General features: G+C 69.1%; 53 protein-coding genes and 3 pseudogenes (1 of these 56 only partly in view). 11 read left to right on the forward strand and 45 right to left on the reverse strand.

Translation table 11 applies throughout. The annotated features are described in order from the left end of the window. Window positions 1-870: 870 nt before the first annotated feature. The 3 genes from IE258_RS32970 to IE258_RS32980 are packed head-to-tail and all read right to left on the reverse strand — an operon-like array spanning window position 871 to window position 2,537. On the reverse strand, window positions 871-1,269 hold the full coding sequence (locus IE258_RS32970; RefSeq protein ID WP_189749423.1) for a hypothetical protein: 399 nt from the start codon (window positions 1,267-1,269) through the stop codon (window positions 871-873). Next, on the reverse strand, window positions 1,266-2,114 hold the full coding sequence (locus IE258_RS32975) for an IS5 family transposase (RefSeq protein WP_189749424.1): 849 nt from the start codon (window positions 2,112-2,114) through the stop codon (window positions 1,266-1,268). The genes IE258_RS32970 and IE258_RS32975 overlap by 4 nt, the downstream gene beginning before the upstream one ends. Window positions 2,115-2,174: 60 nt before the next feature. Next, window positions 2,175-2,537 carry a hypothetical protein gene (locus tag IE258_RS32980; RefSeq protein WP_189749425.1) on the reverse strand — a complete coding sequence of 121 codons (363 nt, stop codon included), beginning with the start codon at window positions 2,535-2,537 and terminating at the stop codon, window positions 2,175-2,177. A 98-nt stretch (window positions 2,538-2,635) separates the two neighbouring features. Between IE258_RS32980 and IE258_RS32985 the strand changes: the two genes are divergently transcribed. Continuing rightward, window positions 2,636-2,935 carry a hypothetical protein gene (locus IE258_RS32985; protein WP_189749427.1) on the forward strand — a complete coding sequence of 100 codons (300 nt, stop codon included), beginning with the start codon at window positions 2,636-2,638 and terminating at the stop codon, window positions 2,933-2,935. A gap of 326 nt (window positions 2,936-3,261) precedes the next feature. Here the strand turns inward: IE258_RS32985 and IE258_RS41415 are convergent, their stop codons facing one another. The 18 genes and pseudogenes from IE258_RS41415 to IE258_RS33070 all read right to left on the reverse strand — a co-directional run bounded on the left by IE258_RS41415 (window position 3,262) and on the right by IE258_RS33070 (window position 27,262). After that, entirely contained in the window at window positions 3,262-4,227 is a 966-nt protein-coding gene (locus tag IE258_RS41415; RefSeq protein WP_229892560.1) for a HEAT repeat domain-containing protein, read from the reverse strand. 592 nt (window positions 4,228-4,819) lie between these two features. Further along, the gene (locus IE258_RS32995; protein WP_229892562.1) at window positions 4,820-5,719 is read right to left on the reverse strand and encodes an IS5 family transposase; all 900 of its coding nucleotides are present in this window, start codon (window positions 5,717-5,719) and stop codon (window positions 4,820-4,822) included. 261 nt (window positions 5,720-5,980) lie between these two features. Continuing rightward, window positions 5,981-6,304, reverse strand: coding sequence for a hypothetical protein (locus IE258_RS33000; RefSeq protein ID WP_189749428.1), 324 nt, complete (start codon window positions 6,302-6,304; stop codon window positions 5,981-5,983). Between the two features lie 136 nt (window positions 6,305-6,440). Further along, window positions 6,441-6,530 (reverse strand): annotated as a pseudogene (locus IE258_RS41420) (IS5 family transposase); the annotation flags it as partial. Window positions 6,531-6,765: 235 nt separating this feature from the next. Next, on the reverse strand, window positions 6,766-7,134 hold the full coding sequence (locus tag IE258_RS33005) for a hypothetical protein (protein ID WP_189749429.1): 369 nt from the start codon (window positions 7,132-7,134) through the stop codon (window positions 6,766-6,768). 28 nt (window positions 7,135-7,162) lie between these two features. Next, complete coding sequence (locus tag IE258_RS33010) at window positions 7,163-7,510, reverse strand: restriction endonuclease fold toxin (RefSeq protein WP_189749430.1); 348 nt, start codon at window positions 7,508-7,510, stop codon at window positions 7,163-7,165. Then, window positions 7,459-12,978, reverse strand: a complete 5,520-nt coding sequence (locus IE258_RS41800) for an RHS repeat-associated core domain-containing protein (RefSeq protein ID WP_189749432.1) — start codon at window positions 12,976-12,978, stop codon at window positions 7,459-7,461. The genes IE258_RS33010 and IE258_RS41800 overlap by 52 nt, the downstream gene beginning before the upstream one ends. A gap of 319 nt (window positions 12,979-13,297) precedes the next feature. Then, window positions 13,298-14,041, reverse strand: a pseudogene (locus IE258_RS41435) (class II aldolase/adducin family protein); the annotation flags it as partial. After that, a complete protein-coding gene (locus IE258_RS33025; protein ID WP_189749435.1) occupies window positions 14,038-14,400 on the reverse strand; it encodes a DUF4387 domain-containing protein in 363 nt (120 codons plus the stop codon). The pseudogene IE258_RS41435 and the gene IE258_RS33025, both read right to left, overlap by 4 nt. Further along, a complete protein-coding gene (locus IE258_RS33030) occupies window positions 14,393-15,784 on the reverse strand; it encodes an acyclic terpene utilization AtuA family protein (RefSeq protein ID WP_189749436.1) in 1,392 nt (463 codons plus the stop codon). Before IE258_RS33030 ends, IE258_RS33025 begins: the two co-directional genes overlap by 8 nt. Beyond that, entirely contained in the window at window positions 15,768-16,907 is a 1,140-nt protein-coding gene (locus tag IE258_RS33035) for an ABC transporter ATP-binding protein (protein ID WP_189749437.1), read from the reverse strand. The genes IE258_RS33030 and IE258_RS33035 overlap by 17 nt, the downstream gene beginning before the upstream one ends. Next, window positions 16,900-18,570, reverse strand: coding sequence for an ABC transporter permease (locus IE258_RS33040; RefSeq protein WP_189749439.1), 1,671 nt, complete (start codon window positions 18,568-18,570; stop codon window positions 16,900-16,902). Before IE258_RS33040 ends, IE258_RS33035 begins: the two co-directional genes overlap by 8 nt. A 71-nt stretch (window positions 18,571-18,641) precedes the next feature. Continuing rightward, the gene (locus IE258_RS33045) at window positions 18,642-19,763 is read right to left on the reverse strand and encodes an ABC transporter substrate-binding protein (RefSeq protein ID WP_189749440.1); all 1,122 of its coding nucleotides are present in this window, start codon (window positions 19,761-19,763) and stop codon (window positions 18,642-18,644) included. 272 nt (window positions 19,764-20,035) lie between these two features. Next, a complete protein-coding gene (locus tag IE258_RS33050; protein WP_189749441.1) occupies window positions 20,036-21,907 on the reverse strand; it encodes an AMP-dependent synthetase/ligase in 1,872 nt (623 codons plus the stop codon). A gap of 79 nt (window positions 21,908-21,986) precedes the next feature. Continuing rightward, window positions 21,987-22,670, reverse strand: coding sequence for a LuxR C-terminal-related transcriptional regulator (locus IE258_RS33055; RefSeq protein ID WP_189749443.1), 684 nt, complete (start codon window positions 22,668-22,670; stop codon window positions 21,987-21,989). A gap of 71 nt (window positions 22,671-22,741) precedes the next feature. Then, window positions 22,742-24,178, reverse strand: a complete 1,437-nt coding sequence (locus IE258_RS33060) for a sensor histidine kinase (protein WP_189749444.1) — start codon at window positions 24,176-24,178, stop codon at window positions 22,742-22,744. Continuing rightward, entirely contained in the window at window positions 24,175-24,897 is a 723-nt protein-coding gene (locus IE258_RS33065) for a response regulator transcription factor (RefSeq protein ID WP_189749446.1), read from the reverse strand. Before IE258_RS33065 ends, IE258_RS33060 begins: the two co-directional genes overlap by 4 nt. A gap of 106 nt (window positions 24,898-25,003) precedes the next feature. Further along, window positions 25,004-27,262: an MMPL family transporter gene (locus IE258_RS33070; RefSeq protein ID WP_229892563.1), complete on the reverse strand. Its 2,259-nt coding sequence runs from the start codon at window positions 27,260-27,262 to the stop codon at window positions 25,004-25,006. Between the two features lie 184 nt (window positions 27,263-27,446). Here IE258_RS33070 and IE258_RS33075 point away from each other — a divergent pair, with 184 nt between their 5' ends. Then, window positions 27,447-28,166, forward strand: a complete 720-nt coding sequence (locus IE258_RS33075; protein ID WP_189749447.1) for a GntR family transcriptional regulator — start codon at window positions 27,447-27,449, stop codon at window positions 28,164-28,166. A gap of 200 nt (window positions 28,167-28,366) precedes the next feature. Here the strand turns inward: IE258_RS33075 and IE258_RS33080 are convergent, their stop codons facing one another. Continuing rightward, window positions 28,367-28,687, reverse strand: coding sequence for a hypothetical protein (locus tag IE258_RS33080; protein WP_189749448.1), 321 nt, complete (start codon window positions 28,685-28,687; stop codon window positions 28,367-28,369). Beyond that, complete coding sequence (locus tag IE258_RS33085) at window positions 28,684-28,893, reverse strand: hypothetical protein (protein ID WP_189749449.1); 210 nt, start codon at window positions 28,891-28,893, stop codon at window positions 28,684-28,686. The genes IE258_RS33080 and IE258_RS33085 overlap by 4 nt, the downstream gene beginning before the upstream one ends. Window positions 28,894-29,115: 222 nt before the next feature. Between IE258_RS33085 and IE258_RS33090 the strand changes: the two genes are divergently transcribed. Continuing rightward, the gene (locus IE258_RS33090; RefSeq protein ID WP_229892564.1) at window positions 29,116-30,381 is read left to right on the forward strand and encodes a helix-turn-helix domain-containing protein; all 1,266 of its coding nucleotides are present in this window, start codon (window positions 29,116-29,118) and stop codon (window positions 30,379-30,381) included. A gap of 14 nt (window positions 30,382-30,395) precedes the next feature. Then, window positions 30,396-30,869 carry a hypothetical protein gene (locus tag IE258_RS33095; RefSeq protein ID WP_189749451.1) on the forward strand — a complete coding sequence of 158 codons (474 nt, stop codon included), beginning with the start codon at window positions 30,396-30,398 and terminating at the stop codon, window positions 30,867-30,869. Between the two features lie 76 nt (window positions 30,870-30,945). On the opposite strand, the gene IE258_RS33100 is transcribed toward IE258_RS33095, so the two are convergent. The 5 genes from IE258_RS33100 to IE258_RS33120 all read right to left on the reverse strand — a co-directional run bounded on the left by IE258_RS33100 (window position 30,946) and on the right by IE258_RS33120 (window position 38,735). After that, window positions 30,946-32,010, reverse strand: a complete 1,065-nt coding sequence (locus IE258_RS33100) for a hypothetical protein (RefSeq protein WP_189749452.1) — start codon at window positions 32,008-32,010, stop codon at window positions 30,946-30,948. A gap of 723 nt (window positions 32,011-32,733) precedes the next feature. Next, entirely contained in the window at window positions 32,734-33,573 is an 840-nt protein-coding gene (locus tag IE258_RS33105; RefSeq protein WP_229892565.1) for a hypothetical protein, read from the reverse strand. Beyond that, entirely contained in the window at window positions 33,570-34,829 is a 1,260-nt protein-coding gene (locus tag IE258_RS33110; protein WP_189749454.1) for an RNA-guided endonuclease InsQ/TnpB family protein, read from the reverse strand. The genes IE258_RS33105 and IE258_RS33110 overlap by 4 nt, the downstream gene beginning before the upstream one ends. Before the next feature lie 191 nt (window positions 34,830-35,020). Further along, window positions 35,021-38,281 carry a hypothetical protein gene (locus IE258_RS33115; RefSeq protein ID WP_229892566.1) on the reverse strand — a complete coding sequence of 1,087 codons (3,261 nt, stop codon included), beginning with the start codon at window positions 38,279-38,281 and terminating at the stop codon, window positions 35,021-35,023. 100 nt (window positions 38,282-38,381) lie between these two features. Then, window positions 38,382-38,735 carry a DUF3846 domain-containing protein gene (locus tag IE258_RS33120; protein WP_189749456.1) on the reverse strand — a complete coding sequence of 118 codons (354 nt, stop codon included), beginning with the start codon at window positions 38,733-38,735 and terminating at the stop codon, window positions 38,382-38,384. Window positions 38,736-39,564: 829 nt separating this feature from the next. Here IE258_RS33120 and IE258_RS33125 point away from each other — a divergent pair. Then, the gene (locus tag IE258_RS33125) at window positions 39,565-40,002 is read left to right on the forward strand and encodes a hypothetical protein (RefSeq protein ID WP_189749457.1); all 438 of its coding nucleotides are present in this window, start codon (window positions 39,565-39,567) and stop codon (window positions 40,000-40,002) included. Window positions 40,003-40,179: 177 nt separating this feature from the next. On the opposite strand, the gene IE258_RS33130 is transcribed toward IE258_RS33125, so the two are convergent. Beyond that, window positions 40,180-40,740 carry a hypothetical protein gene (locus IE258_RS33130; protein ID WP_229892567.1) on the reverse strand — a complete coding sequence of 187 codons (561 nt, stop codon included), beginning with the start codon at window positions 40,738-40,740 and terminating at the stop codon, window positions 40,180-40,182. A gap of 271 nt (window positions 40,741-41,011) precedes the next feature. Here IE258_RS33130 and IE258_RS33135 point away from each other — a divergent pair, with 271 nt between their 5' ends. Continuing rightward, a complete protein-coding gene (locus IE258_RS33135) occupies window positions 41,012-41,680 on the forward strand; it encodes an HNH endonuclease family protein (protein WP_189749458.1) in 669 nt (222 codons plus the stop codon). A gap of 54 nt (window positions 41,681-41,734) precedes the next feature. Here IE258_RS33135 and IE258_RS33140 read toward each other — a convergent pair whose 3' ends face one another. Both IE258_RS33140 and IE258_RS33145 read right to left on the reverse strand, forming a co-directional pair. Beyond that, window positions 41,735-42,115 carry a hypothetical protein gene (locus tag IE258_RS33140; RefSeq protein WP_189749459.1) on the reverse strand — a complete coding sequence of 127 codons (381 nt, stop codon included), beginning with the start codon at window positions 42,113-42,115 and terminating at the stop codon, window positions 41,735-41,737. A 21-nt stretch (window positions 42,116-42,136) separates the two neighbouring features. Next, entirely contained in the window at window positions 42,137-43,105 is a 969-nt protein-coding gene (locus tag IE258_RS33145; RefSeq protein ID WP_189749602.1) for a DNA polymerase Y family protein, read from the reverse strand. A 196-nt stretch (window positions 43,106-43,301) separates the two neighbouring features. On the opposite strand from IE258_RS33145, the pseudogene IE258_RS41440 reads away from it, so the two are divergent. Next, window positions 43,302-43,547, forward strand: a pseudogene (locus IE258_RS41440) (DUF6233 domain-containing protein); the annotation flags it as partial. A gap of 261 nt (window positions 43,548-43,808) precedes the next feature. On the opposite strand, the gene IE258_RS33150 reads toward IE258_RS41440, so the two are convergent. Next, window positions 43,809-43,961: a hypothetical protein gene (locus IE258_RS33150; RefSeq protein WP_189749460.1), complete on the reverse strand. Its 153-nt coding sequence runs from the start codon at window positions 43,959-43,961 to the stop codon at window positions 43,809-43,811. Window positions 43,962-44,208: 247 nt separating this feature from the next. Between IE258_RS33150 and IE258_RS33155 the strand changes: the two genes are divergently transcribed. Continuing rightward, window positions 44,209-44,619 (forward strand): DUF8825 domain-containing protein, encoded by a 411-nt coding sequence (locus IE258_RS33155; protein ID WP_123628923.1) that lies wholly within the window; start codon window positions 44,209-44,211, stop codon window positions 44,617-44,619. Further along, window positions 44,616-44,879 carry a hypothetical protein gene (locus IE258_RS33160; protein ID WP_189749462.1) on the forward strand — a complete coding sequence of 88 codons (264 nt, stop codon included), beginning with the start codon at window positions 44,616-44,618 and terminating at the stop codon, window positions 44,877-44,879. The genes IE258_RS33155 and IE258_RS33160 overlap by 4 nt, the downstream gene beginning before the upstream one ends. 27 nt (window positions 44,880-44,906) lie before the next feature. On the opposite strand, the gene IE258_RS33165 is transcribed toward IE258_RS33160, so the two are convergent. After that, on the reverse strand, window positions 44,907-46,235 hold the full coding sequence (locus IE258_RS33165; RefSeq protein WP_189749463.1) for a 3'-5' exonuclease: 1,329 nt from the start codon (window positions 46,233-46,235) through the stop codon (window positions 44,907-44,909). A gap of 261 nt (window positions 46,236-46,496) precedes the next feature. Here IE258_RS33165 and IE258_RS33170 point away from each other — a divergent pair, with 261 nt between their 5' ends. Then, window positions 46,497-46,811, forward strand: coding sequence for a hypothetical protein (locus IE258_RS33170; RefSeq protein ID WP_189749465.1), 315 nt, complete (start codon window positions 46,497-46,499; stop codon window positions 46,809-46,811). 93 nt (window positions 46,812-46,904) lie between these two features. Here the strand turns inward: IE258_RS33170 and IE258_RS33175 are convergent, their stop codons facing one another. The 12 genes from IE258_RS33175 to IE258_RS41450 all read right to left on the reverse strand — a co-directional run bounded on the left by IE258_RS33175 (window position 46,905) and on the right by IE258_RS41450 (window position 55,816). Next, window positions 46,905-47,561 (reverse strand): PIG-L deacetylase family protein, encoded by a 657-nt coding sequence (locus IE258_RS33175; protein ID WP_123628919.1) that lies wholly within the window; start codon window positions 47,559-47,561, stop codon window positions 46,905-46,907. A 55-nt stretch (window positions 47,562-47,616) separates the two neighbouring features. Next, window positions 47,617-48,507, reverse strand: a complete 891-nt coding sequence (locus IE258_RS33180) for an aminoglycoside phosphotransferase family protein (RefSeq protein ID WP_189749466.1) — start codon at window positions 48,505-48,507, stop codon at window positions 47,617-47,619. A gap of 97 nt (window positions 48,508-48,604) precedes the next feature. Next, window positions 48,605-49,807: a GNAT family N-acetyltransferase gene (locus IE258_RS33185; RefSeq protein ID WP_189749467.1), complete on the reverse strand. Its 1,203-nt coding sequence runs from the start codon at window positions 49,805-49,807 to the stop codon at window positions 48,605-48,607. Window positions 49,808-49,823: 16 nt separating this feature from the next. Beyond that, window positions 49,824-50,348, reverse strand: coding sequence for a MaoC family dehydratase (locus tag IE258_RS33190; protein WP_189749468.1), 525 nt, complete (start codon window positions 50,346-50,348; stop codon window positions 49,824-49,826). Continuing rightward, on the reverse strand, window positions 50,345-51,208 hold the full coding sequence (locus IE258_RS33195) for an HpcH/HpaI aldolase/citrate lyase family protein (protein WP_189749469.1): 864 nt from the start codon (window positions 51,206-51,208) through the stop codon (window positions 50,345-50,347). The genes IE258_RS33190 and IE258_RS33195 overlap by 4 nt, the downstream gene beginning before the upstream one ends. Then, window positions 51,205-52,221: a 4-hydroxy-2-oxovalerate aldolase gene (gene dmpG, locus IE258_RS33200; protein ID WP_189749470.1), complete on the reverse strand. Its 1,017-nt coding sequence runs from the start codon at window positions 52,219-52,221 to the stop codon at window positions 51,205-51,207. The genes IE258_RS33195 and dmpG overlap by 4 nt, the downstream gene beginning before the upstream one ends. Then, window positions 52,218-53,099 carry an acetylating acetaldehyde dehydrogenase gene (locus IE258_RS33205; RefSeq protein WP_189749472.1) on the reverse strand — a complete coding sequence of 294 codons (882 nt, stop codon included), beginning with the start codon at window positions 53,097-53,099 and terminating at the stop codon, window positions 52,218-52,220. The genes dmpG and IE258_RS33205 overlap by 4 nt, the downstream gene beginning before the upstream one ends. Before the next feature lie 25 nt (window positions 53,100-53,124). Next, a complete protein-coding gene (locus tag IE258_RS33210; RefSeq protein WP_189749474.1) occupies window positions 53,125-53,949 on the reverse strand; it encodes a 2-keto-4-pentenoate hydratase in 825 nt (274 codons plus the stop codon). Then, a complete protein-coding gene (locus IE258_RS33215) occupies window positions 53,946-54,398 on the reverse strand; it encodes a DUF6082 family protein (protein ID WP_189749476.1) in 453 nt (150 codons plus the stop codon). The genes IE258_RS33210 and IE258_RS33215 overlap by 4 nt, the downstream gene beginning before the upstream one ends. Window positions 54,399-54,426: 28 nt before the next feature. Then, a complete protein-coding gene (locus IE258_RS33220; RefSeq protein ID WP_229892569.1) occupies window positions 54,427-54,873 on the reverse strand; it encodes a hypothetical protein in 447 nt (148 codons plus the stop codon). 89 nt (window positions 54,874-54,962) lie between these two features. Further along, window positions 54,963-55,406 carry an ATP-binding protein gene (locus IE258_RS41445; RefSeq protein WP_229892570.1) on the reverse strand — a complete coding sequence of 148 codons (444 nt, stop codon included), beginning with the start codon at window positions 55,404-55,406 and terminating at the stop codon, window positions 54,963-54,965. A gap of 17 nt (window positions 55,407-55,423) precedes the next feature. After that, window positions 55,424-55,816, reverse strand: a complete 393-nt coding sequence (locus IE258_RS41450; protein WP_229892571.1) for an ATP-binding protein — start codon at window positions 55,814-55,816, stop codon at window positions 55,424-55,426. Window positions 55,817-56,153: 337 nt separating this feature from the next. Here IE258_RS41450 and IE258_RS33230 point away from each other — a divergent pair, with 337 nt between their 5' ends. Beyond that, window positions 56,154-56,364, forward strand: the 5' portion of a protein-coding gene (locus IE258_RS33230) for a helix-turn-helix domain-containing protein (protein WP_189749477.1). Its footprint extends 656 nt past the window's final position; the window shows 211 of its 867 coding nt (coding positions 1-211); it begins with the start codon at window positions 56,154-56,156; its stop codon lies off the right edge, out of view.

Below are 56,364 nucleotides of genomic sequence, written 5' to 3' on the forward strand. Positions count from 1 at the left end.
CTTCGCTCTGCCTCCGGCAGCCGAATACGAGCTCCGCTCGTTTCGCGCGTCCCCGCGCGAATTGCCCCGCCTCCGGCGGGGCAATTCTGGAATGACCTCCGGCTAATTCCAGAATTTGCGTGCCTCCGGCACGAAAAGCGGGGAATATGGGTGTGCCTCCGGCACACCAGGTGAGGTTAGTTTGATTGGATGTCATGGGTGGTGTGTGGTAGGGGGTTTGGGGAATCTCCGATTCCCTTGGAAAAGGGTGGAATTGACAGGTATTCCGTGGGGGTCGGTAAACCACGGAATACCGGGGAAAGGAGGGGCGGGCAAGGACGTCGGCCGGCGAGAGGTCAGAAGGGGCCAGCCACCAACACTCACCCGTCCGGGGCTTACACAGCCGCCTCCACCACACCGCGCGACGGCCGCCAACCGACGCACAACCACACACCCAGGCCGACCCCCATGCCCGAACCGCCACCACCCACTCACACCTGGAAGCCTGGGGATTGGCTTAGGTTCCGCTCGAGGATGGCCAACTGCGCTTGTGTGCAGCCTTGTTGGGAGACACGGAGAGCTGAGATCGGCCGGTTGGAGCTGAGACCTGTCTTTATTTAAGAGACGCTCGGGGAAAACCGCGTCTGACCTGCGGTTTTGTGAAACCTAATGTCGGCGGCCACCGACATTAGGGGCGTTTGGATGTCGGCTCGTGCCTACATTCAGCACGCAAACATGCGTCTATCCACAACTCTCCATTGAAACATGCGACTAGGCGCAAGTTTTGCTCTGCCTCACTCCGCCCGACCGCACTCATTAGTGGGCGGTTCGTAAGGTGATGTCCGTTTCTGGCCGAGGTTGGGGCAAGGTCGCTGGTGGAGGGTCGGTCGGCTATTGCTTCCTGGCGAAGTTGCCGGTGTCGGCCTCGGTGAGGATGCCGAGTTTGACCAGGCGCTTCAGCTTGGCGCGGGTGCCTTCCACGTTCTTCGGCAGCAGTTCGTGACCGAGGGTTTCGCAGACGTCCTTGGCTCGTAGCGGTCCGGTCGCGTGGTTGAAGGCGGCGAGGATGCGGGGGTAGTCCGGGTGCTCGGGCAGGTCCGGCGCGACGGCAGGGAGCCGGTCGGCGAGGCCGGTGACGGTCTTGCGGGTGATCGCGAGGTGCTCCAGGTGCGTCTCGGCCTCCCGTAACCGGGTCTGCAGGTCGTCGATCTGTGCGCGGAGGTCGTCGGCCAGGGCCCGGGCGGCGTCTTCCTGGAGGTCCAGGGCGTCGAGCAGGGGCTGGATGTTCACGCTGCCGCCGCCTGTGGCTCGCGCCAGGTGGGGGCGTTCGTGCCGGTGAGGCGCCGGGTCATGACGTGGGTCATCGCCCAGTAGACGCGGGAAGCCGAGGAGGAGGGGCGGTACTCGTAGTCGCGGACCAGGCGCCGGTGCAGTATCAGGATCCCGTAGGTCTGCTCGACCCTCCACCGCTTCGGCTGCGGCACGAACCCCTTGACCTGCGGGTTGCGTTCGACGATCTCGACGTCGATGCCCAGGCCGGCACCGTGCGCGACGACCTGGTTCTTGAAGCCCTGGTCGACCAGCGCTTTGCGGACGGTGCCGCCGGCCTGCTCGGCGACCTGGTCCAGCAGGACGATGCCCGCGGCGTTGTCGTGGGTGTTCGCGGCGAGGACGGTGACCGCGATGACCAGGCCGAGAACGTCCACGGCCAGTCCGCGCTTGCGGCCGGGCACCCGCTTAGCCGGATCGTGCCCGGTCGTGGAGGCGGGGACCCCGGCGGCCACGTGGACACTCTGGGTGTCCAGGACCACCAGGGTCGGGTCCTCTAATCGGCGGGCCCGCTCACGGACCTGGCAGCGCAGGAGTTCATGGATGACCTGGTCGGTCCCGTCGTCCCGCCAGGCGGCGAAGTAGTAGTAGGTCGCGCTCTTGGGCGGCAGGTCGTGCGGGAGATAGGCCCACTGACAGCCGGTCCGCCCCTGGTAGAGAATCGAGTTGACGATCTCCCGCATGTCGTAGGCGCCCTGGTGGCCGCTGACCGAGCGGTGTCGGTTCTTCCACGCGGTGATCACCGGCTCGATCAACGACCACTGCTCGTCCGATAAGTCACTCGGGTACGGCTTGCGTTCACTCACCCGGTCACATCACCAGATCACCAACCGCGGACCGGCAGATTCCGCCCCGCCGCCACACCATCAGGCGACAGCAGACCCACTCAAAGACTCACGAACCGCCCACTCAGAGGAATTCAGACCCTGATGCCCGGCGATCTGCCGCCAGTCCATACCCCGGCGCCGGGCCTCGATGACCACCTGCGCCTCCAGCCGGTCCAGCGCCACACGCATCTCCTCGAACAGACTCAGCCCAGCAGCCACCTCATCGACGCCCACGTCAGGACACTGCCCACCCTCCTGCCGATGACCGGCAGCGGCCCCCAGCAGACGCCCCAGCAGCGCAGCATCCTGCTCCAGACGGTCCGCCGGAGCCCAGTCCGCGGCGGGATCCTCCGCGATCGCGGACAGTTGCGCGCGGGCTGGGCCATGAGCTTCAGCTGCCATGCCGGCATGCTACCCCCACCACACAAGGAAACAACGAAACGTTGTTCCCTTGCACGCACCTCTACCCGGATGCCGGTCCCCCCTGGCAGCCGCGCGCCTTGTACCTGGCCACCCATCCCCACTCGGCCGTACCCGCCCTGAGAGACGTCATCGGTGCGCACAAGGCGGTGTACAGCGTTCCGGACGAACAGGTCACTGCAACAGTCGACGTCGGCCCTTGGATGGAACAGAAGACCGCCGCGGTACTGGCGCACCGCTCCGAAGTGACACGGGGAGCCCTGCCGGGGCTGATCGCCGGCCTTCCACCGGATGCACGGCAGCGGCTGTTCGCCACGGAGTGGTACATCCGCCACGCCACGATCACCGCAGTGTCGGCCCAGACGGAACTGACCGCCTGACCACACGGTCTCCTCCGCGAGGAAGACACAGCAGCGCCGTTGTGAAACGCGCCGAGCGTCGTGGAAGGCGACAAGGGTGACGTGGACCCTGCCGGAGCCGATGCTCACCGCCCCCGTGGCCAGCCCCGACCTGCCGCCCGGCCACGCGGCCGAACTAAAGTGGGACGGATTCCTTCACTGAACTTTTCAAGTGGTTCGCCTTGGTGCCGAGGCATGGCATCAGCACGACATGCCGTGGCTGGGCCGAGGGACGGTGATGAACCGTCGCCGGGCGTGGGCGGAGGTCCTGCTGTTTCCCGGTTTTGCGAATCATGACTTGGGTTCTGTCAGGACCACGGGTCGTCTCGTCGGTCTTCAGCGTCAGGAGTGTCGGGGTGCAGCATGGTCCGCAGGCAGCGTTGCAGGCCGTTGCCGGCGGCGTGCTCGGCCGCACGCATCCACGGCAGCGGTGCCATGAGCTGGGCTGTCTCGTGGGTGGCGAGGTGGTCCAGCAAGGCGGCCAGTTCGTCGGGGACCGGCAGGTCGGTGAGACACATCCAGCCCAGTGCGGCGCTCACGCGCACCTCTCGTGGCTGTACGTGATCGGACCAGCAGGCCCGCATCCAGACCACTGTGTTGGAGTCCTGGTGTGCCCGGGCCAGTTGTGCAATTGCCAGGACCAGACCCGCGCGTACGGCCGGGTCGTCTTCGCAGAGCAGGCGGGTCTGGAAGACGGACACGATGGTCTGCGCGCGGGCGGAGGCGGCCGCCAGCGCGTAGGCGGCGGCGATGCGCACCGTGGGGTCGGGGTCGTCGACCAAGGGCAGGAGGAGGTCGGTGTCCGCGGCGATTGCGTCGCGGGCGGCTTGCACCGACCAGTTCTGCAAGTAGCCCGTGACTTCGAAGAACCATTCGTCTTCACCACGGAACCGCAGCATGTCGGCACGGGTGCACACGCCCTGATGCTGCATACGCGCCGCTTCTGCTGTCACTGCCAGGGCTTGGGCGCGCTGGCTTGCTTCCGGGTCCGTACCGACCCGAATCAAGAAGGGCACCGCCAGCGCCACTGCGGCCCTCATGTCATTCGCGCACAGGCCCATGAGCCCGCTCAGGCCACCGCGGACAGCATCGCCCGAACGCAGCCTCTCCATCTCCTGCCGCACGCTGGCACCCTCCGGGAAGCGGTCCCACGGCACCTTCTCAAGCAGAAACCCGTCCTTGGCCTGGGTGCTGATGTCCGCCACCACAGCACGGACGTCAAGCGGCCCACCCACGCAATCGCGGGGATCGCCGTCCACGAAGGCCTGCACCACCGCCTGGTACGTCCGATCGCTCTCCCATGAATTCACCGACCAACCCCCATACCCGCGGACCCCCCAGGGCGAGGCGCCGCGACGCTAGAGGAATCTCGAACTTGCGGCTGATCATGCCAGCCGGCACAGACAGCGCGCTGAGACCGGACGGCACGGCGCCGTCATCCTCACTGCGATGGTGACGATCATCGGCATGCTCGGGAGGTGGCTCCTGCTGCCCACCCCCTCACGGCGTCTGCTGGACGCCCTGGCAACCGCGGCCAGCGATCCGCGCGCCACTGACGACCGCCGGCCGCCAGCTGAGCCACCGGCAGCCGTCTTCATACTGGTCGCGTCGGAGGACCTCACTGATCCTCTCCTGCTGTCTCCCCGTCGGCGACACTCATGTTTTGGCGGCTCAGGAAGCCGCGTCGGCGACTCGTTGTCGATGCGGGAGGACTTCGCTTCGTTCCACTGGCAGCGTGCGGCCAGTTCCCGCTTGGTGGTGCCGGCGTCCAGCCGGACTTCACGCAGTCGTTCTGCGAGCTGGCGTCGAGCGGCCTGGTCGCTGGCCGATGGGGAGGTCGGTCGTATGGGCGGTTGTCGTGCTCACCTACCTGATCTTGTAGGTGTCGTGGGGGACAGCGCGTGCCCAGACGCGCTCGAACGCGACGGCAAGAACGCGCAGCAGCTCAGGCTCCTCGCCGGTGAGGCGGCGGGCCATGAGGTCGGTCATGGCAATGTGGATTACGGCTCCGGAACGGGTGGGCAAGGCTTCGTAGTCGCGGGCCAGTCTGCGGTGGAGCATGAGCCAGCCGTAGGTCCGCTCGACCGCCCAGCGTTTCGGGATGGGGGTGAAGCCCCTGGTCCCGGGCTGGCGTTGAGTGATTTCCATGTCGATGCCGAGGGCGGCCGCGTGCTCGACGAGGTGCTGTCGGTAGCCGCCATCGACCCACACTTTGCGGATGCTGGGATGTTCGGCGGCGACCTGGTCCAGGAGCTGGGTGCCGGCGATGGAGCCCTGCACGCTTGCCGCGGTGACCAGCACAGCGAGTAGAAGACCGATGGTGTCGGTGACGATGCTCCGTTTCCGTCCGACGATCTTCTTGCCGGCATCGATGCCCTGACTGGTGGCGAGCACGCTGGTGGAGGTTTTCACGCTCTGCGCGTCGATCACGCAGGCCGACGGTTCGGCCTCCCGGCCTTCCTTCTGCCGTAAGAACTGGCGGAGCAGGCCGTTGAGCTGGGCGAACACGCCTTCCTGCTGCCACCTGGCGAAGTAGCCGTAGACCGTCTCCCATGGTGCGAAGTCGTGCGGCAGATACCGCCAGGGGATACCAATGCGGTCGACGTAGAGGATGGCGTCCATGATGCGACGCAGGTCGTGCTCGGGCGGGCGGCCGATGGTGAGGCCCTTGCTCCTGCGCTCAGCCCGCCACGCGGTGAGTGTGGGTCCGATCAGCTCCCAGCGTGCCTCGGAAAGGTCACTGGGATACGGGCGGTGTCGCGTCATGTTTCGGTAGTACCGTCGAGCAGGCCGCCTCCCCAGGGCGCAAACGAGGCCAACCGGGGGCGCGTTGGGATCAGACAGGAGCAAATGAAAGAAATCGGGGCGTCGAATGACGACTCGAATCCCTCGCCCCGCATCAGGCACATCTGCCCCAAGGACCCCGTGCCGAATCAGCCCGCGAATCAACGCCAAACAACCCTGCCAGGACAAAACGCTCTTTCAGAAGCCCCGCCGGATCAATTCCGGCGGGACTTGCTGAATTTGCTACCGCGAGGCTCGCAGAATCCACGCCTCCAGCCCCGCCACAATCGCTTCTAGCTGATCCTCAAAATCCGCACTAGCGAGCTCTCCGGTGTCGAAAGATCGCCACCCTTCGGACAGGGAATCAACCAGATCACCCTGCTCCATGAGGAGGTCCGAGAGCTCTTCTCCGCTCAGTGAATGCTTTCCCCTGGAAATCGCCCAGACGACACCAGCCGCGTCCGCCGAGATTCCTCGGCCCGCAAGCTGAACAGCACGCCACGAAAGCCTTGAGTCAGCAGCAACCTTGAGGAATACATCGAGCCCCTCGGAGTTTCTTGCAACCATCCACTTTCCTTGCGATCGGGAAACGGCGCTTGAACACGCCAGTCAAGACATCATCAGCGAGAACCCTACTGGCCGCCGGACAGGAACTTCCTCGCCCACGAAATAGCCGCCTTTCCTTCCGGAACGTCAGCCCCTCCCGCTCGGAGCGCCAGGCCGAGAGTGCCAGGTCGATCAACTCCCAGCGTGCATCGGACAGATCACTCGGGTACGGGCGTCGCGCCGGCATGCCTTTGGCGTACTGCCGCGGACCGAGTGCGCCCAGGCGCACAGCGACAGCAATGGAAGTGCACGCCTGCGAAGGCTGGGCATCCTGGGATGAGACAGGCATCAGTAACTTCCCACCTCACCCGCCACCCCACCTGACCAGCAAGAATCAACCCGCATCTCCAGCAGCACCAGCACCACAGGCCAGCGGTCTGAAATTCGCTAGATATACGGGCAGTGCAGGCGACAACGACCCCTTAGAGCGGACCCAAGTAATCGTGTCGTTTATCGCCGCGAACAATATGGACGCTCCCATCACGAATCTGCCACTCAACCAACCCATCAATCTCATGCGTTAGAATGAAGAGCCCCTGCACATCCGAGTCATCCTCATCTGCGGGTGGGAGAGTGGCCATCTCTACCAATTGGTCACGCAACCAGCGAACATCCGCTTCCTGAATGTCACCTCCGTAAAAGAGGTACGATGTCCAGTTAAACGGTCGACTAGGGAATCCCCACCCGCCAGAATAGTGATTATCGGCATGACTGGCGATGATTTCTTTTGCCGCAGAGAGCTGAAAGCTATCGCACTCTAGCCACCCTCGCACTGAAACGTAGACTGCCATGCCCGCCACTCCTCGTCCCACTCTCGCCTTACGGTACGATCAGCGGCTGAGTGTCGATCACCGCCGGCATTCGGTAACGCTGACTATACCTCCTGATGGCATCAACTACGCCCGGACCCGGTGCGCCATCAAATTGGAAATAAGGGACTCGACCTGTGGTCGAAGCCATCTGGAACGTGGCGGCAGCCTGTTTCCGGAACTTTTTCCCTAGGATGAAGTTAGCAGGTTTTGCCTGCGCCACATAAGTGGGGCTCACAGCATCAAATTCCCGACCCTCAGGGTCGTTCTTGAATTTAACCCTTGATTCCCCCCCGAGGCGTTCGGCTAGTGCGTCCGCCGAGGCGTCGGGTTTGTTGACCTTAACCAGGTCTCCCATACCTCCGTTCGTCGACGAGCCAGACGCGGCTGGCGGGCCTCCGCAAGTGCCTTTCCGAGCCCGTCGTTGATACGTCCGATGCCGTCCACCGTGCCGACGGCTCCGACGCCGACCAGGCCCACGCCGCTTGCGATCGCTGGAGCACCAGCGAGGCAGCCGACTCCCGTTATACAGAGCGCTCCCCCACCCACTATGGCGTCTCCGCCGAGGCCGATGAGGAACATACTTCCAGCAGTTTCAGCGGCCCCCCACCAGATCTCGGGTTGGGAGAATATTGCGGAGCCGTAGTGGAGGACGGGCTCCATCTTCTCTTTGCCCCAGTCGATTACGTCGTCCCACCAATGCCCCCCGCCTCCGTTACCAGCAGTGCCGGTGCCGGTGCCTGCACCACTGCCGGTATCGGCGCCGCTGCCCAATCCACCGGTGTCGGTGTCCTCGACGAGCGGTCCGTTGTCGGTGTCGCCGCCGTTTCCGCCGGGCCCACATTCCTGCCATCCGCCTTCGCAGCCGCCCAGTCTGGTTCCGGTGGGGTCGCTGTAGGTGGTGGGGTTGTGGGCGCTGTAGGCGTAGCCGCCGATGGTTTGTGGTTTGTCGAGTTCGAGGAGGGGGTCGACGCTGATGAAGCGGCCGGTGTTGGGATCGTAGTCGCGGGCGCCTATGTGGGTGAGGCCGGTGGTGGGGTCGATATCGCCGTTGACGAAGCCTTTCTGGCCCGGCCAGAAGGTGGGGGCGGTTCCGCGCGGACCCCCGTAGGGGAGGGTTTTGCGGCGGTTGAATGCCAGTGTGGTGGCGGAGATGGACAGGGTGTTGGTGGCGTGGGGGTCGGCGACGAGGATGCGGACTCTGCCGTCGCTGCTGGTGCGTATGGCGGAGCCGCCGGGCACGGTGTAGTAGCGGGTGCCGGCCAGGGCGCCGGTGGATTTGGTGAGGACGAGTTCTTGTCCGCCGGGCAGGTAGAGGGTGGTTGCGGCGGGTTCCCGCTTGAGGATGCGGGTGCCGTCGGCGTCGTAGAGGAAGCTGGTGATGGCGCTGGAGAGGGTGGAGGTGGCGAGTTTGCCTTCCTCGTTCCAGGTGAGGGCCTGGGAGGCGCCGGTGGCGGGGGTCTTCTTGGTCAGGTTGCCCGTGGTGTCGTATTGGTAGGTGGCGGTGCCAGTGTCGCCGCCGGTGGCGGCGACGGTGCGTACGGCGTGGGGCTGGGCGGCGCCGGTGGTGGTGGGGTAGCTGTAGGTGCGGGTGGTGTCGGCAGTGATGGGGCCTGCCGCGTGCTGGGTTTCGGTGGCGCGGTCTCCGCTGTTGGTGAAGGTCCAGCTGGTCCAGTAGGGGTCGGTGGTCCCGAGAGTGGGGCTGCCCGTGGCGGGTTGGGTGGTGCAGTCGTCTCCTGTGGTCCAGGCTTCGCTCAGGCGGCGGGCCCAGTCGTAGGCGAAGCACTGGTCGTCGATGACGGTGCCGTCGTTTTGGTCGTCGCGGATGCGGGTGAGATTTCCGGCGGTGTCGTAGCTGTACTTGGTGTTGGAGAGGGTTTTCGGGCCGGCGGCTTGGCGGTCGGTGATGGAGGTGGCCAGGCGTCGGGTGATGGTGTCGTAGCCCAAGGTCTGGGTGACCAGGGTGCCGAGGTTGCCGAGTTGGGCCTGGGCGAGTTCACCGAAGGGTGTGTAGGTGGCGCCGCGCAGGTATGCCTGGGACAGGGTGCCGTCGACGATGGAGAGCTGGTCCTGCACGTAGTGGTTGGTGACCGTTTCGGCTGGTAGCGCGGTGGTGGCGTTGGTGTTGGTGGTGCTGTAGGCGGTGGTGGCGGGCAGGTTGTTGACGGGGGTGGCCGTGGTGGCGACTGTGTAGGTACCGGCGAGTTCTTCTTCTCCGCTGACCGAGGGGACGGTCATCTTCGTGCCGGTGGGGTTGCCTGCGGTGTCGTAGCCGGTCACGGATGTGGTGTAGGCGGCGGCAGGCGTGACGGAGGTGTCGTAGCGGATGGAGTCGGCCGGCAGCCCCTTACCGCCGGGGGCGGTGTCGTAGGTCCACTCGGCCAGCTTCGTACCCGTGCTGGAGCCGATCCGCAGGCTCGTCTTGCGGCCGAGTTCGTCGTAGGTCGTGGCGAGCGTGGTGTTGCGGGCGTCGGTGGTCGTGGCGATGCGGCCGTCCTTGCCGTAAACAGTGGTGACGGCTCCCTTGTCCGGGTCACTGGAGGCTGTCTGGCGTCCGCGCAGGTCGTAGGTGTAGGTCCAGGTGTTGCGGCCGGATGCGTCCGTGACTTTGGAGAGGTTCCCGGCCGCGTCGTAGGCGTAGTGGGTCGCCTCGTAGCGGTCGGCGGACGCGCCAATGATCGGGTTGCGGTCCTTGTACTCGCGCCGCTCGATCGTGCGGCCGCGGATGTCACTGACGGCGAGTTCTGCCGTTCCGCCGGCCGGGGGCAGTGTGGCGGTCCACGTGTCCCCGTAGGTGGTGGTCGTGCGCCACTTCTCCACATTCAGCGACAGCGTCAGAACGGCGGTGGGCCGTCCGCGGCCGTCGTACTGGGTGACGCTCGATGCCGGAATCTGGTTCGGCGTGGTGGTGAGCAGCGTGGTGGAGACGGGTTGGTCGTTGTAGAAGGGCGCGTTGGTCTGGAAGGCGCGTCCGTGGGTGTCGTAGAAGGTGTCGGTGACGGTGCGGCCGCTGACGCCTACCGCGTCGCTCTGGGTCTGGCGCGCGCGCAGCAGCGAGTCGTAGAGGGTGACGGAGGTGCCCCAGGTGCCGTCTTCCCGGCGTGTCTTGGTGGTGACGGCGGACGGTGCTGTGGCGGAGATGCTGTAGGTGAAGGTGGCGTTGGGGTCCTCGGTCGTGGCCCGGCCCGCGCTCCATGCTCTGGTGAGGCGGCCCAGGCTGTCGTACTCACTACTCGTCGCGCGCCCACTGGCGTCGGTGGCCTTGCGGATCAGGCCGCGCAGTCCGTCGAGGGTGGTGCTCGCTGCCTGGTCTTGCGAATTGGTGACGGTGATGGTGGTGGGTTGGGCGCCGGTGGCCGGTGCGTAGGTGGTGGTGGTCGTCTGGTCGTCCTGGCCGGTGCTGCTGGTGGTGCGCCCGTACTGGTCGTGCGCTGCCTGGTTGGTGGTCTCCCAGACCAGGGCATTGTTGCCGTCGAGTTTCGAGGCTGCTTCGGTCTTGGTGACATTGACCTGGCCCGGCTTGGGTGCGGTGCCCGGTGCTTGACCGTCGTAGGAGGTTCGGCTGGCGCTGGTGATGGCGGTGTTGAGGATCCCGCCTTGGCAGAGCGGTGAGACGGCGTTGACCACTTGGCTGGGGTAGGCGATCAGCCAGTTGCTCTTGTCCGGAGTGACGTAGGTAGTGCGGGTGCACACGGGTTTGACGCCGTGTTCGGGGTCGCCGTCATCGCCCTGGGAGGTGAGCAGGCCGTAGACCGGGTCGTAGGTGCGGGCGGTGGTCAGGGTGCGCCAGGTTCCGTCGTCGAGGAGGGTGGAGGCTTTCTCTGTGACGGTTCCGGCGAGGTGGGCGGCGCTGTCGGGGAGTGTGGGTCCGGCGCTTCCCGGCTTGTCAGGGTCGGTGATCCCGGTGATGTGTTGCGTTGCGGTGGCGTCGGATGCCCAGGGGAGGAAGGTGGTCTTGGCGACGATCTTGCCGGCGGTACCGTCTTTGTCGTAGGTGCGGGTCTCTGCGGTGCGGCCGGAGAAGTCGTTGCGGTCGGTGACGCCGTTGACCTTAGGGGCGTTGCGGGTGCTGCCGTCGGCCAAGGTGTCGCCCGCCATGCCGAGGAAGAAGGTGCTCTCGGTCTTGGTGCGGTTGGTCGTGCCGGTCAGGGTGCGGACGGTGCCGTATCCACGGAAGTCGCTCCACGTCCGGTGTTTGTCGAGCGTGAACTCGCCGGTATCGCGCCGCCAGTGGGGGCCGTCGGCGTATTCGTAGGTGGTGGTCTTCGACTCTGAGCCGGTGCCGGCGGTGGTGTCGTCTTCGATGACCTGGGTCACGACGTACTTGTGGAACCAGTCCTTGACCGGGTCGACTGCCCCGTCCGGTGTCCACCACGACGGGTAGCAGCGCTTGCTGTTCTCGTCAGGGTCGGGCTGGTTGGTAGTGGTGCACTCGGTGGGGCTGTAGGTGACCAGGGTATCGGCGCCGGTTTCGCCCGTGACCCGTGTGAGGCGGTACCTGTTCAGCGGGGCCCGGCCCTCGGCGGCGTCGACCCGGTTGGGCATCAGCTTGCCACCAGTGGTGATCTTGGGCAGGGTCAGATCGGCCAGGGCGCCCGCTTTGGCGGTGTGCTGGACCGCTGCAAGCCACAGTGAAGGCGTGGAGACGTCGCCGGTACCGGGGTAGTTCGAGGTGAGCGCCCAGGTGTCGACGGGCTGCATCGTGCTGCCCTGCAGCGCGAAGGTGTTGACCGAGGTCAGACGCTTGGTCGACCAGAACGTCGGAGTGGCCTGAAGGCACTGCTCGTCGGCCGTGCAATGCAGGTCCACCGGCACGTCCGGCCAGTAGGTGGCGTGGTCCTCGTCCAGGACGCAGTTGGACGCACACCGGTCCGACACACCGAACTTCACCTGGCCTGCCGGGTTGGCGGTGGTGAGGGCCTGGCCGGCCCGCAGGCCGTAGTCGATCCGGGTCAGGTAGCCGCCGCGGATGTAGGAGGCAGGATCGTCGATCTTGCTGTTCTTCGCGTAGTAGCCGGTTTCCTTGGTGTAGTACAGGGCCATGGCGTCGTTGTGCGGGTCGACGACGTAGTCGAGGTTCCAGCGCCAGCCCTGGGTCTGCGCCGAGGAGGCGAAGTCCGTGCCGTGACCGGGTTCGCCGCTGTGGTTTCCGTAGACGGGGACGGTGAAGACGGAGTTCGTCTCGGCCTTGCCGCTGCTCCAGCCGGGAAGACGGTTCTTCCCGAACCAGTACTGGGTGCCGTCGACGGTCGTGACCTTCCAGTACTCGTAGTCGGCGTCGCCGTTCACGTCGTTCGGGGCGCTGCCCTTGATCAGTTCGACGCGGGAGCCGTCATCGGCAGCGGGCTTCCACACGCTCTTGCCGGCATCCCACACCAAGGGGGTGGACCTGCCGTTCAGCGACAGGGTGGCGTTCTGGGACTTCCAGCACAGGTCGCCGACCTCCTCCGTGTTGTTGCCGTCCTCCTTGTCGTTCTCGCACGCCGCGTACGTCCGCTCGATGTAGCCGGGCGAGTACTCCCAGCCCTCACCGACCCACGAGGTCTGATTGTTGGTGGACGACGTCCGCCCGTCCACGGCGGAGGAGTTGTACGACAGCGCGACCTTGGGCTCCAGGCTGCCCGGCACCGGAGGCACTCCGAACGGGATGCTCCAGCCGAAGCCGCCGGAGTTTCCGCCCGCCGACCAGGACCCGGAGAGGGACAACGATGTCGCCTTGAACGAGCCCTCTTCACCGGACGCGCCAGCCTCGGCAGCCAGCACCACCGTGCTCTGGGCAGAAGCCTTGCCGGCTGCGGAGGACGACGAGCTGGATGCGCGGGTCACGGTGGGAAGAGTGACGGTGGCCGTCAGGGTGCGGGCGTTGGTGTCGTTGTCGGTCGCCAGCGGGACGCCCTGGCGGCATTTCGCCGCCTTCGGCGTGGTCAGCGCACAGGCAGGGAGCCGCACAAGGTGCAGACGAGAGGCCCAGTCGGCGCCATAGGCCGACGCGATCTCGGTGTAGTCGACCTGGACCTCGGCCGTCCCGGCCGTGGCGGAGGCGTCGGCGGGCTCGAGTGACAGCAGCAGACCGTCGATCCCGGCTCGCCGTGTGGTCTGGCGGTCGGCAACGGTCACATGCAGGCGCTTCCCAGCGGTGGAACCGGGCCTTGGCGGCGAGCTGCGCCTGGGCCGATCGCTCCATCGTGATGAACCACCATGCCGCGGCGTCGACCGAGCCCGCGGCCGTGAGCAGCCCGTGGTTGCGCAGGATGACCGCCTTGTGGCCGCCCAGGGCCTCGGCGATGCGGCGGCCTTCCTCCGGGTCGTTGGCCACGCCGGAGTAGTTCTCGTAACATCCGTGGTCCTCGTAGAAGGCGCACGCGTCCTGGGTGAGGGGTTCGAGCCGCTGTGTGGTGGCGGACAGGGCCTTGCCGTACACCGAGTGGCTGTGGGCGGCACCAATCACGTCCGGCCTGGCCGCGTGTACGGCGGAGTGGATGGCGAAGGCGGCCCGGTTGACCCGATGGCGTCCCTGGACGACTTCACCGTCGTGGTTGACGAGCAGGAGGTCGCTGACCTTGACGTGCTTGAAGGACATGCCGAACGGATTGACCCAGAAGTGGTCGGGATACTCGGGGTCGCGGGCGGTGATGTGGCCAGCAACCCCTTCCTCGAATCCGAACCGTCCGAAGAGGCGCAGCGCGCCGGCGAGCCGTTCCTTGCGGTGGCGCCGCTCGACGGCGGGGTCGGTGAACGTCTTGGGGAGCCGCAGGATGAGCTGCTCCTCCGGGATCGGTGTGAGGTCCTGTCGGCTCAACGGCTCAGAGCGGACGTCGTCGTGGCTGACCGTTTCTTGGGTCACGGGGTGCTCCTTCGGCTGGATGGTTCCGGGGGCGGTTGCCGTCATGCCTGGCCGCCGTGGCGCGGGAGGTGCCGTTCGGGCACCGGAAGGGTGGCGAGGGGAACGTGGTGCTGGCCGGCGTGGATGTCCCGGTCCCGAAGGCCGCCCTGGGTGACGGGACGGGGGAAGGAGATCTTCACGACGTTCAGGGCGGGGATGCGGAAGAACTGGACCTGCCCGGCGTCGACTCCGTAGAGGTCGGCGATCACCTGCTCGTTGAGGAAGGTCTCGTTGGCGGCGATGGCATATCCGGCGCTGTCCTTCATGAAGGTCTCCATGGTGACCCAGAAGGGCCCGGCGTTCTTGGACCGCACCTCGATCGCGAAGTCTCCGAGCACGGGCGGGGCGGAGGTGTGGTCAGACATGGCTGTCCTCGTGGGAGTGGTGGGTGCGGAACATGCTGGTGGGCGAGTCCACGTCGACGGCGTGATTGAGGACGAACTCGTAGGCCGCGCCGCGCTCGGTCTCCGCCGGCGAGGTGGGGAAGGCGAAGCTGGGCAGGTACTCCATCTCCGGCAGCGGCAGGTGCAGCATCAGGGGGTTGGCGACCTTGGCGATGGCGGTTGCGGTGGCCTGCGAGGGTGCGTTGACCAGGAGCATGACGCCGACTTCGCGGGGCGGGGTGGTGTCGGGGTCGATGTCCTCGAGGATGGCGTTGTGGCCGTAGAGGCGGATGTCCATGCCGTAGTCGCCGTGGTTCAGGCCGAGGGTCTGGCGGACGCGCTCGGTGACGATGGTGCGCAGGAGCCGGGCCCAGCGGTCGATGTGGGCGGTGATGTAGGGGTCGCGGATGCCGGTGAAGGAGACGGTTTCGTAGCCGGTGACACGAGCGCCCTCGAGTTTGACGGTGTGCTGGGCGGCGGGCTCGAAGCGGGAACCCTCCACGCGGACACGGCGGTCGTCCAGGGCGGTGTAGACGGCCTCGGAGACGTCGAGGGTGCCGGCCGGTTCCCGCATCCGCAGGGGGTTGGCGGTCTCGTACAGCATGTGGGCCGCCACGGACGTGGGGGTGCAGGCGTTGTCCGGGTCGAGGGGTTCGATGATGAATCCGTCGGCGTCGATGGTGGCCAGGACACCGCCAGCGCGCGGATCGGTGGTGCACTGTCCGCCGCATTCGACGACCTTGGCGGCGTGCCAGGTCGGGCCGGCCGGCATGCCGCGCATCAGGGGGACCGCGGCCGCCAGGGCGGTGTCGGTGGCCCGGCCGGCCAGAACGACCTGGGCGCCGGCCCGGAGGGCGTGGATGAAGGGTTCGTGGCCCATCATGCCGACGATGTGGGTGCAGCTCTCCAGCGTGCCGGGCTCCAGGGGGCCGTGTGGGGCCAGGGGGTGCACGCGGCCAGCTGAGAGTTGTTCTTTGAGGAAGGCGGGGTCCTGCTCGCTGTAGACGCGGGCGATCTTCAGATCGAGGCCTTCCTCGGCGAGGACGTCTTCGGCGATCTGGGCGACCCAGTCGACGCCGGAGTCGGTGCCGCTGGTGCCGCAGGAGCCCACCAGGAGCGGGATGCCGGCGTCGGCGGCGGCCTTGAGGAGGATGGTCAGGTCCCGGCGGACCGCGGCCGCGGTGGTCTTGGCGACGCCGGCTCCCAGGTAGTGCGGTCCGGAGTCGGTGGAGCCACCGTCGACCGCGATGACGTCCGGGTTCAGGGTGAGGCCGTACTCGATGGTCTGTGGGGTGAAGCCAGCGCCGAGCATTCCGGTGGGTGTCAGGACCCGGACCCGGTCGGGGGTTTCAGCGGACGGAGGCATGTGGGTTCTCCTCGTTCGAAGGGGTTTCCCCGAGGACCGCCGAAGGGGTTTCCTCGGGGAAGACGCGGATGTCTCCCGGAGGGAGACTGATGGTGAGTTCGCCGTCGGAGACCGGGCGGGTGGTGGTGACCGTCACCGGTGTGGCGCCGATGCGGACGGTGTACCGGTAGTGGTCTCCGAGGTAGGCCCGGTTCTCGACGTTGACGGTCAACGTGTCCGGCGGTGCGGCGCCGGTACTCGTGCGGCGGTGGATGTCGATGCTCTCGGGCCTGATGCAGACGCGCACCCTGCCCAGCCGCCTGTCGGTGTGCGGGACGCGCAGGGGCTGGTCCAGGCCGTCGACGCGAAGGAGCGCGTGGGTGCCGTCGGCCTGGGTGACCGTGGCGCTGAGGATGTTGGCGGTGCCCACGAAGTCCGCGACGAACAGGTCGGCGGGGTGTTCGTAGATCTCGTCCGGGGTGCCGACCTGGTGCACTCGGCCCTGGTTCATGACCGCGACCCGGTCGCTGACGGACAGGGCTTCGTCCTGGTCGTGAGTGACGAAGACGGTGGTGACGCCGACCTGGGACTGCAGGTTCTTCAGCCACTGCCGCGAGCGGTCGCGGAGTTTCGCGTCGAGGTTGGAGAAGGGCTCGTCGAGCAGCAGCATGTCGGGCGGGTGCGCCAGGGCCCGGGCCAGCGCGACCCGTTGTTGCTGCCCGCCGGAGAGCTGATGCGGATACGCCGTGGCGTGGTCCCCCAGCTCGACCAGGTCGAGCACCTCCCTCACCCGCTGCTCGCGCTGGGCCCTGGCGGTCTTGCGCAGCTTGAGGGGGTAGCCGACGTTCGCCGCTACCGACATGTGCGGCCAGATCGCGTACGACTGGAACACCACCCCGCAGTTGCGGTGTTCGGGTTCGATGTCGACCCGTCCGTGGTCGAAAACGACGTGATCGCCGAAGGCGATGCTGCCCGAGTCCGGGTGGTGGAGGCCGGCAATGGACCACAGGGTGGTCGACTTTCCGCAGCCGCTGGGCCCCAGCAGGGTGAAGATCTCACCCTCCTGGACCGTCAGCGAGAGTTCGTGCAGCGCCGTGTGTTGGGAGAAGCGCTTGGTGAGGTTGTTCAGGTGGAGGCTAGGCACGCGGACGCACCCCCAGCAGGGCGCGGCCCGCACCCAGTACGACCAGCGTGATGACCATCTGGATCACTCCCAACGCGGCGACGCTTCCGCCGATGCTTGTCGCTGCGAGTTGCAGCATGGTGAGACCGAGGACGGGTGTCCTGTCGGTGACGAGGAAGACGGCGGGTTCGGCGTCGTTGAGCATGGCGACGAACAGCAGCACGAAGGACGCGCCCGCGGCGGGTGCCACCAGCCGGAAGACGACCGTGCGCATGGCCGTCCACCAGGAGGCGCCGGAGGTACGGGCCGCGTGGTCGAGGTCGGCCCCGATCCCGGCCAGCGCGGGGTAGAAGGCGCTGTAGCCGAGGGCGAGACTGCGTACGGCGAAGGCGATGCCGATGCCCCACAGGCTGGCCCGGATCGCGCCGGATCTGTCCAGCAGGGCGAAGCTCCAGAAGAAGGCCATGCCGGTGACGAGAGCGGGCATCATGCGCGGCCAGAGCATGCCCTGCTGCAGCGAGCCGCGGAAACGGAACCGCGAGCGGTGGGCGATCACCGACAGCACCGCGATGACCAGCGTGGTCAGGGCTCCGCCGACGCCGGCGATCAGGAGGCTGTTGACAATGGAGTTGGTGTACAGGGGGTTGTCGAAGACGGCGGAGAAGTTGTCCAGAGTCAGGACGCTCCACGGCGAGATGAACGGCGAGAGGATCGAGGTGAACGCCGCCAGTACCACCCCGGCCAACGGGACGAGGACGAACAGGGCCAGGAACAGGGCGAGGACGCTCGCCAGCAGCCACCGCACCCGTCCCATCCTCAGTACTCGTACCCCGGTGGGCTTGCCGGTCGTGGTGGTGAAGCGTGCGGTGTCACCCACCAGCCGGTTGCGCAGTACCAGCAGGCCGGACACTGCCACCAGCAGGAACACCGCTCCTGCGGAGACGAGGCCCTGCTGGGCGTCGTTGGTCCAGTGGTCGTAGAGGTAGGTGGAGATCAGACCGATGTCGCTGGAGTACCCCAGGATCAGAGGGAGGCCGAGGACCTCCATGGACAGGGCGAAGACCAGCAGCGCCGCGTTCGTGACGGCGGGCCTCAGCAAGGGCAGGCTGACGGACAGCAGGCTGCGCAGCGGGCCGGCGCCCAGGGTACGGGCGGCGTCCTCCAGCGCCGGATCGATGGACAGGAGGGTGCCGCGGCACAGCAAGAACACCGTGGGAGAGGCGACCGTCATCCCGACCAGGGCCATGCCCGGGACGCTGTACAGGTTGACCGGCATGCTCAGGAAGGTGTGCGTCTCCAGCCACGAGGTGGCGAATCCGGCCGGTGTCCACATGGCGGCCCAGCCGATGATGAGCACCAGGCCCGGCAGGGCGAGGGGAATGAGCAGCAACGTGGTGAGAACGCGTCGCCCCGGGACGTCCGTGCGGGTGAGGAGGACCGCGCACGCGACACCGACCACGATCGATCCTGCCGTGTTCAGCGCGGCGAACAGGACCGAGTTGCCCACCGCGGACCACCAACTGCCGTCGGTGAGCAGTGCGTGGAAGTTGTCCCAGGTGAGGTGACCGCCCGAGTCGTACAGCGGTGTCGACCACAGGGAGGCTGCCACTACCGGCACGATGGGGCCGACGATGACCAACAGGGCGAGTGCCCACAGGAGGTAGTGGCCGGCGTTGGTGGACATCAGCCTTCGCCGGCGCTTCACGGGTGGGGGGGTCGTGTGGAGCGGCGGTGGTGGCCGCAGTCGGGTGGCGCTCACCGGTCGTAGGCCTTCTTCCAGCGTTCGACGATCGTCGTCTTGTTCCTGACGATGTCCTTCGGATAGCCACCGAGAATCAGGTGATCGGCGCCCACGACCGCCTCGACGGCCGGAAGGCCGTACGCGCAGTCGACTCCGTCGCGGTAGGGAGTGAACCCGCCGTCGCAGGCGGCTTCCTGCCCCTCGACCGACAGGAGGAAGTTCACCAACAGTTTCGCGGCGTCGGGCGATTTTGCCTTCTTGGTCACCGCGACGGCCCTGGGCAGCAGCGGCGTGCCGTCCGTCAGGTATGTGTAGTCGAGGATCTTGGCGGCTTCCTTGCCCTCAATCAGCGCACGGACGTTGCCGGCGACGAAATAGGTCGCCTGGTACTCGCCCTGCGCGAGCTTCTGCATCAGGTTGCCGTTGCCCGACTCGACCTTGGTGTTGGGTCCCAGCGCTTCGAGGTGCTTCCATCCGGCGTCGCCGTTTTCGGTGACGTAGCTGCTGACGGCGCCGAAGGACTGCGGATTGCTGATGTCGGTGGTCCCGACCTTCCCCTTGGCGGAGGCCGCCAGCTTCGCCAGGGACGCCAGGTTCTTGGGCTGCTTGTCCTTGGGTATCAGCGCGGTGTTGTACACGGCGACCATCGGGTCCTCGGAGACGGCGACGACACCGGGGGCGAGCCGTGCGTACGCGGGGAGGTTCTCCAGGTTGGGATCGGTGTAGTCGAGCACGTGCCCCTTGGCGACGAAGTCCAGCATGCCGACGGAGTCCGTGGCCATGACGACGTCCGCGGTACGCACGCCCGTCGCCGTCTCGGTGGCGTAGCGCTGGAAGGTCTGCGCGTCGTTCATGTTCAGGACGCGCAGGTCGATCGCGGGGTACTTGGCCTCGAATGCCTTGGTGATCGGTGCCATCTGGTCGGCGTCGGCATTGGTGTACAGCAGCACCGATCCTTGCTTCTCGGCTCTGGCGGTCGTCGCCTCGTCGAGCGGCGTGACGGACGACGCCTTGCCCACGTCGACCGACGCCGTCGGTGTCGCCGACCCGCCGGTGCTGGGGGAAGCTCCGCAGGCGGTCAGAACCACCGCGCAGGCTGCCGCCAGGGCACATGCCTTGGGGAGTGAGATCATCATCGATCCTCCACTATTTGCTATAGCTTCTTACCCAGAGGGCACGGACGACTTCTCCGTGGCCGTCGAAGGGGCAGCGCACTGTGTGACCTGCGACGGGCGGTCACACTCAGGAAGTGAGGCGCTTTTTGGGGGGCGCTGTCCGGGAACGCGAGGTGGAGCATTTACCCGGCCCGGTGTCACACATGACGAGAAATGTGGCCTTCGCGCCGTGACGGCTATGGTATTTGCTACAGCGTCTCTGTCAACCGGTCGCGTCGAGGAAGAGCGCACGGCTATGCCTCGCGTGTGCCGGCGTACATCTCGTCGAGCAGGTGACGGTGCTCGTGCTCGACGACCGGTCGTCTCACCTTCAGGCTCGGCGTGATCTCGCCCCGTTCGACGTCGAGGTCGCGGGGCAGCAACCGGAACTTCTTGACGGTCTGCCAGCGTTGCAGGGTCCTGTTGAGTTCCGTGACGTAACCCTCGATGAGGGCGATGGTCCCGGGAGCAGCGACGACCTCGGTGTACGACCGGCCGGCCAGGCCGTTCTGCTCTGCCCAGTCGAGGATCGCCGGCGGGTCCAGGGCGATCAGCGCCGTGCAGAAGTTGCGGTCGGCTCCGTGCACGAGGACGTGGGAGACGAATGGGCACCTGGCCTTCAAGCGGCCCTCGATCTCCGTCGGCGCCACGTACTTGCCGCCGGAGGTCTTGAAGAGGTCCTTCTTCCGGTCGGTGATGGTCAGGTACCCGTCGATCGAGTACTGCCCGACATCACCGGTGCGCAGCCAGCCGTCGGTGTCCAGGACCTCTGCGGTCGCCCGGGGCAGCTTGTGGTAGCCGTCCATGATTCCTGGGCCGCGCACCAGGATCTCGCCGTCGTCGGCGATGCGCGCCTGAGTGCCGGGCAGCACCTTGCCGACCGTACCGGTGCGGTAGGCGTCGGCGGGGTTGACGAAGCAGACGGCGGACGTCTCGGTGAGGCCGTATCCCTCAAGGATGTGGACCCCGGCGCCGGCGAAGAAGCGTCCGATGTCGGGCGCCAGGGCGGCCGATCCCGAGAAGCAGACGCGCAGACGGCCGCCGAAGGCCGCACGGACGCCGGAGTACACGAGCACGTCGGCGAGCCGGTGGGTCAGGGCCAGACGCGCCGGAGCGGATCGGCTGCCCCTGCGGCGGTGGTTGTCCTGCGTGACGCTGGCATGCTCACGCGCGACCTCCGCGGCCCACTGGAAGACCCAGTACTTGACGCCTCCCTCGGCCCGGGCCTTCGCGACGATCCCGTTGTACACCTTCTCGAAGACACGCGGCACGGCCGCCAGGTACGTCGGCCGGACGACCGGCAGGTTCTCCATCATCCGGTCGACACGGCCGTCGACGGCGGCGACGTGCCCAACCTCGATCTGCGCGGAGACGAGCACCTTGCCGAAGACGTGTGCGAGCGGCAGCCACAGGTACGACACGTCGTCCCCGGACACGAGCGTTGAGGTCGCCTTGGCCATGTACGCCCAGTTGTCGTGCCGGAGCCGGACACCCTTGGGGCGGCCCGTGGTCCCGGAAGTGTAGATCAGGGTGGCCAGTTGGTCCCGGGTGACCGCGCCGACCCGCTCGTCGATCACGCCGGGGTGTCGTGCCAGGTACGCGGTACCGCGCTCCTCCAGCTGGGCCAGGGAGAGAGTCCGTCCGTCCGACAGGTCCACGCCGGCGGGGTCGATGACCACGACGTGGGTGAGTTCGGGCAGCTCGTCCGACTTCTTCCGCACCTTGGCGAGTTGACCGGCGTCCTCCGCAATCAGTACCCGGCTGTCGGAGTCGGACAGAATGTACGCGCACTCCTCGGCGTTGGTCTGCGGGTACACGGTCGTGGTGGCGGCGCCCGCACACATGATGCCGAGGTCGGCGAGGATCCACTCGATCCGGGTGGTGGAGGCGAGGGCGACGCGTTGCTCGGGGCGGACGCCCAACTCGATCAGGCCTGCTGCGACGGCGTGGACGCGGTCGGCGGTGCCGCTCCAGGTCAGGGACTCCCATGCATCCGGGCCCTCGTCCGCGGCCGCGGGTACCGGGTAGCGGTACGCCTCGGCATCGGGCGTGGCTGCGACGCGTTGCTGGAAGAGGACGGCCACCGACGGCGGACGGTTCTCGATACGGTCGTGTATGTCGTTCACGGATTCCTCCGATGACGGACGGCTCTTGACTGGTGACTGGTGGTCGGCACCCGGTGCCTGCTTCTTTGGCGGCGGGTGTTCAGGACGCCGCGGGGAGCCGGGCGACGAAAGGGTCCACGAGCGTCGCGCTCGGCGTGACGATGCCGTGCTCGTAGGCGAACGCGATGGCCTGGCCTCGATGGCGGACGCCGATCTTGGCGAGGAGGTTGGCGATGTGTGTCTTCACGGTGAGGGGCCTGATGCCGAGTGCGTCGGCGATGGCGGGTGCCTCGTGGCCGTGCGCCAGCAGGGTGAGGACCTGACGCTCTCGTCCCGACAGGGGCGGTATCACGTCGGGTCCGGCCGTCCGGGGACGGAGCGGCGTGACTGCGGGCGCCGTCTCCAGCACGACGACGAGTCCTCCGCGCAGCACGGTTTCCGTGGCCGCCACGAGTTGGGCGGCGGTGACGTCGGCGGCCAGGACCCCGGTGGCACCCGCTCTCAGACAGGCGTCGGCCTCTCGTGCGTCGGCGATGCCGAAGACGATCGTCCGGGCGGGCTTGGACGCGATGCGGACGGCCTCCGCGAACTGGGCGATGTTCCCGCCGCGGAGGGTGCGGTCGAGCAGGACCAGGTCCGGCCGTGCGGGTGCCGTGAGCGCGGCTCGTAGTCGTGTCTCGTCGGCGGCCTGACCGACGACGTCGAGGAGGCCGCTCGCCTCGATCACTCGGGCCATGGCCGCGCGTACGAGCGTGGGACCGCCGGCGAGGAGCACCGTGGACATGTGTGGCTGGCCTTTCTGCGTGGGACGGCGGCCCGGCAGGGCTTCGGACGGGGAACGTGGCGCCGGGCGGGTCAGCCCGTGCGGGGCGCGCGCGGCAGTCGGATGGTGACGGTGGTTCCTACCCCCACCTCCGATTCGACGTCCACGCGCCCGTGGTGGGCGTGGACGATGGCTTCGACGATCGCGAGACCGAGGCCGGAGCCGCCGTAGGCGCGGCTGCGGCTGGCCTCGGCGCGCCAGAAGCGTTCGAAGACCCGGGGCAGGTCCTGGGGTGAGATACCGGGCCCGTCGTCGACGACACGCAGCCGCACGTCCGTGTCCAGCTGGGTGATCTCGACCAGGACGGAGGTGTGTGCGGGGGTGTGCTGGACGGCGTTGCCGACGAGGTTGCGTACTACCTGCTGCAGCCGGTGGGCGTCGCCGAGGACGGGCGCCGGCGACGCCGGTGCCAGGGTGATGCCGCGCTCGGGGTAGATGATCTGGGCGTCCTCGACGACGCCGGCGGCCAGGGCCGTGAGGTCGAGGGGGTCCTGCTCGACGGGCCGGCCGGCGTCCAGGCGGGCCAGCAGGGCTAGGTCTTCGACGAGCAGGCGCATCCGGCCGACCTCGTTCTCTATGTGCTCGAACGCCGTCTCCAGTCCCGGTCCGGTGACGCCGCCCTGCCGGTGCAGGTCGAGCCAGCCGGAGATGGTGGCCAGGGGGGTGCGCAGTTCGTGGGAGGTGTCGGCGGCCATGGAGCGCACGGTGGCTTCCGCGCGGGCCTGGGCGTCGAAGGCGCGGTTGACGGCCTCGGCGAGCAGGTCGGTCTCGCTGCCGTTGCCGCGGGTGGGCAGCCGTTCGCTGAGATGGCCTTCGGCGATGGCGTCGGCGGTGTGTGCCATGCGGGTCAGGGGGCGCATGCCGAGCCGGAGGACGACGGTGGCGAGGGCCAGCAGGAGCAGCAGCGCGCCGCCGACCAGCGCGAGCTGTCGCTTGATGAGGGCGGCAGTGGTGCTGTCGTCGATGGAGGTGTCGATGGTGAGGACGAGCGCTGCGGGCCTCAGCGGCTCAGCGGTGCCCGAGATGTCGACGATGCGCAGGCCAGGGCTGGGGACGCGGATGGACGCGAGGCCGTGTTCCTGGTCGTCGTGTCCGTCGTAGGTGACGATGCGGCCGGCCGGAACGGTCGTGCTGAGCCGTGCCACCGCGCCGGCCGAGGCGGTCGCGGATCCGGTGCTCTCCAGGACCTGGTTGTCCCGGTCGACGGCGATGATGCCCAGCGGGGGTCCGAGGAGGGCGGCGAGCTGGTCGGCGTCGGCGCTCTGCGGGCCCTGCGAGATGACGTCGGCCACGCGCTCGGCGCTGCCCCGCAGCGTGTCGTCGTAGCGTTTGTCCAGGAAGTCCTCCAGGAGGAAGGCGCTGATGACGGTGGAGGCGGTGAGGCCGAACACGAGGAGGACGGCCAGGCCTGAGAGCAGGCGCAGGCGGACGCTGGAACGGGACCAGCCGAGACGGAGCTTCGCTTTCACTGGGCTGCCTGCTCCCGGAGGGTGTAGCCGACGCCGCGGACGGTGTGCAGCAGCGGGGTGCGGCCGTGGTCGATCTTGCGGCGCAGGTTGGAGACGAAGCGTTCGACGACGACGGTGTCGCCGCCGAAGTCGTACTGCCAGACCGCCTCGAGGATCTGGGCGCGGGAGAGGACCTGGCCCTGGTGGGACAGCAGGTGGTGCAGCAGTCGGTACTCGGTGGGTGACAGGTCGACGAGTTCGCCTGCGCGGCGGACCTCGTGACGGGGGTCGTCGAGTTCCAGATCGCCACACCGCAGCCGGCCCGTCTCCTCCTGGGCGGGGGCACCGCCGCGGGAGCGGCGGAGCAGGGCGTGCAGGCGGGCGCCCACCTCGACGACGCTGAAGGGCTTGGTGACGTAGTCGTCGCCGCCCAGCCGCAGCCCGCGCACCCGGTCCTCCACGGCGTCACGGGCGGTGAGGAAGAGGACCGGGACGGCCACGGCGCGGCCCCTGAGCAGTTGCAGGATCTCGAAGCCGTCGGCTCCGGGGAGCATGACGTCCAGCACGATCACATCGGGGGGCTGCCGGTCGACCTGCCGGAGTGCCTCGGTCAGGTCGCCGGCCACGTCGACCTCGAAGCCGGCGAAACCGAGGGCGGAGATCAGCAGACGGCGGATACCGGGATCGTCGTCGACCACGAGGACGCGGTCAGTGGGCTGCGGTGCCTCGGCGGTGTTCATGAGTGCTCCTTCGACGGGCTCGTACGGCGGCCCGACTTCTACCACTGCTCGGGCCGGTGCGGCGCAAGCGATACGTGTCCCGGTACCTGCTCGGCTGTTCACGGCGTCACTGGTTCACGGACACGACGGGCTCGGCGGGAACCTGGGGGCTGGTGCCGGGGGCGTTCAGGTTCTCGCCCTCGACGTCGAGGTGAGGCAGGATGCGGTCGAGCCTGCGGGGCAGCTTCCAGGCCCGGTCGCCCAACAGTGCCATGACCGCCGGCACCAGGGTCATCCGGACGACGAAGGCGTCGACCAGCACGCCGAAGGCCAGTGCGAAGGCGATCGCCATCGTGTCGGCGTCGTGGGAGAACAGGAAGCTGATGAACACCGAGATCATGATGAGGGCCGCGGCCGTGACCACGCGGGCCGCGTTGCGAGCGCCAGTGAGGATCGCGAGCCGCGGGTTGCGGTGGCGGACGTAGTCCTCGCGCATGGCGGAGACGAGGAACACCTCGTAGTCCATGGCCAGGCCGAACAGGACGGCCATCACGATGATCGGCATGAAGCTGGCCACCGGACCCGTGCTGTCCACGCCCAAGAGCCCGGACAGCCATCCCCACTGGAACACCGCGACCGTCGCTCCGAACGCGGCGCCCAGGGAGAGGAGGAATCCGATGGTGGCCTTCACGGGAATGGCGGCGGACCGGAACGCGACCATCAGCAGCAGCAGCGAGAAGCCGACCACGACGATCCCGAACGGCACGAGCGCACCGCTGAGCTTGTCGGAGACATCGATACTGACGGCGGTCAGCCCGGTCACGGCGACGTAGCTGCCGGTGGACGAGGCCAAGGGCTTCAACTCGGTGCGGAGGTGGGACACCAGGCTGCTGGTCTCCGGGGTCCTGGGGCCGGTCTCCGGGATGATCTGGATCCGGGCGGCGCCCTTGTCCTCCGCCACGTCGACACCGCTGACGTCCGCGATGCCCGCGACGTTCGCCAGCCTGTCCTCGACGGCGGCGGCCGCCGATTCCACGGCCTTCGGGTCCTGGTCCTCGACGAGGACGACGAGCGGTCCGTTGGCTCCGGGGCCGAAGGCGTCACTGATGACGTCGTACGCCTGGCGGCTGGACGAGGTGGCGGGCGCGTTGCCGTCGTCGGTGACCGCGAGCTTGAGCTGCATCGCCGGGAGGGCGAGCGCGACGACGGCGACCGTGCCGATGATCAGGGCGCGGACGGGGCGGCGCAGTACGGCCTCCGTCCAGCGCACCCCCAAGGGAGTGCGTCCGCCGGGCACCGCCCGCCGCCGGGCCCGCCGACCGAGGCCGGGTACCGGCCTGAGGCGCTTGTCGGTGCCGGGGCGCTTGTCGGTGCCGACCCTGGGGACGAGGGTACGGCCGGCCATGCCCAGCAGGGCGGGAAGCAGGCCCAGCGCCAGCACGACGGCGGAGGCGACGGCGCCCGCGGAAGCCAGACCCATGGAGGTCAGCATCGGGACACCGGCCACCGTCAGGCCGGCCAGAGCGATGACGACGGTGGCCCCGGCGAAGACCACGGCGCTGCCGGCGGTCGCGTTGGCCCGTGCGACGGACTCCACCACCGGCATGCCGGTGGCCAGTTGGGCGCGGTGCCGCGAGACGATGAACAGGGCGTAGTCGATGCCGACCGCGAGACCGAGCATCATCGCCAAGGTGGGAGCGTTGTCGCTCACCCCGAGCAGCGAGGCAGCGCCCATCATGGCGGCCATGGTGCCGACGACACCGAGGATGGCGGTGAGCAGCGGCAGACCGGCGGCGACCAGCGAGCCGAACGTGACCATGAGGATGACCAGGGCCACTCCCATGCCCACCAGCTCGGTGGGGCCGACAGGAGGAGTCGACTCGGCGAACGCGTCACCTCCATGAATGGTCTTCAGGCCGGCCCGCTCGGCGGGATCCGTGGCCTTCCTGACCGCGTCCAGCGTGCCGGCGGGCACGTCCTCCTCCGCCTTGGTCGAGAAGGAGACGTCCGCGACCGCAGTGCGCCCGTCCTTGGAAACGGCATCGTCCTGGGCGGGGTTGCCGACCTCCGTCACACCGCTCACATCGCCGACGGCCGCCAGGCTGGACGCCAGCGCCTCACCGAGCCCCGGATCGGTCACCTTCTGCCCCGCGGGTGCCTGGAAGACGATCTGCGCTGACTGGGTGTCGGGCGACGGGAAGTGACGATCCATCTTCGTCAGGGCCGTCTGGGCGGGCGAGCCGGGAATGGAACTGCTGTCCTCGAACTCGCCGGCGAGGGAGAAGCCCAGACCGATCACGGCGGCCAGGGCCAGCAGCCATCCGACGAGCATCGTCCGCCACCGTCGGGCGCCGAAAGCCCCCAGGCGGTACAAAAGCGTTGCCATGCCTCATCCTCATCGCTAGTGGGTTGAGGCCCCAACTCTTCCGGGCCGACTTGACGGCCTCCCACCGGTGAACCTGAGGGTTTCTTGACGATCCCCTCGCGGCGCCCTCAAGGTTCCGCCGCGCGGCGGACAGCCACGAAGGACCGTGATTGACCACCGGTGCTGTAGCAAATACCATGCCGTCATGGGTCAGCTCCCTCAACTCTCATCGCCGGCGACGCTCGGCGATCAGGCGTACGCCGCCATCCGCGAAGCGATCGTCACCGGCGTACTGCGACGCGGGGAGAAGGTCACGGAGCGAGGACTGGCCGAGTCGCTCAGCATCAGCGCCACTCCCGTGCGCGAGGCCTTGCGGCGACTGGAACAGGACCGGCTGGTGGAACGGACGGGGCCCCGGTCCGTCCGCGTCGCGCAGTTCGGCAAGGAGGAACTCCGCGAGTTCACCATGATCGAGGACGTGCTCAGGGCGCTCTCCGCCCGGCTGGCCGCGGAAAAGTCGACGGCGGCCCAGCGCCGCCAGATGTCAGCATGCCTGGACGAGGCGGACGACCTGCGCAACGAGCTGCGCGGTGTGGCACCGGGAAGCGACGAGGAGCGGGACCTGGTGCTCGCGATCCAGGAACTGATGGGCCGCTTCCACACGCTCGTCGACGAGGCCGGCGGCAACGCGATCCTCCTGCAGATGCTGCACACCGTGGACGCCTTCGGCTCGGAAGGCAGACGCAACAGCGCACTGTCACAAGTACGGAGCGAGCAGGGAAACGTCGTCGACGAACGGTACCGACAGCACCGGGCCATCTACGATGCCATCGCAGCGGGCAACGGGGACAAGGCCGAGGAACTGATGAGGGCACACAGCCACACCTCGAACACGTCCCGCATCGAGACACGCTTTGCCGGATGACCAACCGTCCGCGCACGCGAGCACGTAGCGCACGGATGGCCGCGAGAATCCGCCCTGCTCAGGTGGCTACAGGCTGCGACTCGGCGCCGATCGCCAATCTCCGCCGCGCCGTCAACGGCGCCATCCCCTGGATATCACCGGCTGACCAATCAACCACGCAGTGTCAGATACTACTCCCTACCCAGTCGCGATATAGGCCTCTATTCGCGAGCCCAACCACCCACCGTCCCCACCAGCACGATGGCACAACCAGCTCCTGCGGTCAGACCTTCCTGAGCAGCCGGGCCCACCATGAAGCCGAGCGCGCCGCTGGCGCCATCCGTACCGCCGTCGCCGACCTCCCGCCTGAGCACCAGCATGAGGAGGGCTCCGAGGCCCGAGTACGACCCGCAGGCGTTCACTCTGGCGCAGCGCGAAGCGGCAAAGGCGCGGGTGCTCACGGGGCTGGGCTGGGCCAGGGTGAGCCGGGCCACGGTGTGATCCAGGCCTGCTGGAAAGTCGTCGGTGCCGATGCGAGTCACTGGTTCGCCTCCACGGCCGGGACGCCGTACAGGCCGGCGCAGCACTCGCACGCACGCAGGGCGCCCACGGGATGACGAGGCGATGCCGTCCCCGCGCACCACACGCACGACGTGCCCGCGCGCTGGCGGACCGTCAGGGCATCCAGGTTGATCGTCGGGGCGTCCACCAGCGGCGGCAGGTGGGGCGTCATGCTGTGCGTCGTCATGATCAGTCGCCTCGCGCTCACGGTCGACAGGGGGTGTGGTCGTCCCCGACGGGGGCACGGAGACGACCACCGGCCACAACATCCGCCCAAGGCGGGAGCGGTTGGCCTGACGCCCAGTCAACGATCACCGTGCGCTGTGGGACCATCACCCATGCGGCATGTGCATATCGATATGCGCTGCACGGGTACGGACAGGCGCCGGATGCCGCACGGACTCGTAGCTTGGGGGACGTCGTGGACTTCCAGACCGGTCCGATCCGGGGCGCTTCCCGGGCCGGGGACTACGGGCGCGTCATCGAACTGGCCCGCAAAGAGCGGCAGATGACGCAGGCGGCACTGGGGCAGGCCCTCGGGATGTCGCAGTCCGCCGTCTCACGTCTGGAGAAACGCGGCTCATCCCCCTACAGCACCGACGTCCTGGCCGCGGCGGCTGCGCATCTTGAGATTCCGCCGACGCTGGTGGGTCTGGCAGACGGGCGCACGCCGCAGGGCCAGGCGAGAGACGACGATCCCATGCACCGACGCACCGTCCTGGGCGGCGCCCTCGCCGCGATGGCAGCCCCCGTCATAGCCGCCGCACCCGATCCCCGAGACACGACCGGCGGGCAGGCCGCCGCGCTGCGACTGACCACGAGCGCCTACCGCAGACTCGACGGCACCACCCCCTCCCGGGACCTCGCCGACGCCGTGGACGGCCACATCCGGCTCACCCAGACCCTCACCCGGTCCGCGGCCGGGGACGCCGACCGAGCACGGCTGGCCGCCGCGGGCAGCGAAGCCGCCTCCTTCGCGGGCTGGCTCGCCTGGGACAAAGGCGACCACGGGTCCGCCCGCTCCTGGTACGGCGGAGCCGTCAAAGCCGCACGAGCGTCCGGCAACGCGCTCCTGACCGCGTACCAGATAGGCACGCTCGCCCAGTTCGAGGCGCACGCCGGCAACGGCGTGGAGTCCCTGAACCTGGCCCGGCGCGCCCGCCGGGTGCTCGGCGAGCAACGCCCGGCCGTCGCCGACGCATGGCTGCTGACCGTGGACGCCCTCGGGCACGCGGCGGCCGGCGACCAGCGCAGAGCGGACCGGGCCCTGACCGAGTCCCGCACAGCCGCCGAGACATTGACCGCCGAGCAGGAGCCGCCGCCGTGGCCGTGGGTGTTCTCCTTCACCCCCGACAAGGTGGCCGCCTGCCGCGTCACCTGCGGCGCACGCCTCCAACTTCCCAAGTGGGTACTCGCCCAGGACGTGGAAGCCCTGACCACAGGACACGCAAAGCAACGCGCCCTGCTCGTCCTCGACATCGCCGCCGGGCATCTCGCCGGCGGACGGGTGGAAGCCGCGTTCGCCCTCGCCTCCAGCGCCCTCGACACCGGCCTGCAGTACCGGTCCGGGCGGATCGTGGAACGCGCTCGCGCCGTGCGCCGTAGCCTCACCACCGCTTCACCGCCCAAAGTGGTGCGGGACTTCGACGAGCGCCTGCACGGCGTCTACCTGTAGGAGGGGAACACCGCATGAAGGTGGGAATCACCGGGCACCGCGGACTGAGCACACACGTCGAGGCCCAGGTACGGGTGCTTCTGACCGCATACGTCATGGCACACGACCCCGCCGACCTGGTCGGCGCCTCGTGCATCGCCGACGGACCCGACTCCTGGTTCGCCGAGACCGTGCTGAAGCACGGCGGTCGCCTGGAGGTCGTCGTCCCGGCCGCCGAGTACCGCCAGGGCCTGCCCGACTGGCACCACCCCGTCTACGACCAGCTCATCGCCCTCGCAGCCGACATCCACCACACAGGCATGACCGAGTCGACCTCCGAAGCCCACCAGGCCGGATCCGAGATCCTCGTCGGCCTGGTCGACGAGCTGGTCGCGGTATGGGACGGGAAGCCGGCCCGGGGATACGGTGGCACCGCAGACGTGGTCGCTTACGCCGAACGGACCGGCGTCCCGGTACGGGTGCTGTGGCCCGAGGGCGCCAGCCGGTGACCTCAGTGGAGTACTGGTGGCCCGGGCCCTGTAATGAGCAGCTGCTGCCGAGTCCCGTACGGAGGGCCGCTTCCGTTCAGCCGTGCAAAGTAGTTCCGGCGGGGTGGATCGTGTCGGGCTGCCGGGAGCCGCGCCGGCCGTCGTTGAGCGCGGCGAGCAGCTCGGCGGCTTCGGGCTGCTGCGCCGTGCTCAGGTACCGGATGCCGTCGCCTTCCGGCGGGGTGCCGGTGTCCTTGCCGATCGGGTGGCGCCGGCTGACGGCGGTGCGCCAGCCGTAGCGCTCGTCCCACACCAGGGCGTGTGCACCAGCGTGATTCAGCACGACGGCCGCGGCGAGCGCGTCGCCCGCCAGGCGCTGGACCACCACGTCCTGCTGCTCGGCAAGACCCGCGCCGACCAGGACGTCGGCGACGCGCTGCAGATACGGCTGGACCTGTCGGGCGCGCAGTTCGGTGGCGGCGCTGGACAGGGTCGTGCGGTGCACCGCGGCCGGGTAGCCGAGACGGGTCGCGGCATCCTCGGGGGTCAGGTCCGGCTCGGCCTGCAGAAGGTCGGCGAGGCGCTCGCCGCGCAGCCGCGGCAGTGCGCGCGCGGCCGCGGCGTAGGACAGGCCGAGGCGCTCCTGGACCGTTGCGAGGGTCACCGCCGGGTCCTCGTCGAGCAGGGCGCCGACGCGGGCGGAGACTTCGTCGCGCGGGACCATGTCGCCGCTGCCCTTGGGCCGGCCCTTGGGGCTGGTGTCCGTGCTGGTGCTCTTGGCTGTCCGGAAGGTCTTGAGGATGCCGCGGGGGCAGTGCTCCACGCCCTTGACCTTGGTGAGGTGGGGTGCGATCTGGGGGTGTCTCTTGTAGTCGTCCCAGGTCTTGGGGGAGACGCCGAGTTCGGCGGCGGCTTCGTTGCGGTCAAGGAGGTCCTGGTCGTCGTCCTCGTCTGGAGCGGCGGGGACGGGGCGGCCGGCCAGATATGCGGCGGTCTGCTGACTGTCCCACAGTTTCACCCGTGCGCCCTCGGAACTGATCAGCGGCGGAAAGTCCTCGTCGGTGTAGGGCTGCTTGTTACGGAAGGTTCCAATGCTGATGCCCATCGCCTTGGCGAGCTCGTCGCTGGTCTGAGCATAGTTGCGGCGTCCGGCGCGGATCATCGTTCTCTCCTGGTCGGTGATGCAGGGCGCCGGCGTCGGCGTTCCGAGCGGGTGGCGAACGGGCCTTGCGGTGCAAGTGTGCGTCGACGAAGCCGCAGAACTCTCCCGTGGGGTTTCGAGAGGGCGCACGGCAGCCTGACGGTGATCGCCGTCGCAAGCCGCGCGTCTGGGGCGACCGCCCGTACCTCGAGCATCTCCAGGCCGTCCATACGATGGTGGGCCAGGTCTCCGACCATCCAGGCGCGGGAGGTCCTCGAGGCCGCGGTCATGGCGTGTGTCGTGCCGACGGCATTCCCCGCATCGGGTATCAGGGCGGCACGAGGCCGTTCGCGGTGCAGCATGGACGTGCTCCTCGAGAACGGTGATGGCTTCGGCACGGGTGTGCTTGCCACAACACACCCAACGAAAGAAAACTACCGGACTTACATCATCGCGGGCAAGAAGGCGTTCCTCGGACCTGCCGCACCGCTACACTCGAAGCGCGACCACGTCCGTTCGGGTCTCCTGGACGGTGTGTGTCTTCGGTTGGCCGGTGCCCTTGCCACCCGCTTCGGCGGATTGGGCGCCGGCCGCTTTCGTTCCCCTGCGGCCCAACCGCCCCCGAGCGGGGCGCCGCGCCGACGGCGGGCACGACGAGGCAAGTCCGGAAGCGCAGCGCGAACCCAGCACAGCGCCGTGCTCACCGCACCGGTTGTTCCCGACAACCGAATCTGTGCGCTCCGTTCAGCCGTCCTGGTGTCGGCCGAGGAGGGCGGTGAGCTGGGCGCGCTGGTGCTCTTCTTCGGCCCTCACCTCCGCGAGGACCTCCCGGTCGATGTAGGCGTCAACGGCCTCCATCACCAGGCGCTTCAGTTCCGCGGGTTCCAGCGCCTCGACCTCCCACTGGACTGGGCGGTCGAGGTCGAAGCCGTAGCGGCGGGCGAATCCGGGCCAGCGCGGATCGTCCCGCTTCCCCTCGGCCGGCGGCAGCTGGTACTCACGGACCTGCCCGTCCGTCAACAGCACCCGCTCCACGCGCTCCCAGCAGTCGGTGCGCTTCACCCAGTCACGTTCGATGTCGGAGCCGCTGGCGTCGAAGTCGCCGATGTAGAGGAGCGTCGCCGGGCGGGGATCGCTGCGCGCGCGGTCGCGGACGACGTCGGCGTAGGACTGGCTGCCGAATCCGCGCACGACGAGGACGGGGATGCCGTACTCGGCAAGCCATCCGGTCAGCAGCTGGCGGAGCGTGTCCTTCTCGGCCGCCACGTACAGGGCCCATTCCTGACCGCGGGTGCGGTCTAGGCGGAACTGCTGGGGGATGTCTGCCAAGAATGCGTCGGCGTCCGGCCAGGCCGGCGGGACGTGGACTTCGCGGATGGTGTCGATGAGGTCCGGGAAGTGGCCGTCGCGGCGTGCCTGGGCGAGCCGGGAGGAGAGTCTGCGGTAGGTCGGTGCGGTGTTCGGCACGAGCCCCTCGGCGACGAGCCGGTACATGACCTGTCGTACGGTGACGCCGCCGTCGTAGCCCTCGACGATGTCGCGGGCCCGGTTGATGATCTCCTGCCACTTGATACGCGCACTCATCCGGTACATTTGGCTTCCTCCCCGGCATGTACCGGGGATTCCCCTACGCACAGGGTTCGGCCGGTTGCCCGGCTTTTAGGTTCCTGCTTCACAGACCGGCCGGCGCCGACGTCTCCACAGGCTGAGACCGCGAGCCCCGCGGCCTTGATGTTCTTCGCGGCGTTGATGTCCGCGTGATCCTGGTGACCACATGCACGACACCGGAAGACCGCTTGGCTATCACGGTTCTCCGGAGCTGTGTGCCCGCAGGCATGACAGGACATCGATGTGTACGCCGGATTGACCTTCACCACACGCGTGCCCGTGTACCGCGCCACGCTAGCAAGGGCGAGTTCGAGGCGGTGCCATCCCGTCTCGAGGATCGCCCTGTTCAGCCCGGCCTTTTGACGGACATTCCGTCCGGGGTTGGCCAGAGTACCAGCGGCTGACGCCGTCAAGTTCTTCACGCGGAGGTCTTCCAAGACGATCAGGGCATTCCGTGTCGTAAGGCGGTTCGCAGTCCTGGCGTAGAAGTCTGTACGCCGGTCGGCAACCCGGGCCGCGATCCGGCCCATGGCGGCGATGGTCTTGCGCCGGTTGGCACTGCCCTTGCGCTGCCGGGCAAGCCGCTGCTGGAGCCGCCGGTACCGGACGGCCTCCCCCTCCGAGGTGAATGCGCGGTGGTGGAACGTGCCATCACTGGTGACAACTGCGGCCTTCACACCCCGGTCAATCCCGACGGCACTGGTCGGCAAGGAGTGCTGCTCGGGCGCGATCTTGCCGTCCTCGATGAGGAACGCCACGAACCAGCGCCCACCCCTCCGGGACACGGTTGCGGAGCGCACCGCACCGCCGAGGGGGCGGGACCAACGAAAGCGGACCCACCCGAGCTTCGGCAGCTTCGCTCGGCCCCACTTCCGCCCCGCCCGTTCAACATGGATCCTCTGCGGGTCAGGGAACCTCAACGACGGAGACCAGTGGCCCTTCGAACGCCACCGCACCTTGAACGGCCCATGCTGACGGCATGCGCGATCTAGATCGCGAAGCGTCTGTTGCAGCACCTGCGCCGGAGCCGCGCACAGCCATGCGAACTCGCGCTTCGCCTCGGCCAGCTCTGCCGTCTGCGACACGTAGGTCATCCGCCCACCACGGCGCCGGTACTCGCGCCGCTGCTCCAGGGCCGTGTTCCACACCGCTCGGCACACATCCGCGAACTCCTGGCCCTGCTCAGCCTGAGCAGCCGTCAGCTCTAGCCGATATTTGCGACCCGTCAGCATGAAACACCCCCTTCGGCCCGGTGTGATCACACCCTAGCGGCTGCTACTGACAGTGCTGCGAACTCCGCTCTAGAAGAGCCCAGTTGTCTCGTGCGGCGTAGCGCTGAGCCCGTGGGAGCAATGCCCCGGCGCCGTCGTAGCCGTCTGTCTCCTGGGCCCACCCGGCGGGGCGGACCCAGGAGGCAGGACGGTCAGCTTGCAAGCGGTACATGTACCGATTCAGGGTGCCCCTCGTCGCCGGCCTGGTTGCCCCGCTCGACGGAGTCGATCCGCATGCCGGTCAGGACGGTGTCCGCCATGCCGGTCGTGGCGACCGTTTCGAAGCCGTCGGCGCTCTGGTGACACACGCTCCACACCGGTCCGGTCAGGGTCGGGCGCCAGGTGAGTTCGTAGCGGTGTCCTTCCTTGCTGAGCACCTCCCACCATCCTCGCTGGACGGGGGTGATGCGCTCCCCCGCCTCTACCTTGGGCGTGGCCGGGCCGGGCCCGTACGTCGCGTCCACCCATGCGAGGTAGGCGGGTGTCGGGGCGATCGGGGCGCGCATGGTGTCCCCGCGCGTCCCGTGGGCCGTCCACGGACCGGTGACCTTCCAGCCGCGCTTCTCCACCAAGGCAGCCAGGGTGTCCCGTGCGACGGACAGCGGGGTGCGGTACCGGCCGTCGATGGTCTTCGGCCGCCCCAGGACGTCATCGTGCGTGTTCCCGCACGTCCCGCACACGAAAGCCAGCACTGCGCTCCCCGTGATCGGCGAGACGTAGAGTTCCGCAGCCACGGGACGGTGCTTCTCCTCCGTCCGACGGACGATGGCTCGCCGCTCTTCCTCTGTCAGCCGCACGGGTGCCTGGCGCCGCTCCCCCTGCATCCGGTAGGCCGCACGCCGCTGTTCCTGCTCCACGCGGCGGCGGTCGGCCCGGACGATCGCGCACACGTCGTCCATGCCGACCCAGCCTCCCAGGTCGACGTCGGCGCCGCCGAGGGTCCGACGCACGGTGTAGGGCAGCACCGCATCAGGAGCGCGGTAGACGCGGTACTCCTCCCCTGCGCAAGTCAGCGTCCCGGTCCGGCGGTTGGTGCCCGGGGTGGTGACCCACTCGGCCACGGCCGGACGGACGGCGTACGGGTCCGGGCCGGGCCGCTCCGCCACGAGGCAGGCGCGCGGCGCCTCGATACCGGGCACGGCGCCGCCCTCGCCGTCCCACGTATCGACGGCCCCCGGGTCGCTCACGACGTCAGGGACTACCAGGGTCACGTCGACGGCCGGAGCGGTACATGTACCCATTTCCGGAGAGGGGTCGGTGCCGACGGGCACAGCACCCGATCCAGCGTCCGGCGCGCTGGGCCGGTCGACGCCGACGCACGCCCCGCCCTCGCCCTCCCACACGTCCACGCTGCACGGGTCGCTGATCACGTCTGCCGGACGCTGCCCGTACGCCACGGCGACCGCCTTACGCGCGACCTCCCCGGCACGGTGAATCTCGCCGACGCTCGCGCCCGACTCCTCCGCCTCCTTGCGCGCTGCCTGCGCGGCCCGGATAACGGCACCGGCCGGAGCCTTGACCGGCGCCGGGCCAGCCTCCGGCAGACGGCCCCCGTGCGCGGTGTAGCAGTCGGCGCAGATGTGGAACCGGTGCCCCTCGCCGTCCGCAGTCCAGTACTTCGAGGCGTACAGCGCCACCCCGGTGCGGAAGCAACGGTGGCAGTACAGGCGCCCGGTAGCACGCGCCTTTTCCTCCGCCGGGCACAGTCGCGGGCCACTGCCGATCAGGGCCGTGATGATCACGTGGCCGCAGTAGGCGCACTCGATGCCGTACAGCGTGTTCCGGTCGCAGCGGGGGCAGTGCTCACCGGCCGGAATCTCCGCCGGAGCGTCGGCATGCTCGGAAGTCTCCGCCGGGGCAGGCTCGACAGTGTCGGCAGGCTCCGCCGGAGCGTCGGCAGGCTCGACACCCGGGACGTAGCCACCCTCCGACTCCCATGCCTCAACCGGGTCACCGGTCGTGGCCACCACATCAAACAGACCGTCCGACGCGCACTGCGGGGCGATCACCTCAACGTCCGCGTTTCCGTGCTGAGTCGCCACGAACGCGTACGTGCTCTTGCGGCGCGAGCCGTGCACGAACGGCAGGCACACTGCCTCATCACGCCGCGCCCGACGGCCGTCAACCGTCGCCACCACTACCGCCGAGCACTCACCCCGGTCACCGTTCCACTTCCCGGAGCGCACACGGTTCGCCCACACCTGCCCGGTGTACCGGACCCCGTCCACAGTCCAGGCCAGCATGGACCCCGGGGCGTAGTCCTTAGGCTCGAATGCCTTACGCGGCGCGGGCTTGCCCGACCACATCTGAACCTTCGCGGGCTTGAACACGGGGCGCCCGTCGGCACGCTTGACGATCTCCCCGGACAGTTCTCGCGCAAGCTTGTGGAACCCGTCGCGCGCTTCCTGGTGTGCGTCATCCGGCACGGTGTGCAGCGTGAACCGGGCGCGCCCGTCCGCCGACTCGATGTTCAGTCGCGCGCCCCCGCCCGTGACGTATGCGCGACCGTGCGCTCCGACACTGACCAGGGGACGGACATTGTCCGGGGTGCCTTCAGGGCAGGTGTCCGGGGTCTGTGCGTGGCCCGACTCGCCGTTCAGGAAGTCGGCGCGGGTGTCCGCTGCGAGCCGCGACAGATGATCATCGGAGGCGACACGCCCGTTCGCGTCGACGACCTTCCAGCGCTTGACGGGCTTAGGTGCGCCGTACGCGATACGGCCGACCGCCGACACGTCCGGCGTGATGCTGTACTCGGCCACGCTGTACGGGGCGCAGAACGGCGCCTCAGACTCCGCCGGAGCGACCGGGGTGGCAACCGCGACGGGCGCCGGAACAGGCGCAGACTCCGCCACAGGCGCCGACACGGCCGGAATGTCCACGGGGGGCGGGGCCTTGACCGCCGGAGTCTCCGTCGGGACGGTGCCGAATTCCCGGCGGTGCTCGCTGCGCAGTGCGTAGGACACCGTGTGGGTGCCCCGGCCGTCCAGCACGATGGTGAACCCGTCGACCCACACGTGGTCCCACGAGACGTGCGCGCGGCACGAACCGCACTCGTATCCGACGGTCGCCGACTGCACTTGCCCCATGCAGCGACCGGACCGGCGCGCACCGTAGCGGCCCACCTGCGGGCGCCCCGTGTGCTTGATCGGCTCGTACACCCGCAGCGCCTCGGGCCGCACGTCGCTCACGTGCCGCCGCGCGTAGGTGGTGGCCGGTCCCCGGGTCTTGTATCCCTCCTTGCCGGGGATGATCCAGCGGCCGTCGAGCGTCACGAGGCTGTACCGCTCGGTCGCGGGGCAGAACACGGAGTAGGCGACCGCCGTGCTCCGACCGTCGACGATGAGTGCCGCATCCGTAAGGCCGTGCCCCGACATGGCGTTCAGAGCGGGAGTCGTGATCATGATGCGCGACATGTGGTGTCCTCCTGAGTCGGTGTGTCTCCGGTGCGGCGGGGGTGCCACTCCCCCGCCGCCGGGCGGGGGGAGCGGTCTGTGCCGCTCCCCCCTTGAGGGACTAGAGCAGGTCGGTGATGCTGGTCAGGAGGGCGACGATCTTGTCCTTGGTGAGCGGGACCGTCTCGCCGTCGTTGTCAGCGCCACCGGTCAGCAGCACCGGACCGTGATACGGCTGGTGGGTGAAGCCGAACCGGACCGCGAGCAGCGAAGCCAGCTTGTTGACCGGGTGGTTGTAGATCCCCTCATCGTCCAGCCACATGTCCATCTGGCTGGTGAGGGCGACGACGTCCACACGGTCGCAGCGGATGACCGACCGCATGACGGTCAGTCGTTCGTCGCTGTTGGCGGGCAGGTCGATCGGGACGATGTCCGCTTCAGGGGTGATGAGCAGGGCGCCGGGCGTGTGACCCATGATGTTTCCCGTTCTGTCGGTGTGGATCTTCGGTGCGGTCGGCTGCCACCGCCGACCAACGAGACAAATATACCGCACTTGAATCACAGATGGGAAGTCGATTCGGAGTGTTCTTCGAGAGTCTTCGCTGGTCAGCGGCTCGCACGGCGCCCCGCGTGTGGCTGCGGGCAGCCTCCCGCAGTGCACCCCTGGGCGGACCCACGGCGGGCAAAGCGGCCGGCGTCGGCCGGGGCGCCGGCGGAGGCGACTGAGCGGGGCCGGGATCGGCTGAGCTCTGGGCTCGGCTGGCCTGTGCTGAACTACGTCCTCTTCCTCCGGCTTACGCGGAGAAAGAGGTGTCGGCAGAGGTGGATGGCTTGCCCAGGGCTGGTGAGCTGGGCGAACACAGGAGGCGGCCAGCGCGGTAATGCAACTCTCGGTGCAACTCTCGGTGCAACGGTGGAGCCCCCCGTCCAGGCAACGGTTAGGCCCACTAAGGGAGCAACTGCCCGAGAAGCGCCGGTCCGCCCGGCGGAGTGGACGACGGGACGCCACCGGTCCGGACAGCGGGTGTCGGGCGCCGGTGTGCCCGCAGCAACGAGAGGCTGGGCGGGCGCCTGTTCCTTGGCGCGGCATGCCGGGTCAGATCGCCGGGGCGTTGCTCCCGGGTCGCGGAAGGAATCGATACTGACGGCCCAGAGCCGTGCCGCTGCGGCCGTCTGGTCCTGTGCTGGAACTGACCGTTTGCCACCGGACTTTGACCGATGGCAGCCCACCACCACGACTCTGCCGGGTGGTTTTCTGCCGAGTATCACCGCCCACTCTGGGCATGGGCCTACTCTTCGCGGTCATGGATGACGAGCTGACCAACGACGACCATCTGCGGGCCCTGGCAGCGCTGGAGGCCGTCGTCCAGAACGACGACGGCGCCCTGAAGGCCCTGGTGGGTGGGACGCGCGAGCGCCCGCTGGCGGCCCTGCTCGCCGCGTATGGACAGCACACGCTTCACCGCGTCCTGCTCGCCGCGTTCGGCATCGAGGCCACTATGACCCACGACGAGACCGGCCAGCGGGTTGCAGAGCTCAATGGCGATCCCATGGCGCGCATCGTCTTCCTCCTGACCGACTCCCTGCACCACCAGGCCATTCTCGCGGGCGACGATCTCGTCACCGCCAAACGGATCGGCGGCTCCGTCCTGCTCGCGATCCATGCCTTCACCGACGCGGACAACCAGGACGCGTTGGCTCTGCTGCGCGCCCTGCGAAACGAGGCCCTCCAAGCTGACTGACGGCGCCGGTCAGACTGTCGGTGGGCAGATGGTCAAGATTCTTTGGCGCAGGACACCGTCGCCCAGCGGGGGGAGCGATTCAGTGGGCAAGCCCTGCCTGAGCCTGGGCAAGTCCTGCTGTCACGGGGTGGGCAAGCCTCTCCCACCAGTCTCGGCCGTCGAGCGGGACGGGCTCGGTCAGGTGCGGTTGACAGTGAAGCCGGTGCTGCTCATGGCGCGGGTCCACACGTCGCGGTCGAACCATTTGGTGATGTCCGGCTGCATCTCGGTGAGGGTGCGCATGCGGGCCTGCCAGTCGTGGCCGGTGGGGCCGCGGCCTCCCTCGCATCCCTCGCAGTCGTCTTCGCCGTGGATGTGGCCGGCCGTCCATGCATTGACGGCGACGTTGAGGATGACGGCGTACAGGTCTCCGCCGGTCTGGGCGAGGGCGTCCGGCACGCCAGCGAGGATGAGTGCCAGCTCGGGGTTGTCCTTCGGCGGCATGGGTGCTTGCCCGGCTCTGTCGTCGGCGCTGCTGTCCTCGAGTTCCTTCACGCTGTGGGCGATGGTGTCGGCGAGGGCGGCAGCGTCAAAGTACCGCCAGGCGGATCGCGCCTGGATGCCAAGCTGGTCGGCCACCGCCCGGACGTTGCGTTCGATGGTGTCCTCCACCGTCGCGGGCGTGAGGGTCACGCCCCGGCGGGCGAGTTCGGCGAGGGTCTCGGCGACGGCTTCTCTGAACGCTTTGGTGTTCCGCACCACCGCATCGTAGGGGTGCGGGGCTTGCCCACGTACCGAGAAGCGGTGTTCGATCGCAAGCGCTGCTGCCCGGGACAAACCCGCCTGCGCCGCCGCTGCCCGCAGGTCCGCGGCTAATGTCCTCCAGCGTCGCCGGTGCGCCAGGGTGTCGTCGGCGGACCGCCATTCTGTACCGTCCTGGCCGCCCGGTCCGGTATGACCAATGCACTCACAAGGGCGGCGTACTCCGCGAACCGCGGCCGTGCCCGGCTCTGGCCGATATCAACGGTGCATGGTCACCTCCGTGCTGCGCGGCCTGGTCGCCGCGCTCCTCGCTGTCCTGTCCATCACCGCGTCCACGCCCGCCCAGGCGGCCCAGGCGGCCCAGACGCTCACTGTCGCCGAAGCCGTCACCCGTCTACCGGTCGACGCCGAGTCCCGCGTCGGCTACGACCGGGATGCCTTCCGCCACTGGAACCGTGGTGACGACCCGTCCGACGGCTGCTCCACCCGGAACGAGGTCCTCATCGCTGAGGCCGTCGAGCCGCCTACGGTCGGCCCTCGATGCCGGCTTACGGGCGGGCGCTGGTGGTCTTACTACGATCAGGTCTGGGTAACGGCCGCGTCCGGACTGGACATCGACCACATGGTGCCGCTGGCGGAGAGCTGGGACAGCGGCGCCTTCGCGTGGACGGCACAGCGGCGGGAAGCGTACGCCAACGACCAGGGCGCGCAAACGTCGCTGGTGGCCGTCACGGCCCGCTCGAACCGGTCCAAGGCCGATCAGGATCCGGCCCAGTGGATGCCGCCGGCCGCCGCGGCGCACTGCCGATACATCGCCGAATGGGTCGGCACGAAGCTGCGCTGGAGCCTGACCGCAGACGAGACCGAGGTGGCGGCACTGCGAGACGCGGCGAGCGACTGCCCCGGCCAGCAGGTGACCTTCGAACTCGCCGCGTAATCCCGTCCCTTCCCCTTGGTATGCGGACGGTGCAGCCCAACGTGGGGATGCGAGTCAGCCGTGGGCGGTGCGGTAGTCGTTGCCGCTGCGGGTGAACGCCAGTCTCGCCGCCTGGGGCAGCCCCGCCTCCCCTGCCGCTGCCCGCAGATCCGCGGCAATCCCCTCCAACGTCGTCGGCACCCTGGATCTCCGGCGGACCGACATCCCGTGCTCCCAGCACAGATCCACCCATCGCAGCCCCATACCCGGGAACGGCACGACGCGGGCTGTGGCCGAGTCCGCGCCGCAGGCGGAGCACGGGTGCGGCGGCGCAGCGAGGATCCGGGTGATGACCTCGCTCAGTGCGGGCGGCGCCGGTGCGGGTTCGAGTTGGGCCGGGGGCACGCCGTGCTGGGCGAGCAGTTCTGTCGGCTCCACGGCGCTCCCGTCATCCATGGCTCGGCTGCTGGGCGGCGTTCAGGATGCCCGGCGGGCGGTCGCGGCGGGGCCGATGACGCCGGGGCCGAATTTGTCGCGGACCCGGTCCACGGTGGCTTCGGCGACGAGCCGGGCCTCGCGGGCCTGGTCCAGGCTGATCTGCTGGGCCACCCGCTCGGCGTCGACCAGGTCGTCGGCCTTGAGGACGAGCCCGGTGAGCCGGCCGCGCTGCAGCCCGGCGGCGTCGATCAGCCGGTAGGCCATGGTCCGCAGGTCCTCGTCGTGCGCGGACGGCTCGGCCAGACGCCTGCTCTTCTCCCAGCTGCCGCCGCCAGCGAGCTGCAGCCTCAGGGACACTGCGCGGGCCGCCTGGCCGCGGCGGCGCAGCAGCCGTCCCAGCTGCACGACCAGGTCCAGCAGGGCGGCGCGGACGTCGGCGCCGTCCAGGACGTGCCGGTCGAACCGCATGCGGACGGTGGCGGCCGCGGGCAGGGAGCGGGGGACGACGGGGCGGGGGTCGCGGCCGCGGGCCCGGTCGGCGGCGAGCCGTCCGGCCTTCCCGCCCAGCAGGCGCTGGACCGTCTCGGGCGAGACCGCGGCCAGCAGGCCCACCGTGTGAATGCCGTATTCGTGCAGGGCGCCGGACTGGCGGGGGCCGATGCCGTGGAGGGCCTCGACCGGCAGCGGGGCCAGCCAGTCGGTCACGTCGTCAGGGGCGACGGTCAGGACGCCGCCGGGCAGGGGAACCTGCGCGGAGGCCGTCGCTGCGACCGTGATTGAGGGGCCGATACCGACCCGGACGTCGACGCCGAGCTGGGACAGTGTCCGCACGCGCAGCACCTCGCCCAGCCGGTGCGTCTCGCTCCCGTGGTAGCGCAGCGCCCCCTTCAGCTCCACCAGGGCCGCGGTCGGTGGCAGCGCCTGCACCACCGGCGACAGATCCGCCAGCAGTTCCAGCACCTGCCGGTAGACCCCCTCCCGGAGACGGTCGGGGCAGCGCACATGCATCACCGTCGGCACCCGGCCCTCCGTCGCCTGGCCATCTCCCACGACCACCACCTCCACCCACCACGTTATCGAACAGGAATTCGAACATGCCATAGGCGGCGAGGCGGGGCCAGGGGATAGAATCGGAAATGTGTTCGATGACTTGCCCTCTGACCTGGACCAGCTCCGGACTCTGCGGATCTGGCACGCCCTGTGGGTGCAGCGCATCGACGCCAAGGCCGCAGCCATCCGGCAACGGCAGGCCGAGGAAGAATACGGCCGCCGCAACAGGCCGACGCCTCCCGAGTGGATCGTCGAACTCGGTATCGGCGCGGGCCGCCCGCCGCTCCAGGTCCACGCCAGCGACTGCCACATGGCCGGCAAGCGCCACCGCCCCGTCGACCGCGATGAAGCCCGGCGCCTCCTCACCCAAGGTCTCAAGGCTTGCATCCACTGCCAGCCCGACGTCCTGCTGCACATCATCGACTTATCCCGCGCCGCAGGGCCCCGCCCACGAACGCCTACACGGTCCGGCCGCGCGACGCCCGGCCTGCCGTCAGGCGCGCGCTGCCTGAGCGGCGCCGGGTGTAGACCCCGGCCGACGAGGGCACCCAAGCCCGTGCTCGGCGGAGTGACCCTTGAGCAGGCCCCGCCGAAGGGGTGTCGCGGCTTCAGACCCGAGGCCGCGACACCCCGAGCCCTGGGTGCATGCAGGCCGACAAGATCAGCGTTGCCTCATCAGCAGATGCACCAGTGTCACCACCCCGACGCCCACCGAGAGGGCGGTGCCGAAGGCGGGATGCTCGAAGGCGACGTATATGGTGCCGCATCCGACGAGTGCGAGTAGCACCGTCCGCTGCTCCATCTGCCCGTTCACCGTGACCCTCCCTGCGCCTGTGCGCCGCACGCTGCGGCACCCGTGAGGACACGTCGACCTCCAAGCCCGGCTCGACGAAGAAGCCGCTCCCCAACCAGGAGCAGCAGCCGAGCCCAAGGGGGGGAGGGGGTATCGGGCGCAGCGCGGCAGGATGGGGGCCCCTGAGGTGCCCTCCGTTCGCCAGGCCCGGCCTCACCCCCCGACGACATCGCCGGCGTTGTCGGCCGCGCGGATTAGGCTCGCAGGCATGAGCACCCCCGTCCCCGACTCGGCACCGTTCGATCCGCATAATTTCCCCGCCGATCTGGTCGCCACCCAGCGCCAGGCCGCCGAGCTGTACGCCGCCCTCCGCGCCCACCAGGCCACCCTCCCCTGGTCCCGGGAGCCACACGACGGCTGGCCCGAGGAATCGGAGCGGGGCAGGGAGCACCCCGGCCGGCCCGCCTCCCCCGGCTGGACGGCCGCCGAGGCCGCCGAGTTCGACCGGCTCCTCGACGAGCTGCGCACGGCCACGGCGCAGGTGCAGTGCCACCCGTGGTGGGAGCGCTGCGCGGCCGAGGGCATCAAGGGCGAGGGTATGGTCGCCGCCCGCCAGGCGCTCAAGTACGCCGAAGGCGCTGTCCCTCTCGGCCAAGGTGACGTAGAAACGGCCGCGTGACCGCCAAGTACCAGCGGATCTGGGTCCGCGTCGTGCGCGTGGGCCCGTACACCACGCACGTCGCCGTCCCGACGTACGCCGCCGGGCAGATACTCGTGCCCGTGGCCACCCTCGACCTCATGTCGGCCATCGGCATGACCCGAGCACAGCTCACCGGCGCCAACCTGACAGCCACAGCGAACGCCGCCGCCACGACGGACACCGACCTACACCTGCACGACTGGCAGACACCGGCCCCCGGCGACGCACCACCCCGCTAGGGTGCTGTCGAGTCTGGCCTGTCGTCGTCACGCTGCGGCAGCCTCCTCCGCAGGGCCGGAAGGGCTGGGGTAGGCGGCCATTTCCTCCAGGCGCGCGATGACGGCACGGGCATCGCCCAGGGCCCTGTGGCCGCCGTGCAGCTTCTGCCAGGTGTAGCTGGCGAAGTAGTCGTGCCAGTCGCCGTAGAAGGCGGCGTACTGCTCCATCGCGCACTCCTCCCACTCCTGCGCCTCCAGCCAGGCCCAGGCGGCCGCGTGCCGCCGGACGCCGTAGCTCGGGTGCTCGGCGAAGTCGACCGTGCCCAGGACCAGGTGGTGCAGGTGAAGCTCCCACAGCAGCCGCCCGGTGTCGTAGGCCCGGTTGTAGATCACAATCCGGCGCCCGGCGAGGGCTTCGGTGAGGCGGGGGAGGATCTCGGAGAAGGTGGGCGCGTCCTGGACCATAGTGTCGGAGATGCCGTGAACCGCCGTGGCCTGTGCCGGGATCGGCTCGCCGGGATTGAGCAGCGTGTCGAGCAGCACCGTCCCGGAGACCGTGGTGACGGCGATCTCCACGATCCGTGATGTCGCGGTCAGGCCGGTCGTCTCGGTGTCCAGGACCACGTACCCGTCCGGGTCGGCGAGGATCTTCTGCGCCCACGCGATGGTCGGCCCGAGGTCGTCCCACCGGGCACGGTCCGCCCGCCGCTCCGCCTCCACACGCTCACGCTCGATCTCACGGTCGCACGCGGTGCAGTGCCAGTCGGCCATCGCCCGCTCGCGCTCGCTCATCGCCGCCCACACCGTGGGCGGGTACAGCTGCACCAGACACCGCCGGCAGGCACGCTCAGCCAGCGACCGCGCGATCCGCCGTCCCCGCTCAAGGCGTTCGTCGCACGCCAGACACATCACGTCGCCGTAGCTCCTGGACGGCGTGGGGGTGCGGAAGACGGTGCCGCAGTCCTGGCACGTCCGGCGGCGCAGATCGGCCCGGCGCCGGGCCGCCCGGTCCTTGCACACGCCGCACATCCCCAGCACCGGGACCGGGAACACCTCGCCGCAGTCGGTGCAGGTACGCCGCTGCTGCATCTGCTGGCGCTGCAGAGCCGACAGCGGCCGCATCTTCACCGACTGCTCCGGGTCCCACAGCGCAATCCGGGTCCTGTACCAGCGGGCGTAGACGTACGCGGCCGGCCGCTGGCCCGGGTGGGGCTTGCGCCGCACCCGGCTCAACTGGGCCTTCGTCCGTAGGAACGCCGGTGCCCGGCCGCTGACATACACCGGCACCCCGTCAACGAACCGCACCGGCGTGCCCCGGGCCGCCCGATCCGGGGCGACGTCCTCCTGGCCCGCTGGCGCGGTCAGCACCTCGTTCACGACCTACCTCCTTCGGCCTAATGGCGACTAATCGCAGTGGAACGTGACATAACACCTAAATAAGTGTCAAGTGTTTGGCAAACCAGGGAAGTTGGGCGTATGCGCTTAGATCCCCGCCCGCGTACGCGAGGGAGAAATTCACCCGCTCGGGCGCGAGGCGCCCCCGGCTCCACCCCCTTGGGCCGAAGGCCGGCGAACCACCGCGAGGCCGCTGCATCTGCTGATGTCCTGGCGCTCCCATCCCGAGGACAGGAGCAGACATTGGCCGGGTACAGCAGGGGCTCCACGGCGGAGGTACGGGGCGCCTGGTCCCGCTGGACCTGCGATCGGGAGTGCCGCGGGGAGACCGCCACAGCCCGCGGCGACCAGCACGACGACATCGCCGTGCTCACCGGCGCCCAGGAAGCAGTGCGTCTGCTCTCGGGTGCCGTCACCGACGTCGACACGACGACCTACCGCGGCGACGCCTGCGTGACACCCGAGGCAGCCCAGGACGCCCTGTGCGCCGGGAAGAACCAGCTCACCGGCATGCTCCGCGAACCCCCGGAAGGGGAGTCACGGTGGAACTGGAGGTGAGCACGCGACCACGACCGCAGCACCGCATGCCAGCACGGCACGCGCCGCCCGGTGCCCACGCTGGGCCTTGAGATGAGAATGGCGTGATGCACGCTAAGGCTGGGGAGTCGTGGCCACATGGATCTGCCGGGCGATGCTGAACATCTCGGCGCAGGTCGCCTCGGCGGGCAGGTTGGCGACGACGTTGTGGTGCAGGTGCTGGCGGTGGGCGAGCTCTGTGAGCTGCCGGAAGACGCCCATGTCCAGCTGGGTCTGCGAGGCGAAGCACTTGAGCGCCCGCACCTTGGCCTCGAGGAGTTCGGCTGTGCCGAAGAAGAACTCGTTGGGCTCGAAGCCGACGCTGTAGGGGGAGCGGAAGTGGCGGAGGTTGCGGGCCTCGCGGTGTGCAACGGTGGTGACTTCGCGGGCTGTGACGCTGTGGTCGAGATGCTGGTCGCTCGGGTAGTGGGTGTAGACGATGTCGGGCTGGGCTTCGCGGAAGACGTCGAAGAGGTCGGCGTTGATGCGGCCGCGGTGTTCGACGAAGCGGGTGTCCGGGATGGACGAGAAGGTGTACCGGTCCACGCCCAGCAGTTCACCGGCGCTCAGGCACTCCTGCCGGCGTACTTCCGTCCCGTCCGGGGCGGGCGTGCCGGTGGTCAGGCAGTGGACCCGGACGGTTGCTCCGTTGAGGGCGTACCAGTGGATGCGCATGCCCATGGCGATCTCGGCGTCGTCGGGGTGGGCCACGACGACGAGGACGGACGTCATCGGCTCCTCCGTCATGTCTCAGGGCGGTTGCTGGATTCGAGCGTCCCGTGCGGGGTCAGTTCCGGTCGGCGGTCATGCGGTGGAGGACAAGGTGCCCGCGCTCGGTGAGCACGGGGTCCTGCTTGGTCAGGCCGGCATGGAGGTAGGAGACCCCTAGACGCGCGGCAAAGAGAGTCAGCGCCTGACGCTCTGCGGCAGTCAAGGTGCGGCCGTATCCGGTGAAGAAGGCGTCTCGGAGTGAAGGCCGGGGTGTCCACAGGGCGCCGTGGAGCCAGACGTACTCCTCGACGGCGATGCCGGGGGCTGCCATGGCGAAGTCGATGACGCCGAATCCGTGCTGGTCGGGGTCCCAGAGCCAGTTGCGGGTGGCGTAGTCGCCGTGCCGGTAGACCAGGGGAAGTTCGTCTGCGAGGTGCGGCAGATCGTGGGCGACTTCTTCCACGAGTTTCTGCTCGTCCGGGGAGAGGCGATGGCGGGTGGCCTGCAGGCAGGCCGCGGCTTCATCGGCCTGGCCAGTGACCGCGTCGCGGATGGCAGTGCGGTCGTCGGCGGTGGCGGGGGCGGAGTGGTCGTGCCAGCAGCGCAGGAGCCGGCCGGCAGCTTCATGGACGCGGAGTTCCTCCTTCTCCTCCAGCGGCAGGCCACGCACGATCTTGCCGGGCTGGGGTGTGGTCAGGAGGGCCAGCAGGTGGTGATCGGCGGCGATCAGGCGGGGCGCCTGGTGCGGGGCCAGGGCCCGGGCGGCGTAGGCGTAGGCGTCGGTCTCGCGCGCGTAGTCCCGGACGCTGGGGCTGATCTTGACGAAGGCGGAGGCCGTCGTGGTGTCGATGCGCCACACCCGGGAGTCGCCTCGTGCCCAGGACACGTCGGTGGCGGTGCGGGCGTCGGGCAGGTGATGGAGTGCCCATGCCCAGAGGTCGTTGGGGATCGGTGCAGGGTGGTTCATGTGGGGTCGCTTCTCCGGTTGTGGCTGCTCGGCGGGGGTCGGTGTTGGGGACGGTACGCATCGCGTGCGGTAGGTGCTGCCGTCTTGGCGGGTGTGGTCAGAAGTGGTCGGTCATCCACGGCTCCTGGTCGCTGGTGGCGTGGATGAGCTGGCGTACGGCGGCGGGGCTGCCGTGTACTCCGCTGAGCAGTGCTGCGGCCGTGGTGCGGTAGCCGCCCGCGTACCAGACGGCGAACTGTCCCGGGGTCAGGGTGACGTGGCCAGGTCGGCCGGAGGGTTCGAGTTCGCCGCTGCCGTCGTGGATGCGGAGGTGGAAGCGGGTGGTGGCGCCCCCGGCGTGGTTGGTGACCTCGATGGGGAGGGCGAGGTCGGCGTCTGCGGGCCAGCCGCGCAGCCGCACGGCGTCGCGCAGGTCGAGGACGCGGAGCAGCCACGGGTTCCCGGACCGGGCGGTGACGCTTCCGGCTCGGTGCAGGTGGTGGAGGAGCAGGGGGGCGGGGGGTAGGGCGGTGCGCTGGAAGTCGATGGTGGGGATGCGGCTGTTGTGGCGGCCGAGGAAGGCGAGCATGGCGGCGGCGGCCTGCGCGGTGTCGGCCCAGAAGTCGTGGACGACGAGCCGTTGTTCGGCGCTGTGGTGCTCGAAGGCGACGGAGAGGCTCCCGGAGACCTGGTGGTGGGGCAGGCGGAACTCGTAGGTGGTCAGTCCCGGGTGCTTGGCCTGCTGCCAGGTGTGCCACCAGGCGGGACGCTGCCACGGGCCGTTCCAGCGAGCAGCGATCTGGTGGTGCAGCGTGTCGGAGTGCTGGGTGCGGCCGTGCGTGACGTCGTAGCCGGCGTCGGTGAAGCTGCGGCGCAGTTCGTCGGTGGGCACGGCCCATGAGAAGGCCTGGACGGGAGCGGTCCAGCCCATTCGCTGGACGTGTCCGGTGGCCGCGGTCCACAGGGTGGCCAGGACCGCCCCTTGTTCCTGCAGGGGTCGCAGGCGTTCGCTGATCAGGCGGGTGGACAGGTGGCTGCCGCGGTGCTCGGGGGCGACGCATCCGGCGCCCAGCAGGGCGGCGGGTACGGGCTTGCCTCCGAAGTACTGGTGGCCGCTCACGGAGAGTCCGCCGGCGGCGATCCCGCCGCGCACTACGGCGACGCGGAGGTCGGCGTGGTGGCGCAGCAGGGGGATGTCGCCGACGGGGTGGCCGTAGCTGCGGGTGGCGACGGCGTCGTACTGCTGCCAGTGCTCGTCGGTGTCGGCCTGGATGATGCGGAGGCCGTCGGGCTGGCGGAGTTCGTCGATCGGATCGTCCATGGCGTTCCTCCGTCTTCTAGTAGTGGGTGCGGTCGCGGACGGCGTCGGTGTCGAGCGGGACGAGGAAGGTGCGGGTAAAGGTCATGACGGTCACGTGGTCTTGGTTGTGGCCGGTGGTGCGGCAGGTGACGAGTCCGGCGGTGGGCCGGCTGCGCGAGCGGCGGCGTTCGAGGATCTCCGTCTCGGCGTAGAGGGTGTCGCCGACGAAGACGGGGCGGGTGCAGCGGATCTGGTCGAAGCCCAGGTTGGCGATGGTGAGGCCGCTGGTGGAGCGGACGGTCATGCCGCCGATGATGTGGAGGGTGATGCTGGAGCAGACCAGGGGGCGCCCCCATGCGGTGTGGCGGCTGTAGTGGTGGTCGGTGTGGAGGGGGGCGTCGTTGCCGCCGAGGGTGGTCATCAGGACGTTGTCGGCGTCGGTGATGGTGCGGCCGGGCCGGTGTTCGATCACCAGGCCCTCGGCCATCTCGTCGTAGGCGAGGCCGACGGTTTCGCGGTAGCGCCCTTCTGCGATCTTCCGGAAGCCGGTTGGCCCGCTCATGGTGTCGCTTCCGCTGTGGTCTCGTCGGTGGGCGTGCGGGCCAGCAGGTCTCGGGCGTCCTGGACCATGGGCGGGCCGATCATCTGGTGTCCGATGCGGACGATGCCGCCGGCGGCGTCCTCGGCCGCGGCGACGACGGCCCGGGCGTGGGCGATCTGCTCGGGCGTGGGCCGGAAAACGCTCGCCACGGTGGTGACTTGGCGGGGGTGGACGCAGCTCTTGCCGCGGAAGCCGAGGTCGCGGACGCGCACGGCTTCGGCGTGCAGGCCGTCCTGGTCGTCGAGGTCGAAGTACGGGGAGTCGATGACGGGGATACCGGCGGCCGCGGCGTGGGTGACGAGTGCGGAGCGGGCGTACAGCATCGCTTCCCACGCCCGGGTGGAACCGACGCTGCGGGCGTAGTCCGCGGTCCCGAACAGCAGCCCGCTGAGGTGCTCGCTACGCACGATCTCGGACAGGTTCTGCACGGCCTGAGGGGTCTCGATGAGCCCGTACAGGAGCGGCCGGTGGCCGGAGGCGTCCAGTGCGGCGGCGACGACGTCCAGGTCACAGGGCGCTTCGACCTTGGGGATGAGGACGATGGCCGGCGGGACGGGGAAGTCGGCGAGGACTGCGAGGTCGTGGATGGCTTCGCGGGTGGTGAGCGCGTTGATCCGGATACCGAGGGTGCAGCCGGCCGGGGTGCCGGGCTGGGTGAAGAAGGCGCGCGCGGTGGTGCGGGCGGCGGGCTTGGTCGCGGGCGGTACGGAGTCCTCGAGGTCGACGAGGGCCACGTCTGCTCCGGCGGCGTGGGCGCTGGTGAAGCGGGCGGGGGTGTGGCCGGGGGTGATGAGCCACACTCCGGCGGGCGGGGTCGTCACGGGCGTTCTCCCAGGCTGGTGAGGGTGTTGACCGCTTCCGGGATCAGGTCTTCCTGCCCGGCGATGACGCGGCGGCGCCCCAGCTCGACGAAGACGTCCCAGGGGCTGACACCGGCACGCTGGGCAGCGGCGAGGACGGGCTTCTTGAAGCCGGAGAAGACGCCGGCGAGTCCCGAGACGAGGCTGGTGGAGTCGATCGTCGGCGGGGCCGGCATCAGCGTGCGCTCGGCCAGGTCCGCGGCCTGGGCCACCAGGCGCAGGCCGATGCCGGTGGGATGGCCATAGCGTTCCAGGACGGCGACGAGGACTTCGAGTTGGGTGTTGCCCGCGCCTGCTCCGAAACCGCGGGCGCAGGCGTCCAGGACGCGCGCTCCGGCGCGGACGGCTGCCAGCGAGTTCGCCACGGCCATCCCGAGGTTGTTGTGGCCGTGGAAGGCGACCGGCACGTCGACCGCAGTGGTGATCGCGGTGATGCGGGCGGTGACGGCCTCGGGCAGGTAGGTACCGGCGCTGTCGAAGATGCAGACGGCCTGTGCGCCGTAGCCGACCATGCGCTGGCACTGTTCGGCGAGGTCCTCGGGCGCGGCCAGGTGGCTCATCAGGAGGACTCCCTGGGCTTCGGCGCCGAGGTCGCGGATGACACCGAGGTGGCGTTCGGTGACGTCGGCCTCGGTGCAGTGCGCGGCGACGCGGACGATGTCGACGCCCTGGCGAATCGCGCTGCGCAGGTCGGTGGAGGTGGCCCAGCCCGGGAGCATGAGGGTGGCGAGCCTGCTGTGGGGCATGGCCTCACGGGCGGTGGCCAGCATGGTGACGTCGTCGGTCTTGCTGAGCCCGACCTGCCGGGAGGAAGCGCCGATCCCGTTGCCGTGACCGACCTCGAGCACGGGGACACCCGCGGTGTCCGCGGCGGCGGCGTAGGCGCGGATCTGGTCGGCGTCGAGCTGGTGGCGGACGGCGTGCTGGCCGTCACGCAGGGTGGAGTCGTGGACGGTGACGGTGGGCGGGTTCATGAGTGGGCCTCCTGGTGCCGGGCGCGCCGTTCTGCGGCGTGGATGGCGGCGGCGCTGATCACTTCGAGGTTCCCGGCGTGGACCGGGATGCGGCTGCGGGTGGCGGTGACTTCGACGACGACGCGGACGGTGCGGTCCTCGCTCGTACAGGACCTCACGCGGTAGCCGGGCACGAGGGCGCGCATCTTCTGCTCGACGGAAGCCGTGAGCGTGGTGATGTCGTCGGCCGGGGCCGGGGCGGCGGTGATGACGGTGATTGCGACCCTGAACGGCGGTGCCGGTGCGGCAGCCGAAATGTTGATCATGGTCTTGGCGTCGGGTGCATGGGTGAAGTCGCGGATGGCCTGCTGGGTGGTGTCGAGGTACTCGTCGAGGTTGAGGCGGCTCGCGCGGCCGACGCTGGCGCTGGCGGCGGTGGCGACCATCTCGACGGCCGCGGCCGGGTACCGGCTCGTGACCGCGTGGAGGATGGGCAGGGCGGCCTGGCCGCTGCAGGAGACGAGGCCGATGTGCTGGTGTTCGGCCGCCTGGTGGCCGTTCACGGTCGGCACGATCAGGGTGCCGGTGGTGGTGGGCGTCAGGTCGATGAGTATCGCGCCGGTGTCGGCGAGCTTGTCCCAGTGGGCCGGGTGGGCGAAGGCGTTCGTGGCGTCGAAGACGATGTCGACGCTGCGGTCGGCGTCCAGGACGGCGTCGATGCCGCCGGACCGGGTGACACAGCCCAGGTCGGCGGCCTGGGCCAGGCCCCTGCTGCCGGGCCGGTGGCCGACGACGAGGGGGCTGTTCAGGTACGGGGAGGCGTGGATGCGGTCGATCAGGTCCAGGCCGAGGGGCCCGGTCCCGAGGACGGCGGTGTTCAGCCGGGCGTGTGGCGTCATGGCTGCTCCGTAGGTGCTGAAGGGGTCAGATGACGTGCAGGTGGACGGCGGGCAGGTGTGAGGACCTGGCGTGGTAGCGGCCGGCCGTCAGCGGGAGGCTGGCGTGAACGGATCCCGCGAGGACGATGTCGCCCAGCCGCAGGCGGAGATGGGGGCGGCGGCGGGTGAGCCAGTGCAGCGCCAGGACGGGATCGCCGAGGATGTCGTGTCCGCTGCCGGCGGCCACGCGCTTTCCGTCGGCGTGCACCGTGATCTGTTCCGTGCGCGGGTCGGTGTCGGGGCCGAACGGCAGCCGGGGACCGGTGATCACGCCTGCGCAGGCGGCGTTGTCGGCGACGCTGTCGACGAGCGTGATGTCCCAGGTGCCGTAGGAGGTGTCGAGGATCTCGTACGCGAGGCAGTACTCGGAAATCGCCGCGCGCACCGTGGACAGGTCCGCGGGCCCGGCCAGGTCCTGGCCCAGGACGAACGCGATCTCGGTCTCGATCCGCGGGGCCCGGTAGGCGTCGGTGCGCAGTTGGCTCCCGGACTGCACCAGCGTGTCGGAGTGGATGACGCCGGAATCGGGCTCGTGGATGCCCATCTGCTGCTGCATAGCGCGCGAGGTCAGTCCGATCTTGTACCCGGCGGTCCGGGCACCTGCACGGGTCCTGTGCTCCGCATTGATCGCCTGGATGCGGTAGGCGGCGTCGACGTCGAGCTCCGGGAACCTGCTCGACACGGTCGGGCACGGGGTGCCGGTGCGTGCCACGATCCGCAGTTCGGCTGCCAGATCGTCCAGCGAGAGCGTGTTGCCTTCCGCGGACAGGTTCACGCCCGTGGCATCCGAGGATTCCGGCACGAGGGTCATGGACGCTCCGTTCCGGAGCTGTTGCGGGTCGCGCGGATGTAGGCGGCGTGCATGACGTCGGTGAAGTCACCGGCCAGTCCGTCCCCGTCGGACTCCGCCTCGCGGAGGGAGCCGTAGGCCTCCCAGTACTTGAGGCCGTACTCGCGCTTCATGACCTCGTCGGCGCAGAACCGCAGCCGTCTGCCACGGAGCAAGCCCAGCTTGTGCCGCAGGGAGAGCGCACAGATCTGCTGGTTCACGTGCAGGAGCTTGATGTACTCCGTGACGTCCATGTCCTTCGGCGCCCAGATCTGCGCGAACTCGGGGTGGGTGGTGAGGTGGGTGAGCCAGTCGAGCTGGTTGCGCGTGGCGGCGATCTCGTTCTGCTGCCAGTGGTGCCGTTCCCTCAGGACGAGGTGGGCAGCGCCCACGGCGGCGACGGCGAGCGCGGTGGTGTGGTGCAATTTCACGGGCTTCTCCTGACGAGCGGCTGCGTTTCTAGTGGGTGATGCCGAGGCGGTCCGCCAGGGCGGCATGCGGTGTCGGTTCGGGACTGAGCTGGGCCAGAGCCTCGCGCAGCGGTCCTGGCGGAACGAGGCGGTCGCTGGCCGGTGGCCGGTGCCAGAACGGTCCCGGCGGCACGGTCCGGTTCAGGGACGGCAGAGTCATCGTGTGCGGCGCGCCGAGGCACACGGCGTGGGAGTGCGGCTCCCACTGCCCGGCAGACCCGGGCGGGACCAGCCAGTACAGCCACCCGTTGCCGGGATCTTCGATCACGGGACCGCATCCGTCCTGGATCTCGTCCATCAGAGCCACGACGAAGCGGGCCTGCGCGCTCGAGCTGGTGATGACGACGTCGAACAGGCCGCCGCCGAGACGGACGCGGGTGTCGCGGTAGGTCTGAACTGCCAGAAGGCTACGGACGACTTCAGCGAGGTCGGCCATGTCTGCAGCCGGTTCGAATGCTGCGCCGGCGGACTGGACCAGGCGCTGCATCATCCTCTCGCCTTTGGACACGGGCTCGGCCGGACTGGTCACGGTGCCACCCTTGTCGCGGCCATGGTGGCGCGCACGGTCTTGCCCTCGAAGTCGGCAGAGAGGAACCAGGAGAGCCGTGCGCCGTGGTGCTTGACGTGCCACAGTCCGCGGCCCAGGGTGCCGCCCGCGGCTGCGTCGAAGCGCGGGAACTGCGGGTTGGGGTCGGCGACATCGATGACGAGTTCACCGTCCTCCGTCACGCGGAGCCAGGCGCGGAGCTCTTCGGCGGGTTTCGCCCTGCCGGAGGCAAGGCCGTGCTCGACCGCGTTGTCGACGAGGTGACCCAGTACATCGACCGCCGCATGCACGCTCCCCTGCCAGCCCAGGACGGTGAGCATCGTCCGGCCCATGATCCGCGCCATGACCCTCGCGCTCGGATCGGCGGGAACTTTCAGTTCGGTCTCGCGTAACACCGGCGCGGTCACTGCAGCGGGTCTCATCTCGGCAGTTCCTTCGGTCAGGCGGTGAGGGGGAGGGTGCACCAGGTCGTGGTGCCGTCCGTGCTGACGCCCCATGCCTCGGCCAGCGCCTGGACCAGGAGGAGGCCGCGGCCGCTCTCGTCGTCGGGCCCGGGGCAGCGCAGTACGGGGGTGCAGGGCGAGCCGTCGTCCACTTCGATCACGAGATGAACGTCGGTGAGGTAGAAGCGGACTCCGATGTCGTGGCCCTGGCCGTGGCGGAAGGCGTTGGTCGCGAGTTCCGTCGTGAGGAGTCCCGCAGCCTCGGCAAGGTCGGGGTGGTCCCAGTGGGCCAGCGCAGCCCGGACGATGCGGCGCAGCCGCGCCGGCCAGGCCGCGTCAGCGCCGGTGAGGTGGTCGGGGGTTGAAGCCGGGTCACGCCGGATGACCACCTCATGACCGGCCAGCGATGGGCGAGGGCTGATGCTCGCCCGCGTGTGTGCCGCCGACGATGCAGCGTGTGCGGGATGGCTCATGACGTGCTCCGATCACCCCGGCCGTGATCTACACATTGCGACCGGACTGCTACCTGTCGTGTGCAACTGGCCTCTAGAGTGACCCCATGCGCACTCGCTGCGCAAGTGCGCAGAAGGTTCCCAGCAAGTCCGCACGTGCAAGTGGAATATTCCGCGAAGGAGAGGCCCTATGTGTGCAGCACGTTCGACCGGTGCGGCAGACTGTGCGCAGGAAAGTGCGCGCATTCGGCGGAGGCGAAGGGGGCGACGGCCGATGGCTCAGTCAGCGGCAGCCAACCGGCGGCAACTCGGCGCCGAGATCCAGCGGCTGCGCAAGGACCGCAAACTGCGCGCGGCCGACGTCGCCGAGCACCTGAAGTGCAGCGAGACCCGCATCAGCCGCATCGAGACCGGCACCGGCCGCGCCAGACTGCGCGACACCGAAATCCTCGCCCTGTGCGATCTGTTCGGCATCGACGACGAGC

This window comes from Streptomyces tendae (assembly GCF_014650435.1).
Classification (GTDB): domain Bacteria; phylum Actinomycetota; class Actinomycetes; order Streptomycetales; family Streptomycetaceae; genus Streptomyces; species Streptomyces tendae.

Excerpts from the sequence above, each read along its gene's own strand:
- IE258_RS32980 (WP_189749425.1), bottom strand. The coding sequence starts at position 2,537 with ATGGCAGCTGAAGCTCATGGCCCAGCCCGCGCGCAACTGTCCGCGATC.
- IE258_RS32995 (WP_229892562.1), bottom strand. The coding sequence starts at position 5,719 with ATGACGCGACACCGCCCGTATCCCAGTGACCTTTCCGAGGCACGCTGG.
- IE258_RS33000 (WP_189749428.1), bottom strand. The coding sequence starts at position 6,304 with ATGGTTGCAAGAAACTCCGAGGGGCTCGATGTATTCCTCAAGGTTGCT.
- IE258_RS33005 (WP_189749429.1), bottom strand. The coding sequence starts at position 7,134 with ATGGCAGTCTACGTTTCAGTGCGAGGGTGGCTAGAGTGCGATAGCTTT.
- IE258_RS33010 (WP_189749430.1), bottom strand. The coding sequence starts at position 7,510 with ATGGGAGACCTGGTTAAGGTCAACAAACCCGACGCCTCGGCGGACGCA.
- IE258_RS33025 (WP_189749435.1), bottom strand. The coding sequence starts at position 14,400 with ATGTCTGACCACACCTCCGCCCCGCCCGTGCTCGGAGACTTCGCGATC.
- IE258_RS33030 (WP_189749436.1), bottom strand. The coding sequence starts at position 15,784 with ATGCCTCCGTCCGCTGAAACCCCCGACCGGGTCCGGGTCCTGACACCC.
- IE258_RS33040 (WP_189749439.1), bottom strand. The coding sequence starts at position 18,570 with ATGTCCACCAACGCCGGCCACTACCTCCTGTGGGCACTCGCCCTGTTG.
- IE258_RS33045 (WP_189749440.1), bottom strand. The coding sequence starts at position 19,763 with ATGATGATCTCACTCCCCAAGGCATGTGCCCTGGCGGCAGCCTGCGCG.
- IE258_RS33055 (WP_189749443.1), bottom strand. The coding sequence starts at position 22,670 with ATGTCCACGGTGCTCCTCGCCGGCGGTCCCACGCTCGTACGCGCGGCC.
- IE258_RS33065 (WP_189749446.1), bottom strand. The coding sequence starts at position 24,897 with ATGAACACCGCCGAGGCACCGCAGCCCACTGACCGCGTCCTCGTGGTC.
- IE258_RS33070 (WP_229892563.1), bottom strand. The coding sequence starts at position 27,262 with ATGGCAACGCTTTTGTACCGCCTGGGGGCTTTCGGCGCCCGACGGTGG.
- IE258_RS33075 (WP_189749447.1), top strand. The coding sequence starts at position 27,447 with ATGGGTCAGCTCCCTCAACTCTCATCGCCGGCGACGCTCGGCGATCAG.
- IE258_RS33085 (WP_189749449.1), bottom strand. The coding sequence starts at position 28,893 with ATGACGACGCACAGCATGACGCCCCACCTGCCGCCGCTGGTGGACGCC.
- IE258_RS33095 (WP_189749451.1), top strand. The coding sequence starts at position 30,396 with ATGAAGGTGGGAATCACCGGGCACCGCGGACTGAGCACACACGTCGAG.
- IE258_RS33100 (WP_189749452.1), bottom strand. The coding sequence starts at position 32,010 with ATGATCCGCGCCGGACGCCGCAACTATGCTCAGACCAGCGACGAGCTC.
- IE258_RS33105 (WP_229892565.1), bottom strand. The coding sequence starts at position 33,573 with ATGAGTGCGCGTATCAAGTGGCAGGAGATCATCAACCGGGCCCGCGAC.
- IE258_RS33110 (WP_189749454.1), bottom strand. The coding sequence starts at position 34,829 with ATGCTGACGGGTCGCAAATATCGGCTAGAGCTGACGGCTGCTCAGGCT.
- IE258_RS33115 (WP_229892566.1), bottom strand. The coding sequence starts at position 38,281 with ATGTCGCGCATCATGATCACGACTCCCGCTCTGAACGCCATGTCGGGG.
- IE258_RS33120 (WP_189749456.1), bottom strand. The coding sequence starts at position 38,735 with ATGGGTCACACGCCCGGCGCCCTGCTCATCACCCCTGAAGCGGACATC.
- IE258_RS33125 (WP_189749457.1), top strand. The coding sequence starts at position 39,565 with ATGGATGACGAGCTGACCAACGACGACCATCTGCGGGCCCTGGCAGCG.
- IE258_RS33135 (WP_189749458.1), top strand. The coding sequence starts at position 41,012 with ATGGTCACCTCCGTGCTGCGCGGCCTGGTCGCCGCGCTCCTCGCTGTC.
- IE258_RS33140 (WP_189749459.1), bottom strand. The coding sequence starts at position 42,115 with ATGGATGACGGGAGCGCCGTGGAGCCGACAGAACTGCTCGCCCAGCAC.
- IE258_RS33145 (WP_189749602.1), bottom strand. The coding sequence starts at position 43,105 with ATGCATGTGCGCTGCCCCGACCGTCTCCGGGAGGGGGTCTACCGGCAG.
- IE258_RS33155 (WP_123628923.1), top strand. The coding sequence starts at position 44,209 with ATGAGCACCCCCGTCCCCGACTCGGCACCGTTCGATCCGCATAATTTC.
- IE258_RS33175 (WP_123628919.1), bottom strand. The coding sequence starts at position 47,561 with ATGACGTCCGTCCTCGTCGTCGTGGCCCACCCCGACGACGCCGAGATC.
- IE258_RS33180 (WP_189749466.1), bottom strand. The coding sequence starts at position 48,507 with ATGAACCACCCTGCACCGATCCCCAACGACCTCTGGGCATGGGCACTC.
- IE258_RS33185 (WP_189749467.1), bottom strand. The coding sequence starts at position 49,807 with ATGGACGATCCGATCGACGAACTCCGCCAGCCCGACGGCCTCCGCATC.
- IE258_RS33190 (WP_189749468.1), bottom strand. The coding sequence starts at position 50,348 with ATGAGCGGGCCAACCGGCTTCCGGAAGATCGCAGAAGGGCGCTACCGC.
- dmpG (WP_189749470.1), bottom strand. The coding sequence starts at position 52,221 with ATGAACCCGCCCACCGTCACCGTCCACGACTCCACCCTGCGTGACGGC.
- IE258_RS33205 (WP_189749472.1), bottom strand. The coding sequence starts at position 53,099 with ATGACGCCACACGCCCGGCTGAACACCGCCGTCCTCGGGACCGGGCCC.
- IE258_RS33210 (WP_189749474.1), bottom strand. The coding sequence starts at position 53,949 with ATGACCCTCGTGCCGGAATCCTCGGATGCCACGGGCGTGAACCTGTCC.
- IE258_RS33220 (WP_229892569.1), bottom strand. The coding sequence starts at position 54,873 with ATGGCCGACCTCGCTGAAGTCGTCCGTAGCCTTCTGGCAGTTCAGACC.
- IE258_RS41445 (WP_229892570.1), bottom strand. The coding sequence starts at position 55,406 with ATGAGACCCGCTGCAGTGACCGCGCCGGTGTTACGCGAGACCGAACTG.